Genomic DNA, 57671 nt, shown 5'->3' with positions numbered 1-57671 from the left:
ATAGAATAAAGGAATACAAATGTCTCTTATGAACCGTCTCAAGTGCCAAGGGCCGTCGCAACACCCACGAGCTGGTAAAGTTATGTGCTGGTGCTCGGCTTTGCTTCTTCACAAGCAGACATAGAGTCTCATTGAGGGAGGATATAAAAGCATAAAGGTAAAAATAAATGTACCTTTTTACTATCCTTTTTCATGCGATTTTACAGTTTTCAAAAGAATCTAGAGTAAATAATAGAGATTGTTTCATGCTTATGTCTTTGGTTCTTTAATAGTGCCACGATCTCATAAAGAACAAAAATCATCGTGTTATATATTCATGTGCTTGTTTTAAAGAAATATCTCTCAGTTTTTATCATATTCATGCTACAATGGTTCTTATGAATATGTAATATAGAGTTTTCCGTGAAGTGTATAAAGTCTATAGTATTGCATCATCTTTGCGCTTATGAAAAAAGCTAGACCACTATACACTTTCCAGCTCAAAATATTGCGATAGCTTTCATTTGAGAGTGTTCATAAAAGGTATTGCCTCTTTTTTATAGTTTTTATCCACATTCCCTATTTTTAAGGTGTAAGCGAATGGTTGTAATTAATTGACTATAAACAGATTTAAAATAAGGGAATCTTACAATATTTTAGTCTCGCTTTTGCTATGAAAAATGATAATTATGATTAAAATAAGTATGTTGTTATAAAAACTTTAGTTTGCGAGTTGGCTGATGATGTGATCAAGAACAATACGTCCTTTGGTTGTTGCTTTTAAGCGTTGGTTATCCACCATTTCTATCAATTCTTGGTGTTGTAAATCGATCAGTTTTTCCATTGGGATACGTTTAGGGCTTAAGGTTTCATAGCGTATAAGTTCTAAGCCTTCGCAAAGGCGTAATCCCATAAGGAGCATTTCATTTGCCTGTTGTTCAGTGGTTAAATGTTCCGTTTCAATACAGCCATGTCCTGTTGTTTCTACCAAATTAAGCCACTGTTCGGGATGTTTTTCATTTATTGTGACATAACGTTCACGGTTTTTAAGGTGTGATAATGATGTTTTTGAACAGAAAGAGGAATGATTCGGTGCGTGCTCAATGAAACGTCCATGTGCTCCTGGACCAAAGCCTGCATATTGGTGATAACGCCAATAAAGAAGATTGTGTGCTGATTCGGCACCGGGCATTGCATGGTTTGAGATTTCATAGGCAGGAAGTCCATGCAGTGCGGTTATTTCTTGAGTAAGATGGTACAGATCTGCTGCTAGCTCTGATGGGGGAAGGATAAGTCTTCCTGCATCATGAAGCCGTTTAAAGGCAGTTCCTTCTTCGATTGTCAATTGATAAAGAGAAAGATGGTCTGCTGCTAAATCAATTGCTTGTACAAGTTCAGATTTCCATTCTTCAAGAGTTTGTTCAGGGCGGGCATAAATGAGATCAAAGGATAAACGTGGAAAAATTTGTCGCGCTAAAGTAATGGCACAAAGAGCTTGTTCCACATTATGGAGTCGGCCAAGTTTGCGCAATGCTTTATCATTGAGCGCTTGTATTCCTAGAGATAAGCGATTAACACCTGCCGTACGGTATCCACGAAAGCGCTCTGCTTCCACACTGGATGGATTAGCTTCTAATGTAATTTCAACTTTATCATCGACTACCCATTTTTTTGCAAGTGCTTGCAATAGGGCGTCGACAGTTTGCGGCTCCATAAGAGAAGGGGTTCCTCCACCAATAAAAATACTTGTAATATGGCGTGGGCCTATTTTGTGGTATTGCGTTTCTATTTCGCGCTTAAAGGCGGTGACAAAACGTGGTTGATCAACACCATGGATGCGAACATGCGAATTAAAGTCACAATAAGGACATTTAGCTGCACAAAAGGGCCAATGAATGTAAATGCCAAAAGGTTCATTCATGAGAATGCTAAAAGGTTTTCTGCCAAAAGTTTGAAAGCACGTGCGCGATGTGAAAGAGGGGGAATATCATTACATTTCCAGTTGTGTTTTTGCTCTGTTGACATTTCTCCAAAGGTATTTTCATATCCATCGGGTAAAAAAATAGGATCAAAACCAAAGCCTTTGTCTCCCCGTGGAGGCCAAATGAACGTTCCTTCAACGCATCCGCGGAAGTAATCTGCATGAGCATCAGGCCATGCAATGCAAATGACGGATATAAAACGGCATTTCCGTTGGTTTTTTTCTCGTGCTCCGACTTTTTGGAGTTCATTTTCTATTTTTTTCATAGCTTTTGGAAAATTACGTGTACCATCGGCTTGAATTGCCCAATCAGCGGTATAAACGCCTGGCGCACCCTCCAATGCATCTACCTCTAAGCCTGAATCATCAGAGAGGGCAGGAAGTCCTGTCTTTTTTGCTGCTGAAAAAGCTTTAATATAAGCATTTTCTTCAAATGTTTTTCCTGTTTCTTTTGGTTCTGGCAAGCCCATTTCTTTTGCCGATTGTATTATTAAACCGAAAGGCGTAATTAAAGTAGTGATTTCATGCAATTTTCCGGTGTTATGTGTAGCAATGACAAGTTTTTTATCTGCTATGCTTCTCATATAGATTTCTCCAAAAATGAAAGGGGAATTATTTTTGTGCTAAAAACCGGCTTAAATGCTCATACACACACATTCTGCTTGATTTTACATGATATGATTATTTTACATGTTTTATGATATTTTGTTCCAATAAAATTTTTTATCTTGTACGAAGATAACCTTGCAAAGATAGGAAAGACATGTCTTTTTTATGATAGCATTTTTATGGTAAATTTCCAATTTTCTGCTTGCTCTAAAGGGTAAAATTTTCTACTTACAGCGGTTTTTAATCAATCTAGATTCTTTTGACAAGTCCCTACAGCAGACCACTTTACAGATCAACTCTTATCTTAAATATTTCTCATACACTCTAACAAAAAATATTTCCTGCGTAATTTATCAAGCATCACTCTGAAAGGTAGCATTTTACAGCTCAATAGGATAATATGTTTTTATACTACTTTAGACTATTTGACCAAACCTTGGCAAAACTTATATAAGAGATGAGGATTTTAAAAATTGTGAAACAATTGTGATGAAACACAAAACTATTGATAATGAACTAAAATATCTTGATGAGCGTTCGCGTGATATTTTTCGCCATATTGTTGAAGCTTATCTTAATGATGGGGAACCTGTAGGGTCACGTAATCTTTCGCGGCTTTTGCAACAGACATTATCACCTGCAACGATTCGTAACGTGATGAGTGATCTTGAACATCTCGGTTTGATTTATGCACCACATGTTTCTGCGGGTCGAATGCCAACACAATCAGGTTTACGCTTTTTTGTTGATGCATTTATGGAAGCGGGTGATTTGCCAAACGAAGAGCGAGAAAATATTGAAATGCAAGTCAAAGAGGCTGGTCATGCACAATCGGTTGAACATTTTCTTGTTCAAGCAAGCCGAGTTCTTTCAGATCTATCACGTGGGGCAGGGCTTGTTTTAGCAACGAAACAAGAAGGAACATTGAAACATATTGAATTTGTGCGCCTTGATAGGGAGAACGCTCTTGCCGTTTTGGTGACTCAACAAGGTGAAGTTGAAAATCGTATTGTTCATTTACCAGAAGGGGTTACTCATGCACAATTGACGGAAGCAACGAATTTTCTCAATGCCCATATCCAAGGGCGCACACTAAGTGAAGCTAAAGGGGAAATTGCCCGCTTATGTGCAGAAACACGGGCTGCACTTGATGATTTATCGCATCATCTTGTTGAAACGGGATTAGCTCTTTGGGGAGGAGAAGATGCTGATCATAAAATACACCTCATTGTTCGCGGGCGTAGCAATTTGCTTGAAGATGTAAAAGCAGAAGAAGATTTAGAACGGTTGCGCCATTTGTTTGATGATCTTGAAACGCGTGAGAGTATGGCACAGCTTCTCGATTTAACGGATGAAGGTTCTGGGGTTAGAATTTTTATTGGTTCAGAAAATAAGTTATTTTCACTTTCTGGTTCTTCTTTAGTTGTAGCACCTTATCGTGATTCACAACAAAGAGTCATTGGTGCTTTAGGTGTTATTGGTCCTACACGGCTTAATTATGCAAGGATCGTGCCCATGGTTGATTATACAGCTCAACTTGTGTCACAGTTATTGCGTTAAAACGGTGCAAGTAAGTATTTGTACTATAAAAGCTCATTGTATTATATACATCGATACCCCTTGATTTTTGTCTGTAGAATTTCGATATCGAGAATAACGAATCTTATGAAGGAATAAAATTTTTATGTCTGATGAAAAAAACAAATTTACTGACGCTTCATTTGAAAATTGTGATTTAAAAAATCCAGCTGATCGTAATACACTTAAACAGGCAGCCGATGAATTTTTAAAAACACATAAAACAGAGCAACACGAAGTCGTTGAAACAGAAAGCAATGAGGTTAGTGATCTTTTAGCGTCTTTGCAGGATGAAAATAAAGAATTGAAAGATCAACTTTTACGTCTTGTTGCAGATATGGAAAATCTTCGACGCCGTACTATGCGAGATGTGGCGGATGCAAAGGCTTATTCCATTGCTAATTTTGCAAGGGATATGTTATCGGTTTCTGACAATCTCAATCGTGCTTTGGAAGCGATTCCAGAAGGTGCACGGGAGAGTGATGCTGGTTTGAAATCATTAGCAGAAGGCGTTGAAATGACTGAACGTGCCATGATGGCAGCATTAGAACGTCATGGGGTGCAAAAAATTCATCCAGAGGGGCAAAAATTTGATCCTCACTTTCATCAAGCGATGTTTGAAATTCCCAATGCTGATGTTCCAGATAATACTGTTCAACAAGTGGTTCAGGCAGGTTATATTATCGGGGAAAGGGTGCTACGTCCAGCTATAGTGGGTGTAGCTAAAGGAGGAGCAAAAGAAGCTTCTGTTGAAGCTGATTCGGCTTAAAACACATCAATAATAAATCTCCAACATAAAATGCAGTATTCCCTGCAATTACATATATATGAAGTCTTTTTTTAAAGGGTTTTTAAAGGGTGTTTATAACACCCTTTTATCTTTGAAGCGCCCAACTTCCTTTTACAATATAGGGAGTCTTATTTAAGGGAGAGGCCGATAACAATAAAACAAAATGATCAACCTCAAAAGGAGGGAGCGAAAAATCATCTCGAGAAGATAGATAAGAAGAAAGATCTTTAAGATTAATATCAAATATTCGTGCAAGAGTGATATGCGGAATAAATAGTCTTTCATCAGGCTTTAACTCTAATTTATTCCGGATATATTGCATCTTTTCATGTAAAAGAGTAAGCTTTTCACAAGGTTCAATGCAAACCACAAGAGAATGGGGAGCATTTTCTGAACTAAAAACTTCAAAACCCTTTATCTGTAGCGTAAAAGAAGGAAGTTCTATAGTGTTAAAGGTATGCATAATTTCATCTTCTAGGGAGCTTTCAACTTCGCCAAAAAAAGATAAGGTTACATGAAAATTTTGCGGATTGATCCATTGCGCTTTTGGTAAGCCATTTTGCAATGATATGAGGGCTTTTGTTGTTTGTTGAGGAATCTGAAGAGCACTAAATAGACGATCCATGATATTATCTCCTTATAATGAAAGATGTTATCCCAAGCGCAATATAGATAATAAGGGCGGGGCACGTACCACAGAAAACAAGGCAATAGTATAGAAAAAGAATGTCTAAAGAATTCTTACTATAATTATGAGCTTACAAAGCTTATTCGTTTTAAGAAAATGGTTATGACATTGATAAGAATTGCATTTTCATGATCTGTATCACAATGATGTGCAATGGAAGATTACTTGTGTATTATAAAAGCTACAAAGTGAGCAGAAAATAAGAAAGTTGATAGATTTTTGATGTGCGAAATTATTTTGACATTTATCTTTAGCCTAAAATAAAGCATATTCTAATACAAAGGTGAAGAGTTCTCTTTTCTGTAAAGGTCTAATTATATGATTAAGTTGGGGAATAGCCATAATACGCAAAACTATTCAAATGGGCCAAATAATGTTAGGAAAAGGAAAAAATTATTGCATAACAAAATAACTATAAGCTTTTACATTTATGATAATTATACCAATCTATAATGGATATGAATATTGGTATAAAAGCGGGAAGAGAAATTAAAATTCAAAATAATGATGGAAAGTTCCTATTTTCTAAGAATTATCATCCTTGTTTATGATGAAAAAGCACTAGTTTTCCTCTCCAAAGTTGTTATTGATGAGCTTTTCAAGAGCATTAAGAGCATCTGTTGCTTCTGGTCCTGAAACACGAATGGTAAGGTTGCAACCGGATGAAGCCGCTAGCATCATAAGTCCCATAATTGATGATCCGCCAACAATTTTTCCGTCCTTTTCAACTTCAACAGTAACATTAAAATTGTCAACAGTTTGTACAAATTTTGCAGAGGCACGTGCATGCAACCCACGTTTATTACAGATATTGAAATGACGACTTATACATGGGAGGGTATCTTTGGAAAACATTGGTATTTTATTATCCGCTATAAAATTATACTTGGTACATTAATATATTTACGCCCTGCTTCTTGTGCTATTCTTAACGCGTCTGATAATGAAATATCAGGACATTTGCGAATAGAAATCAGTTTAATAAGCATGGGCAAATTAACACCCGCAATCATTTCAACGCGTCCTTTTTCAATAGCAGGAATAGCTATATTTGATGGTGTTCCACCGAACACATCTGTTAATATGATGACGCCATGATCCGTATCTGTATCGGTTACTGCGGCTATAATATCACCTCGGCGCTGATCTATATCGTCATCGGGATAAACGCATATTGTTGCGAACTTTTCTTGTACTCCAACAACATGTTCCACGGCATGTAAAAATTCGACAGCCAGCTCACCGTGCGTTACAAGCACGAGTCCAATCATTTACGCAAACTCCTGTTAACTAATAAGACCCGACCATAGTTGGTGGGAAAGACATTGTACAAGGCTTTATCTTGCTGCCAAGAAAAATTTGCAAAAAAAAGGCAAAAATTGTGATTTTTTTATCTTTAGAAAAAAATTAGACAGATTTTTGCCATATTCTTCTAAACAAAAATGCTTCAATAGCTTGACAAATGGCTGTACAATCGGCTTCACGAAGAGAGGGAAGTTTTAAAAGAGGAATGTGCAAATTTTCAAATTGAAAAGTTTTATTTGTGGAAAAACGTTCATACTTCGGACCGAGAAAAATAACACAATCGATAGTTGTGTGCTTTTCAAATTCTATCATATAAAGACCAACGCCACGAATCTCGATGCCGCCCTCTAAATTATCAGGAGTGTATCCGTGAAGCTTTCCATTTTCCGCACGCAACATTGTATAATCATCACTGATAAGCTTCGCTTCACGTTTTGACCATTCAGCGCGGTCAAGCAAAGAAAGGGTGATGGTTGATTTTCCTGATCCAGATGGACCTATAATTAACAGCCCCTTGCCGCCTAGTTGCAGGCAATTTGCGTGGAGTATTTCACATTTTGTTTTCATGTCTTTTACTTTGGATAAAAGATTTATTTAGCAAGCGGAAGCATAATAGTAAAACGTGCACCAGTTTTACACTTCCCAAGTGTAGGATCAATAATATTTTCGGCTGTAATTGTCCCATTATGAGCTTCGATGATTTGCCGACTAATAGAAAGGCCAAGTCCAGAGTTTTGTCCAAAAGCATCTTCATTTGGTCGATCTGTGTAAAAACGTTCAAAAATGCGTTCAATATTTTCTGAACGAATACCTGGGCCATTATCTTCAATGGTTAAAATAAGGGTTGAAGCATGACTTTTCATAGTAATGCAAATTTTGCCACGATTCCGAGGAATAAAAGAACGCGCATTTTCAAGAAGATTTGAAATCACTTGTCCTAAACGGAGTTCGTGTCCCAATACAAGATAGGCTTTTCCATGAGGACGTGGGACAATATTAAGGCTTATATCAATAGTTTGCGTATTACGATACACTTCCTGAACAGCATGAACAAGACTTTCCAAAAGCGGTGTCATATCAACGATCTCTGCAGTTTCTCGTGCAAGCTCTGCATCGAGCCGCGATGCATCAGAAATATCTGTAATCAACCGATCAAGGCGGCGCACATCATGTTGAATAATTTCAAGCAATTTCTCTTGTGCTTCTTCATTTTTAGCCAGAGGGAGCGTTTCAACAGCACTGCGTAGGGAGGTGAGAGGATTTTTTAATTCGTGGCTTACATCAGCAGCAAAACGTTCAATGGCTTCAATACGCATATAAAGGGCATTGGTCATATCACGAATAGAAGTTGAAAGGTGACCAATTTCATCTTCACGCATTGAAAAATCAGGAATTTCCACACGCTGATTATTGCCATTACGCACTCGATTAGCCGAGGCAGATAATTTACTTAATGGATGGGCAATCGTATGGGCCAAAAAGAGAGAAAGAACCAAAAGTACGCTACCTACAACGGCAAAAACTTTAAAGATAACCAGTCTTTCGCCTTTTACAATGTTATCAATATCGGAACCAGTGGTTGAAAGAAGAAGAGCACCAACCACTGCGCGATAGCGTTGAACAGGAACGGCAACAGAAACAATTAATTGCCCTTGTCTGTTGCGTCTTTTAGCCGTAGCAAGAGATCCGTTTAATGCGCGGTACACTTCTGGATAAGCAATACCACTGGTTTTTGTTTGTTCTCTGTCAAGAGCAATACCTTTGCCATAAAATACGCTTGAATACCATGAAGTAAGGCGATCCCACATGTTTTGTTCTGTTTTAAGTGGGGGTAAATCATAACTAAAAACTTCTCCACTAGAATAAAGAACGCGCGAATCAAGAAGGAGAGTAGCATCACGATCATAGATACGTGCTCTTGTCGTTTTAGGTGTAATAAGACGCCGTAAAAGAGGGGCAACTTGCTCAGGGTTAATAGGAAAATCCCAAGAATCGGTTGATTGAGGAGCGGGTGTAACGCTTTCACCAGTCTGTAACTCTAAGAGTTTTTGAGGGTCAATGAGGATAGAATTTGTATCTACTGTTGCAGAAGCAGCAATAGCCCCAGCAATAATTTTTCCTTGGGTACATAAACTTTTGATTTTTGCTTCAATTAAACCATCGCGAAATTGGTTAAGGTATAAAATGCCTGTAACTAAAACGGCAAGGGCAGCAATGTTTAATATAACAATGCGACGTGTGAGGCTGGAAAAAAGCAATTGTCTAAAGAGACGTTGTGTTCGAAGATGCAAACCAGCGAACATAAGAAATGGCGTTGAGGAGGTACCATTAACGGTTGTTTTTTGTAAAGTTTCCAGTTGAGAATTGTCTGTCATCGATTTGATTGCCATTCAAATTTTTGCGACAAAGTAGTTTTATACCTCGTGGAAACGATAACCTACACCATAAAGTGTTTCAATCATTGCAAAATCATCATCCACTTGTTTAAACTTTTTACGCAGACGTTTAATGTGACTATCAATGGTGCGATCATCTACGTAGACTTGATCACTATAAGCAGCATCCATTAAAGCATCACGACTTTTTACAACTCCTGGTCTTTGTGCTAAGGTTTGCAGAATCAAAAATTCCGTAACGGTTAAAATAACAGGTTTATCTTTCCATGTACAGGTGTGGCGTTCTTGATCCATCACAAGATCTCCACGTTTGAGAGAAGAGGTGGAAGAAGTTCCTGTAGAAAGCGGTTGGTTACGTGCATTAGAACGGCGTAAAATAGCTTTCACTCGTTCAATAAGAAGACGTTGGGAGAAAGGTTTAGTAATAAAATCATCAGCTCCCATTTTGAGACCAAATAATTCATCAATTTCATCATCTTTAGAGGTAAGAAAAATAACTGGAAGATCAGATTTTTGACGCAAACGGCGCAAAAGTTCCATCCCATCCATTCGGGGCATTTTAATATCAAAAATAGCTAAGTGTGGAGGGTGAAGTGTGAGACCCTTGAGTGCAGATGCTCCATCTGTATAGCTTTCAACCCGATATCCTTCTGTCTCAAGCGCAAAAGATAAAGATGTCAAAATATTGCGATCATCATCAACAAGTACAATCGTTTGCGTGATTGTTGGTGTATCTTTCATGGTTTCTTAGACCTTTCTATTGCTGTGGTAGCAAATTACCCACACTTATTTATATGGGAGTTCATATTTTTTTTGCAAAACAAATATGATACAAATTGTAGCAAAGTAAAAAACCTTTTGTCATTACTGTAAAATCTTGTTTTGCTTTCATAATTTATAATGTTTCTACGTCTATTAAGATCCCTTCATTTGAGAGAAAATTTTCATAAAGGTTTTTTTTATCAAGGTTTATTACAAAGTTTATTATTGTATTTGTCTCATAATTGAACAGATGTAGTTTTGATTGTTGAAGTTTAGAAAATCTGCCTATGTGTTTTAAGAGCAAAGAAAAGAATGTGGCAATATATGCACAAAAATTTGTTTCTGCTACACGAAAGGAGGTCGTAATGGGATTTTTTAATTTTATTAAAACTGTAGGGGAAAAGTTAGGTATTGGGGACCATGAACCAAAAGAAAAGGATTTTAAGAGAGCATTTGATCATTTTCAACTCGGTACAGAAAAAGTCAATATTCAAGTTGAAGACGGTAAAGCTATTTTAAGCGGTGAAGTTCCAGATAGGGAAACACTTGAAAAAGCACTGCTGGTTGTTGGCAATTCACAAGGTATCTCTTCTGTAGATGTTGACCAATTAAAGGTTATAGATACAACGCCTAGAAAAACTTCTCGCTTTTATGAGGTTAAATCTGGTGATAATCTTTGGAAAATTGCTGAAGAGGTTTATGGAAAAGGGCAAGGTAATAAAAACACATTTATTTTTGAAGCCAATAAGCCAATGCTAAAATCTCCCGATAAAATTTATCCTGGTCAAGTTTTACGTATTCCTGAAATTGACCATAGTTAATTCATCAAAGGGGATAATTTTTTACTGATGGCATTAAACAAAAAATAAAGAAGCGTAAAAAATTTCACACTTCTTCATTTTATAAAGTGTGTATTTATAATAAAAGGAGCTTAGTGAACAGGAGAGGATTTAGAAGGTGATGGTACTTTCATAGCGTTTACAGAGAAATCAACATCAATGGTTCCTGCTTTCTCAAATGTTAATTTTGCGCTAATTTTATCACCTAACTTAAATGGTTGTGAAAGCCCCATGAACATAATATGATCACCGCCAGGCTTAAGCGTGATTTCGCCATTTCCCGGAATTTCAATGCCATTGTGCATTTTTTCCATTTTCATAATATCGTTAACGACAGCCATAGAGTGTATCTCTGTTGTTTTTACTCCGTTTGTGGAAATAGAAACCAAACGGTCTGGGGTATTACTGTGATTAATAATGTAGAGATAACCGCTACCAACTCTTATACCTCTAGGTGTTTCGCGTGTCCAAGGATTGAGAATTTCTATGTCGCCAAGTTTATATTGCTGAGCACCTGCTGGCAGGATTATACCAGCAAAGAGAAGAGTACACACGATATTTATGATAACCTTTTTATATGGATATTGTGTATGTATTATATTCTTAAAGATGAGATTTGTTATTTTCTTAATAATAGATGTCATCATTGATTTACCCTCCTTCATAAGATTCACACTTTGAATATTTTTTATTTTAGCAGAGCTTTTATTTAAAATAAAAGAAAGAAATACTAAAATGAAATTGATTTGAATATAAAAATCATAGAATTCTTGAAATTTAAAAGAAGACAGTAAGATTTACAATGACAACACACCTCTTAACGCTTCCGTGTTCATCTCATAAATAGTATTTGCAAATGGTATAAAATCTATGATGCACTACTATTTTACTTAATGAAGATATAATACAGAACAATCATTAACCACTTTACCAATTTTTAATATTATGACAGCTTTTGGCATTTTAAAGCGTTTATACAGAGGTATTTTTATATATTTTCAAAGTTCAAAATTATACAGTTAAGAAAAAACGCTTTAGGTGAATTTAAAGCACAGATTTCAAATAGCCGCAAACAATGAGACCGTTAGAGGGAGAATTTTTGAAAGGAGATTGATAGATAATACCTTTACTGATATGAGCATTAGATATGATGACTATTTTAGTCCAAGAAAAATCTATAATATTTGTGATATAAATTATTCGCCTTTTAAAAAGCTTTTACGTGAGTACGATTTTATCAATGATGAGAAGATCAAGAGCGAGAGTGCAATCATTCTTTTATTTTTTAATTTTTATAGAAAGATATATTTTTTGAGAATTGCAAGAAAAATATATTATGCTCTCAAGTCTCTCATAAATATGGTATTTATGGGTCATTAGAGTGCCTATTTTAAAATAAATTTTTTATTTTGGAGATGTTTCTCTCATTATTCTCTTGTAGCAATAAAAGCCTGTTCTTATATACGAGGCAGCAAGGCTTGTTGCGACTTGCAGTTTATTATTATTTATGTTGCTTGAAGCAATATACGGGCTTTAGGTGTTATGAGGAGCTATCTTAAAAAGATGCTTTATGAAGGTTGAGGTAGCTTGCTGAATGGAGATTATAATATGGCAAAAGTAATTGGTATTGATTTGGGGACAACGAACTCTTGTGTGGCTGTTATGGATGGCAAAAATGCAAAAGTTATTGAAAACTCAGAAGGAGCGCGAACAACACCTTCCGTTGTTGCCTTTACTGATGGGGGGGAGCGGCTTGTTGGGCAACCTGCTAAACGGCAGGCGGTGACAAATCCTGAAGGGACAGTTTTTGCAGTTAAACGTTTGATAGGGCGCCGTTTTGATGACCCTATGGTTGAAAAAGATAAAGCGCTTGTTCCTTATAAAATTGTTAAAGGTGACAATGGTGATGCATGGGTTGAAGAGGCGGGAAAGAAATATTCTCCGTCACAAATTTCAGCTATGATTTTGCAAAAGATGAAGGAAACAGCAGAATCTTATCTTGGTGAAAAAGTTGAACAAGCCGTTATTACGGTTCCTGCTTATTTTAATGATGCGCAACGTCAAGCCACGAAAGATGCAGGTAAAATTGCTGGACTTGAAGTTTTACGGATTATTAATGAGCCAACTGCTGCTGCTTTAGCTTATGGTTTGGACAAAAAGGACGGAAAAACAATTGCTGTTTACGACCTTGGTGGTGGTACATTTGATATTTCAGTCCTTGAAATTGGAGATGGCGTTTTTGAGGTTAAGTCAACCAATGGGGATACATTTTTAGGGGGTGAAGACTTTGACATGCGCTTGGTCGGTTATTTTGCCGATGAATTCAAAAAAGAGCAAGGAATTGATCTGAAAAATGATAAACTGGCTTTACAGCGCTTAAAAGAAGCAGCAGAAAAAGCAAAGATTGAGCTTTCTTCGTCACAGCAAACAGAAGTTAATTTACCATTTATCACGGCAGATCAATCAGGTCCCAAGCACTTAACAATGAAATTGACTCGGGCAAAATTTGAATCTCTCGTTGACGATTTAGTCCAGCGTACCATCGAACCTTGTAAAGCTGCGTTGAAAGATGCTGGATTAAAGGCTGGTGAGATTGACGAAGTTGTTTTAGTGGGTGGTATGACACGTATGCCTAAGATTCAGCAAGTTGTGCAGAACTTCTTTGGTAAGGATCCACACAAAGGCGTTAACCCTGATGAAGTGGTTGCAATGGGCGCTGCCATCCAAGGAGGTGTATTGCAAGGCGATGTCAAAGATGTGTTGTTGCTAGATGTAACACCTTTATCTTTGGGTATTGAAACCTTGGGTGGGGTTTTCACACGCCTTATTGAGCGCAATACCACTATCCCGACGAAAAAATCGCAAGTTTTTTCGACAGCTGATGATAACCAGAGTGCTGTAACGATTCGTGTTTTCCAAGGTGAACGGGAAATGGCAAGTGATAATAAGTTATTGGCTCAATTTGATCTTGTTGGTATTCCTCCAGCACCACGTGGTATACCTCAAATTGAAGTTACTTTTGATATCGATGCGAATGGTATTGTTAATGTTTCGGCCAAGGATAAGGGAACAGGGAAAGAGCATCAAATTCGTATTCAGGCATCAGGTGGTTTAAGTGATGCTGATATTGAAAAAATGGTAAAGGATGCAGAAGAGCACGCGGCTGAGGATAAAAAACGCCGTGAAGGTGTTGAAGCTAGAAATCAAGCGGAGGCTCTTATTCATTCAACTGAAAAGTCGCTCAATGAATATGGCGATAAAGTATCAGCTGAAGAAAAGGGACAGATTGAAACAGCAATCTCTGATTTGAAATCTGCGCTTGAAGGCAGTGATACGGAAGAGATAGCAACAAAGATGCAAAAATTAGCAGAAGTCAGTATGAAACTTGGACAGGCTATGTATGAAGCTTCACAAGCAGCGAGCGCGGACACTGAAACAGAAACAAAGAATGATGATGTTGTCGATGCTGATTTTGAAGAAGTTAATGATAAGAAGAAATAGTGTCAGCGTATGTGTTGATTAATTTATAAACCCGGCCTTTGAAATATAAGGCTGGGCTTTATTATTTGAGATAAGTTGCAACTTTGTTGCTAAAAATATAAATTAAAAGCAATATTATCCATAAAGTTGGATGACAGAAAAATTATCAGGAATACATGATGAAGGTTGACTATTATGAAATTCTTGGCGTGACTCGCGAATGTGATGATAAAAAGTTGAAATCTGCTTTTCGTAAGTTGGCAATGCAATATCATCCTGATCGCAACGCGGGGGATAAAGAGGCAGAGCGAAAATTCAAAGAAATTGGCGAAGCCTATGAAGTTCTTAAAGATCCCCAGAAGCGTGCTGCTTATGATCGATTTGGCCATGCGGCCTTTGAAAATAGTGGTGGTCAAGGGGGAGCAAATCCCTTTAGTGGTTTTGCTGCTGGTGGTGGATTTGCGGATATTTTCGAAGACTTTTTTGGTGAGATTATGGGAGGGACCCACCGTAAGCGTGGTGATAGTCGCGAACGTGGTGCAGATTTGAGTTATAATATGGAAGTGACTTTAGAAGAGGCATTTTCAGGAAAAACTGCAGAAATTAATATTCCCAGTTCCGTTACGTGTGATGTTTGTGAAGGATCAGGAGCGAGAAAGGGCTCTAAGCCACAAGTTTGTGGAACATGCCATGGATCTGGACGTGTGCGTGCTGCGCAAGGTTTCTTTTCTATTGAGCGGACATGTCCTACATGTCATGGACGGGGTGAAACTATTACCGATCCGTGCCCCAAATGTCAGGGGACACGGCGTATAGAGAAAAAACGTTCATTGAGCGTAAATGTTCCAGCTGGTATTGAAGATGGAACGCGTATTCGCCTTTCTGGTGAGGGTGATGCTGGTATTCGTGGTGGCCCCAATGGTGATCTTTATATTTTTCTTTCCATTAAACCGCATGAGTTTTTTCAGCGAGAAGGAGCAGATCTTCACTGTCGCGTTCCTATTTCAATGGTAACAGCTGCTTTAGGAGGAGAGTTTGAAGTTTCCGACCTTGATGGTGTTAAAGCACGTGTTAAGATCCCAGAAGGAACACAAAATGGACGTCAATTCCGCCTTAGAGGCAAAGGTATGCCCATGTTGCGCCGTCAGCAAGCAAGGGGTGATCTTTACATCCATATCACAATTGAGACACCGCAGAAATTAACGCAAGAACAACGTGAATTGTTGCAAAAATTTGAAAAGCTCTCAAATCATGAAAATTCACCGCAATCACATGGTTTTTTTTCACGGATGAAAGAATTTTTTGAAAATATTTCTGGTTAAAATATGTGAATGTTCTCAGAATAATTAGAGAGAACTGTGGGAAAGTTATTTTCATTAAGTGTTCTATTGTCTCATTATCTTTGAACAGCATTTTTTTCTTTAAAAAGAAAAGAGAGAGACAGCTAATTTAGGATAAACTCCTGCTGCTGATAGTTTTTATATTTCATGAGTTTTATGGATAAGTCTTATTTTTGAATGTCTATGACATTTTAAAAAGGGCTTATCCATATAAGAACGCAATTGAGTGATTGATAATAAATATTGCCAGTGTCATGATGGCTGTCTTTATGCATTCAGTATTTTTTGTATTTATTTTTTCACTCAAAATTTCTTTTTAAAGGCTCTATAATAAAACTGTAAAATAGACAAGAGCTTACAAAGCAACGCTCAATAAGCTGTTAGGCAATTCATCTTTTTCAAATAAAGTATCAACTTCTCATAACCGATTTTATTTCTGGCATTTTCATAGCCTTAAACCACTGCTTTCCTTAAAATAAGGGTTATTCTTATTCAAAATAACTTTTACATGCCTTATCTCAGCTTTTAGCAGTAATCATGTCTTTTTAGATTGTGGATTTGGTTTTGTATTTTAATAAAGCGCTTACTTTTGCTGTTATCTGTAAATCAATTCAGATCTCATAGAGCACTATGTTTGAGATAAATGGATAAATATTAAGGCAGTTCAGTATGTTCTTTACTGTTGCAACTTTTTTTATGTCGGAGTGAAACAAGAGTATTGTATATATCTGTTTAAGTAATTTTTGCAACGAGGATATAGCTAAAGTTGAGGAGAATATAAAAGCATAAAAGTAGAAAATTCAAGCTTTGCCACCTCTTTTTCACTTAGCTTTGCGCCTTTCAGAAATATTCAAAGTAGTATTTAAATAATGGAATACATAGTCCCTCACGCTTTTGTTTTCGCGATCTTTAATAGAGGTAAATCTCTTACGCCCATACAGAAGATCATTGTGTTACAAATCTATACGCTTATTTTGAAGAAACATTTCCTAATGGATGTACCCCTATTGCATGCGATGGTGCTTGAAAGGGTATAAAACTTCATTGTACACCACTCTTTTTACGCTCATGTATGCGTAAGTTAACACTATCATTCCTCGTTTCAAACATTGCTGCATCTCTTGCTATTGAGAGCATTAATAAGAGGTATTTTAAGCCTTCTATAGTATTTATATACCAAGTTCATTTGTAACGTACAAGCCAACGGTTTTTATTGATTTGAAATGTGAGAGTTAAAATGACAAAATATTCTTATATTCAGACTTCTCATTTAGGGTTTTACGCTATAAATATATAAAATTATTATTATAAATCAACGTATTATAATTCTTCATAAAGGGATATTTAATTGACATTTTCTCATGTTTAACGATTGAAAAAAGTCAAATTTTTAAAACCAAAGTTATAGTCTCCGGTCGAACTTCGTTTGACAATTTCATTAAAGAAAAATTGAGATAGGTTACTAAAGCGGTTGAGTGGTTTCTTATCTTGGCGATAGGTTAATTTTATTATGATAAGAAAATTTTGCTTTTATCTTATAAAATCAATGGTTGTATATATTTCTATTCATTGTTAAGTATCCATAGGTATAAATTAATGAATTGAATATAGGGCGTCGCTTAAAAAATTTTCAAAATTTTGCTTTTCAATTTTATACATAAGATCATAAAGTAATGACGTTTTTTGACACCTATTTTGTTTAATTTTTTACGGTCAATTTTTAAAGGATATTTTTTGTGTTTCATCTTCGTAAATTAAAAGAAAATTGACGATTTTCAGGGGGATGGATAGAGTAAAGCTTGGTTTTATTGTTTTCACTTTTCCTAAGTTTCATTAAGAGATGGTAAAAAGTGATGAGGAGGCTCTATTGATGGATGATGCTAAAAACGATGATGTAGATGTTTTGGAAAAACAAGCAGCATTTTTATCGTCTGCTTTACCTTATATGCAAAAATATGAAAATGAAACGGTCGTGGTAAAATATGGCGGCCATGCTATGGGTGATCCCGCTTTGGGACGAGCATTTGCGCGTGATATTGCTCTATTAAAGCAATCAGGGATTAATCCTATTGTTGTTCATGGTGGTGGACCTCAAATTGCTAAAATTTTAATGAAAATGGGGATTGAATCACGATTTGAAAACGGTTTACGGGTAACCGATGAACGGATTGTTGAAGTTGTTGAAATGGTTTTAGCGGGATCCATAAACAAAGAAATTGTTGCTCTCATCAACGCTGAGGGTGAATGGGCAATAGGATTATGCGGCAAGGATGGCAATATGGTTTTTGCCGAAAAGGCTTATAAAACTGTCATTGATCCTGATTCTCATATTGAACGTGTTTTAGATTTGGGGTTTGTTGGTGAGCCTATTGAAGTTGATCGCACATTGCTAGATCTCTTAGCATGTTCTGAAATGATACCAGTTCTTGCTCCTGTGGCTCCAGGACGCGATGGTAAAACTTACAATATTAATGCTGATATTTTTGCTGGAGCTATTGCTGGTGCATTAGAGGCTAAACGCCTTTTATTTCTCACTGATGTTCCTGGTGTTTTGGATAAACAGGGTAAACTTTTAAAAGAATTGACAGTTTCTGAAGCTGAGAAACTTATCAAAAATGGAACAATTTCAGGAGGCATGATCCCAAAAGTAGAGACTTGTATAAAAGCCCTTCAAAATGGTGTGGAAGGTGTTGTCATTTTAAACGGTAAAACCCCTCATCCTGTTTTACTAGAACTGTTTACCGAACAGGGAATTGGAACGCTTATTGTTTCATAAATTGTGCGGAAAATTGAAGGAGAAGGCTTTTCATGAAAAGTATAAAACAGTTTAAATATCCTTTATTAAGTAAACCAGAATTGGCACTATTTGCTGCGACAATATTGTGGGGCATTACATTTTTAGTCATTCACATTGCGGTACGCTATAGCGGTCCTCTATTTTTTGTTGGATTTCGTTTTATTGTTGCATCTCTTATATGTGGGGCAATTTTTTGGCGCTCTATAAAAAGGATAACTGTTTATGAAGTTTTTGCTGGGATGGCGATTGGTTTAGCCATGTTTTTGGGGTATGCTTTTCAAGCAGCTGGACTTCAAACGATTATTAGTAGTCAGTCGGCTTTTATCACAGCGCTTTATGTACCGATGGTTCCAATCTTGCAATGGATTGTGTTTAAAAAACCTCCCCGTTTAGCCTGTTGGATTGGTATTGTTTTCGCTTTTATTGGGCTTGTATTCATTTCAGGACAAAAGCCTGGAAGTTTTGATTTTTCAAAAGGTGAAATTTTGACTTTGTTAGGTGCATTAGCGATTGCTGGAGAAGTCATACTCATCGGAATTTTTGCGAACAAGGTTGATAGTCGGCGTGTAACCATTATTCAGTTATTTTTTAGTGGTTTTTTTTCATTTGCTTGTATGCCTTTGATGGGTGAAAGCATTCCTGAATTTTCGTGGGTGTGGTTTAATATTGGTATAGGATTGGCATTAATGAGTGCCATCATTCAATTAGCTATGAATTGGGCACAAAAGTCTATTTCCCCTACGCGTGCGACACTCATTTACGCAGGTGAACCGGTATGGGCTGGTATTGTTGGGCGTTTGGCTGGAGAACGTTTATCTCCCTTAGCTTTATTGGGCGGTTTGCTTATTCTTATTGGGATCATTGTGGCTGAATTACAACCTTCACAATGGCGTAAAAAAAATAAAGCAATTAAAAAAATTGATTAGCTATACATTTTTTTATTATGATTTTATTGCACGAGATTTTTGCTTGTAGAGTTTTCATTTTTAAAGTTTTTTTTAATATTAAGATGATTAAGAATTCTATAAATTATTCCAGCTTTTGCATGCCAAATTGGAGCAAGAGTATGCTTCTATCTGTTTTCTAACCTCTGAAAAGGAAAAACAAACTTCATTGAGCTAAGCATTAAGTTGTAAAAGTGAAAATTAATACGCATCTTTACGATCATTTTTAAATTCGGCTTTAACAACTTTCAAAAACATCTACGGTAATATTTTTGAATAATGAAAACTATGCACTGTCGCACGTTATTCCTTTTATTCTTTAACTCCCATGCAAAATAGAAACGCTCAAAGCAACCCCCATAATGGTGTACATTAACGCACTTTTTTAAAAGACATATTTTCTCAATGGATATTGTACCCATTGATGGTCCATGTGAAATGTATAAAGGCCATGAAATATCACCATTTTTACTTAAAATAAAAAATTAAAGTTAATAGCATTATTTTCTTTATTAATTACCATTACGACAAGTTTTGGTACTTGAAAGAGTTTATTAAGAGGTATTTTAATCATTCCTTAAACGGCTTTATCCATACACCAGTCCTGTTTGTCCAGTTCTGTTTGTAATGTGTAAAAAATTTGACTAATTTACTATAAGCAAGCTTAAGATGAAAAAGGCTCGCGATGGTCAGGGGTTTCATTTAAATTGCAAAGCAATAAATAGTCATTATAAATCAAAGCACTAACAAATTAATAGAAGAGATTTGATGTTTTTTATCTTTAATAAAAGAAGAAAGGCGTTGTATAAAAGGGCATAAAAACTTTACTCAATAAAGCCAATTTCTAAAGTTTTAAACATTGAGAAAAAAATTATCTCTCTCAATATCTATTTTATTTTATAAGATTGCTGAAAAAAACAGATTATTGCGTACAAATAAAAAAGCATTTCTTGTGCATTTTATTGAAAGTCTTAGTGATATACGCATCCATCATTGCGTTGTATATTCACGGGCTTGTTTTAAAGAAACATCTCTTAACGCTCTCAATCCCATTTCACGACGGTGCCTATGAATAGTATAACGGTAAATCCATTGAGCACCTACATCTTTACGCTTATGAAAAAGTAAGTCGGCACAATCACACTATTTGCCAGTTCGTGGGTGTTGCCGACAGCTTTTGCATTAAAACGGGTTCATAAGAGCCATTTTTAGTTCTTTCTTATATAAATTTTATCCACACACTTATGCCGCTTGTAATGTGCAAGCAAGTGATTTTAATTAATTCAAGATATACAGATTTGAAATGAGAGAATCTTACGGTACTCAAGGTTCTAATTCAATATAAATAATGTTAAATTATATTTATAAATCAATATCTTATTATATAATGCCAGCATATGAGTTATCAAACAAGATGTGAAAAGGTCATTTTAGAACCTTTTGTATTTAATTTAGCAAACAAAAGCCTCATTTTTTAGGCTATGAAAAGTTGTGTTTTGAGAAGCTTGTTAGGTTTATATTCTTTGATAGAAGCCGGAGCATAATTGGTCTTTGCGTTTTGTATTATTCTTTGCTAAATCGGCTTATATGACAATAGATCGTAATTATATTCGTAATTTTTCCATCGTGGCGCATATTGATCACGGCAAATCCACTTTAGCTGATCGTTTGATTCAAATAACAGGTGGGCTTGAAACACGTGAGATGAAAGAACAAGTACTCGATTCCATGGATATTGAGCGTGAACGTGGAATTACTATTAAAGCACAAACGGTACGTTTACACTATAAGGCAAAGAATGGTGAAACCTATATTTTAAATCTTATGGATACACCTGGTCATGTGGATTTTGCTTATGAGGTTTCGCGTTCATTGGCAGCTTGTGAAGGTTCTTTGTTGGTGGTGGATGCAAGCCAAGGCGTAGAGGCACAGACGTTAGCAAATGTTTATCAAGCCATTGATAATTCCCATGAGTTAGTTGTTGTTCTCAATAAAGTTGATCTTCCAGCAGCAGAACCTGAGCGTGTTAAAGAACAAATTGAAGATGTGATAGGCATTGATACATCTCAAGCAGTAGAAATATCAGCAAAAACAGGTTTGGGTGTTCCTGATGTTTTGGAGGCAATTGTTGCACAATTACCACCTCCACGTATAGGCGATGTTGCAAATCCCTTGAAAGCAATGTTGGTTGATAGCTGGTATGATGCATATCTTGGTGTCATTGTTTTGGTACGGGTGATAGATGGTATTTTAAAAAAAGGCCAAACCATTCGTATGATGGGTACAGGAGCAAAATATCCAGTTGAGCGCGTTGGGGTTTTTACACCTAAAATGGTACAGGTTGATGAATTAGGACCAGGTGAGATTGGTTTTATCACTGCTTCTATCAAAGAGGTAGCAGATACACGGGTTGGGGATACGATTACTGAAGAGCGTCGTCCTTGTGAAAATGCTTTGCCTGGTTTTAAGCCGGCGCAACCGGTTGTCTTTTGTGGACTTTTTCCAATAGATGCTGCCGATTTTGATGATTTGCGTGCAGCCATGGGCAAATTACGCTTAAATGATGCGAGTTTTTCTTTTGAAATGGAAACATCCGCGGCTTTGGGTTTTGGTTTTCGCTGTGGCTTTTTGGGACTTCTGCATCTTGAAATTATTCAAGAGCGGTTAGAGCGTGAGTTTAATTTGGATTTAATTGCGACAGCACCTTCGGTTGTTTATCGCATGAATATGAATGATGGTTCTGTTAAAGAGTTGCACAATCCAGCAGATATGCCGGATGTGGTTAAAATTTCTTCCATAGAAGAACCATGGATTCGGGCGACAATCATGACTCCTGATAATTATCTTGGGTCAATTTTAGAGCTATGCCAAGAGCGGCGCGGGGTACAGGTTGGTTTGTCCTATGTTGGAACCCGTGCTATGGTAACGTATGATTTACCACTGAATGAAGTTGTTTTTGATTTTTATGATCGGCTAAAATCAGTCTCAAAGGGTTATGCTTCTTTTGATTATCAAATGACAGATTATGCAGAAGGGGATTTAGTTAAAATGTCTATTTTGGTAAATGGAGAGTCTATAGATGCATTGTCTATGCTTGTGCACCGCACGATTGCAGAAAAGCGCGGGCGTTCCATGTGTGAAAAACTGAAAGATCTTATTCCCCAGCATATGTTTCAGATTCCAGTTCAAGCGGCTATTGGTGGTAAAATTATAGCGCGCGAAACAATTCGTGCTTTGCGTAAAGATGTAACAGCGAAATGTTACGGGGGTGATGTTACGCGTAAGCGCAAACTTTTGGAAAAGCAAAAAGAAGGCAAAAAGCGGATGCGCCAATTTGGAAAAGTAGAAATTCCACAATCGGCATTTATCCAAGCGCTCAAAATGAATAAATAATGGAAAAAGGAATATTTTCTCTCATTGGTTGCGCTTTTGCTTTTGTCGATTGGTTCAGGTGCTTAAAGAACACTTTTAAATAGAATCGCACTGTGCTTCATGTTTTTGTGTATTGCGAATGGTGTCACTTTCTCATGTAAAACAGAATGCTTTAAACAAAATACATTTGTTGTGTTGCACGTTTGTGCACTTGTTTCAAAGAAACATCTCTCAATACATCAAACTTCATTTCACAACGGGGGCTGCAACAAAATATAATGTGAAATTCATTGTAAATTACATGAAACCCATTTGGCGCCACATCTTTATGCGTCAGAAAGGTGCAAAGCGCACCCATCATACTCTTTTTCAGCTCAAAATATTATGATAGCTCTTGGCGATAGAGAGAATTCATTAAAGGTATTTCACTCTTTTCTTGAAGTGTTTCTTACCCACACACCAACAGCATTTGTGACGAGCAAGGAAATGATAGTGATTGATTCACTATGAAAGGATTTGAAATGAGAGAATCCTTGTATTCGAGGTTATTATTCAAGTTAAAAAACGAGAAAATATTATTATGCATTAATCTTGTGTCTAAGAACGTAAAAGATCATTAATGGATGTTTTTTCTCGTGTTTTTTGATCAACGCGTTTTACAATAACAGCACAATAAAGGTTTGGGCCTGCTTCACCATTTGGTAAAGGTTTTCCGGGGAGAGAACCCGGTACAACCACTGAATAGGCTGGTACTTCACCAATAAAAATTTCACCTGTTGTACGATCAATAATCTTTGTTGATTTTCCAATAAAGACTCCCATTCCTAAAACAGCGCCTTCACGAATAATACAGCCTTCAACAATTTCAGAGCGTGCACCGATAAAGCAGTGATCTTCAATGATTGTTGGATTTGCTTGCAGGGGTTCCAAAACACCTCCAATACCAACACCGCCAGAAAGATGAACATGTTTACCAATTTGTGCACAAGAACCAACGGTGGTCCATGTATCAACCATTGTTCCTTCATCGATAAAGGCGCCGAGATTGACAAAGGATGGCATCAATACAACATGAGGTGCAATATAGGCAGAATGGCGTACAATGGCTCCAGGAACAGAACGGAAATTAGCGCTTTTAAAATCTGCCTCTTGCCAACCAGAGAATTTTGAAGGAACTTTATCCCACCAATGTGTTCCATTTACACCACCGGCAATAATTTGCATAGGGTTAAGCCGAAAAGAGAGCAAAACAGCTTTTTTCAACCATTGATGAACATGCCATTGTCCGTTTTTTTGCCGTTCTGCGACGCGAATTGCACCTTTATCGAGAAGATTCAATGCGTGTTCGACACTCTCACGAATTTCACCTTTTGTGGTAGTATCAATAGAATCACGATCATCAAATGCTTTTTCGATAATGATTTCAAGTTGTGTGAGATTGATCATGAACATAGTTCCGTTAAACAAGTTGAAAGCTTCAAGATTTATTCTCTATGACTTACGCGAAGAAATGTTTTCAGTCAATAAAACGATGAGGAAGTAGGACAGGTGCATGAAAAAAGGCTGTAAAGAAAAAAGAAAAGCAGAGCAAGAAAACTGGACACCACTTCTCCATACGAAGGATGCTCTACAACAAATACATAAAGTCTCTAATTCAGCACAGGTGCGTTCGTCTACTTATCGTTTAGCCTATATCGATCAAGAGTTTATGATGCGTCCAGAGCTGCGCTCACAACGTATTGGTCTTGAATTTTTAAAGCCGGAAATAACTCTTAAAGAATATAATATTCAATCGACAGTTGTTTTGTTTGGTGGTGCGCGCATTCCTGAACCTAGGCAAGCTGCGTGGGCAGCAAAAAATGAAACACAAAAGAAAAATTTGCGTGCTATGTCACATTATTACGATGAAGCAAGAGAGTTTGCGCGTTTGTGCTCACTTTATTCTGCTACGACAGAATATCGTGAATTTGTGGTTGTTACGGGGGGCGGACCAGGGATCATGGAGGCGGGAAATCGTGGTGCTTGTGATGTTGGGGCTCCAACAATTGGCTTGAATATTATTTTACCGCATGAGCAAGAGCCTAATTCATATGTTTCGCCGCATTTGTGTTTTAATTTTCACTATTTAGGGATGCGAAAAATGCATTTTTTATTACGAGCGAAAGCATTAGCCATTTTTCCTGGAGGATTTGGGACTCTGGATGAACTGTTTGAGACGTTAACTTTAGTACAGACGGGGCGTATGAAACAGGTACCAATTTTATTGTTTGGCAAAGAATTTTGGAGCAATGCTATCAACTTTGAGTATCTATCTGCACAAGGTACGATCTCTCCCAGTGATGTTAATTTTGTGAAATTTGTCAATACAGCAGCAGAAGCGTTTGAAGAAATTCGTTCTTTTTATATGCTGCCTTAACAGTTTTTGAGGCGTTAACGCTTGAAGGATCATTAATATTCTACTTTGGTTAAATAAAGTCCTGAGGGGGGGGCAACAACACCACAGCGTTTGCGATCTTTAGCGTGAAGAGCTGCTTCAAGATCTTGTGTTGTCCAACGTCCAATACCCACTTCCATGAGGCTTCCTGCGAATGAACGGATTTGATGATGAAGAAAAGAACGAGCTTGTGCATAAAGGAAGATTTCCTCTCCTTCTCTTTGAACATCAAGGCGTTCAAGGGTACGAATAGGGCTTTTGGCTTGGCAATGTGCTGAACGGAAAGTTGTAAAATCATGTTGTCCAACAAGCTTTTGCGCAGCTTCATGCATAGCTTCAGCATTAAGAGGTTTTGGTATCCACCATACGCGTTTGGCATTTAGAGCTGGTGGAGAGCGGCGATTGAGAATTTTAAAAAGATAATGGCGCTTTACAGCGGAAAATCGTGCATCAAAATCATCAGGGACATTTTGTACGTTTAGGATTGAAATCGCTTCTCCCTGTTTACGTAAAAGAGCATTGAGTGCGTCACGCACAGTATGGGGGGGCCAGTTTTTTTCAAAATCAACATGGGCAACTTGTCCCGTGGCATGCACCCCTGCATCCGTTCGTCCTGCTGTTGTTATGGTCAATTGTTGTCCACTGAAGGAAAAGAGTACCTGTTCAAGAGTTCCTTGTATCGTGTGAAGCTCCACTTGACGCTGCCAACCAGCATAATTTGAACCATCGTATTCAAGAGTGAGTTTAAAACGTGGCATATTAAAAAACAGCAGAAATATGAGCGCCTCGCAAGAATGTTGCGCTATCAAGAATTTTACCGCCAGATCTTTGGAGAGAGGTTATTTCTATCCGTCCTTGTCCACAATGAATAATCAAAGAATTTGGTTCTATCCTCCCAATTTCAAAAGAAGCTCCTGTTGTTAAGCGACTTTCAATAATTTTTACGCGTTCTTCTCGTCCACCGATATTCATATTGCACCAGCAACTAGGAGAGGGAGAGAGCGCGCGAATATGCCTATGAATAAACTCTGCAGGTTTTGTCCAATCAATGCGGGTTTCTTCTTTCCTAATTTTGGCTGCATAGGTGATGCCTTCCTCTGATTGTGGGGTCAGTTTAAGTTGTCCTTTTTCAAGAGTTGATAGAGCTTCTATCATAAGTTCTGCGGCTATATTTGAAAGTTTATTTGAAAGCTCAGCGCTGGTGGCGCTATCAGTAATAGGGAGAGAACGAGAAAGAGCAATAGGTCCTGTATCAAGTCCTTCATCCATTTTCATGATCATGATACCTGTTTCCTTATCACCGGCCATAATTGCTCGTTGAATAGGTGCAGCACCACGCCAACGTGGTAAGAGTGAAGCGTGGGCATTAAAACAACCAAAACGCGGTGCTTCGAGAATAGCTTTGGGTAACAGGAGTCCATAAGCCACGACAATAGCAGCATCAACAGAAAGTGCTGCAAATTTTTCTTGTTGTTCGGCTGTTTTAAGTGTTTGAGGCGTAAAGATAGGAATAGATTTTTCTTTTGCTACCGTGTGAACAGCTGAGGGGATTAATTTAAGCCCCCGACGTCCTGCTGGACGAGGGGGTTGACTATAAACAGCGACAACATCATGACCAGCATTCAATAAAGCATGTAAAATGGGAACAGAAAAATCTGGTGTTCCCATAAAACTTAACCGTAATGCCATTACAAAACTGCTTCCTGTGTGTTTTTTTCTTTTGCGCGTTTTTTAAATTTTCGTATCACCATATCGCGTTTGATCTTTGAAATGTAATCAATAAAAAGACGCCCATTTAAATGATCAATTTCATGCTGTAAGCAAGTCGCCAAGAGATCATCTGCTTCAATTTCTGTCTGTTTTCCTTCACGGTCCTGATAGCGAACACGCAGACGTTTAGGGCGTTCAACTTCCGCAAAATAGTCAGGAATAGAAAGACAACCTTCTTTATAAATATTGCGCTCATCTGAAAGCCATAAAATCTCAGGGTTGATAATAACAAGCGGTTTTTTCTGCTCATCTTCAGAATTTCCAGAGACATCCATAACCAACATACGTAGTGGTATACCAATTTGAATAGCAGCAAGACCAACACCTTTAGAATGATACATGGTCTCCAACATATCATCTGCGAGCTTTTGGAGAGCTGAATCGACCTGCTCAACGGGTTTGGACTCTTCCCGTAAAATCGGATCAGGTAAAATAACTAAAGATCTTATTGGCATAAGAAGAGATTAATCAAAGGTTTGTTATTGGTCAATATTGAATAACGGATTCTTGCATTTTTTTACCATAAGAGCGTTATATTACCTTTTATGTTTGATTCGTTTTTTTCTATACTCACTGGTGAGTTTTTTTCTAAATTAATCGTTTTACTTTTATTTACACTTGTCTGTTTGGCATTTTTTATGCTGATACATTCTCATCGAAAAAGAACATTTTTGGAACAAGAAACTGCTGAACGTGCGCGTGAGGCACAAATGCAGATGGCTACCTTGCTAAAAACACAAGCTGAAATGCAAGGGCGAATGCAAACGATGGCGGAAATTTTTGGTCAACGGCAAGCTGAATTGAATAAATCGCTCAGTGAGCAACTCAATGGAATGACAACAAGCTTAGGTCAAACACTTCAGGTACAAACTAAATCCACTTATGAAAATTTGAATCGTTTGCAAGAACGTTTAGCAGTGATTGATGCGGCACAAAATAATATTCAATCGCTTACGGGACAAGTTGTTCAGTTACAATCCATTTTAAGCAATAAGCAGACACGTGGTACCTTTGGTCAGGGGCGGATGGAAGCAATTATTGCTGATGCCTTACCAGCAAATGCCTATGCTTTTCAGGCTGCTCTTTCCAACGGAAAGCGCCCAGATTGTCTTATTCATATGCCCAATAAAGCACCTTCTCTTGTTGTTGATGCTAAATTCCCTCTAGAGGCTTGGAATGCTATGCGTAAAGCCGCATCAACGCAAGAGCGTCAAGAGGCAGAACGCCAATTTCGTACCGATATGGAAGTCCATATCCGTGATATTGCGCAGAAATATTTAATTCCTGGAGAAACCCATGACACTGCTTTCCTTTTTGTGCCATCGGAATCAATTTTTGCAACAATTTATGAGGACTTTGAGGCATTGGTACAAAAAGCCAATAGAGCCCATGTGATTATTGTTTCACCATCTTTGTTGATGCTCTCTGTCCAGGTTGTACAAACCATTATGAAAGATGCGCGGATGCGTGAACAAGCGCATTTAATTCAATCGGAAGTGGCAAAACTGATGGAAGATTTTGGACGAATGGATATGCGTGTTCGCGCCCTACAGAAGCACTTTTACAAAGCAGGTGAAGATATAGAGGGAATTTTAATATCATCTTCCAAAATTATGAAACGGGCAAATCGCATTGAAACTTTCGAATTAAAAGAAAATTACTCTGAGCCAACAAAAATGACAACATCCGCTCAGTCACAAACATTGCGTTTAGTTGATGAGGAATAACGCAAAACAATTTTCTTAAATATCACAAGTTAGATCACGCTCTTTATTGATTGGTAATCATTTTTTAGTATCTCTATCTTGTTTTATTTCTTAAACGAGAGGAATAGAGAATATGCGACACCTTTTGTTTTTAGGGGCATTGGTGTTTCTGCTAGGGGGCTGTGCAACAACCACTCCCACTCACACAAACAATGCTTGCGCTATTTTAGCACAAAAAAATGGTTTTTTTGATAATTGGGGAAAGGCGTCTCAAAAAGCAGAAATGCGCTATGGGATTCCTATGCCTATTATTCTTGCAACCATTAATATGGAATCAAGTTTTCGACATAATGCACGTCCTCCACGCAAAAAACTACTTGGTTTTATCCCATGGAAACGTCGGTCGACAGCTTATGGTTATGCTCAAGCGCTTGACAGTACATGGGCAATGTATCTTCGCTCTACAGGAAAGTCTTTTGCATGGCGTACGAATTTCGCAGATGCTGCTGATTTTGTTGCTTGGTATCATCGCCAAAGTGTTCAACGCAATGGCGTGAGGTTTGATGATGCATATAGCCTTTATTTAAATTATCATATGGGACATGGTGCTTATGCGCGTAGTGGCGGGCATGTCACTGTTGCACTTTCACAGGCAGCACAGCGCATGGCGAGAATATCGAAGCTCTATGAACAGCAATTAAAGAGATGTGGGTGGCGTTAGGGAGGATTTTGAAAATCTCAATCAGAGAATTGATGTGGTGAAATTATTCGAAAGAAAAAACCCTTATGATATGATAAAATAGTGTCGTTTTTCCGATCGTTCAATGAAATAAATTGTTTCTTTAGAATAAACTCAAGCGACAGAAAGCTTTTGCAATACACAATGTGTTTGAAGATACTCTCGACATTTTTACCTCCTTTGTTTAAAAAATTTACAATGGAAATTATCTTCTATTTAGCGCTGGCATTTCGCATTGGGCTAAGTACCAGAGATTATGAAAATTTTAAAATATAATATCATTTTTATTTTCATTATGCGTATTACTGGCTGATTATTACATGAATATTTTCTTTACTAAGCGTATAAAATAGCAATTAAAACAAATGCAATTCGGGCATTATAAAAAGGGTAAAATATTCGATATAAAAAAACGAGAAATGCATTAAACGAAAAAACGTTATTTTGTATAAAGAGGGCAATACAGTCTTCAAAAGAACTAAGTGTATTTAGTATTGTATGAAATAAAACATACTCGTCCATCCAGTCCATCTTAATTGAAAGAAGTTATCTTATTGTATTGTAAAAACACTCCCGTTTATAGGATGATAAGGTATATGCAACTTTACACACAATGAATACTCAGGGTAGGGAGTATTCAGAGAAAGATTTGTAGCGCCTATGAAGTAACAAGTCAGCCTCCAATGCTGTGATAGCTTTTGCATTTGAGAATATTTATGAGAAGCATTTTAATTCTTTTTCTTAAATGGTTTAAGCATATTGATTTATAAAGATAATATATCGTTATTTATATTAAAGTAAGAATCTCGAATGGCGTAGGGTTTTATCGTTTCAGATCTCTTGAGGTTGAATCAATAAAACCATTGGCTTGCACATAACAAGCACAATGGGCATGTGGATAAGAACTGTGAAAGAAAAGACTAAAAATGTTTTTTATGAACATACATTCTCAAATATAAGAATTTTTGCAACATTAGGGATTGAAAAGTATAATGATGGTACTGCTTTACTCCTACATCTCAAACATCGTTTGTGATGTGTAAGGAAGGAATCCAATTGATTCAATGCGTTATGGCTTATGGTGAGAGAAGTTTATTTTGTTTAGAGTTATCACTTAATAATATAAATAACTTATAATGATAACAATACGTTATTTAAGATTTAACATGCTTCAGTATTGAGTTGGTGAATGCTACTCAAGGGGATAATTTTTTAAATTGCTAGGACATCTGATAAGACTAAAAATATTCAACAAAAGTCCTGCTTCGCAATAATTGGAAAATATATCTTAGTCTTCTATTCCCAAATCTTTGTTTAGGAACTTCTTACCTTTTAAAAGGATATCGATAATTAACAGATTATGATTTTGTGGTGAAGAAGGATTCAAATTTTGTCCTTTGAAAATATAAGGTGTCAGTTAAATAGCCCCTTTTTTATTTCTATATAAAGCATAAAAAATGATCTCTTTCCATTGTTATGTAAAGTAAAACTTTACAATCCAACAAATGATTAGAAACGCATAATGATAGCATTAAAGCAAGGAACGCGCTACTGGATCAATGGTTACAGAGCACATAAACCTTTTAAATTGATGCACACATCTTTTATTATAATTAATTCCCTTGATAGAACAGTTAGCCCTTTTGGTGGAGCTAAGCGGGATCGAACCGCTGACCTCTTGCATGCCATGCAAGCGCTCTCCCAGCTGAGCTATAGCCCCTATAAAAACAAATTGTCCCAAAAGGACAGTATACAATTCCAGCTTTTCTAGAACGATCAAACTTGAAGATCAAGAAGAATTTACATTTAATGGAAAAGATGTCCTCTTTTACTTCTTTTAAGCATCATCATCATTAGAAACACCGCCTCCGAGAATATCAGTAACGTCATCATCTTCATCGTCACCATCATGAGACAAAAATGTATCATCATCATCATCACCAAGATCTACATCACTATCTTCTAAATCAGGAAGATCGTCATCTTTAGAATCCACATCATCATCTTCAAGAAGCATAAAAGCAGATTTTTCAAGTGCTGTATCAAGCTCTTCAGTATCAACTTCTTCTTCATTATTTGCTTCAGCTGCTGCAACTTCAAAGTAAGAACGCGGATAAGAAATTCCTGTATAGGGCGACACAATAGGATCGCGATTTAGATCGTAAAATTTTTTTCCTGTTTCTGGATCAACACGTTTAGTTCCGAGTTCTTGTTTTGCCATAAGCCGTGCCTCTTTGATTAACTATTATTCCATTAAAAGATAAATTTTATGGTGCTTAATCGAAAAATAATACCTTTGTCAAAGATAAATACACTGTTCCACAGTGATTTTTTCATGACGTCTTTTAAAGCATGTGCTAAAGGATGCACAATTTCATAAAAGTTAGATAGAATTAAATAGAATTTCCATGCAAAAAGCAATCCCTATAACCACCTATAAATCGAGTAGTCTCTCTGGAAAAATTCAAATACCAGGAGATAAATCAATCTCTCATCGCTCTCTTATATTGGGAGGATTAGCAAGTGGTGAGACATATATTCATGGATTACTTGAAAGCGCTGATGTACTCAATACAGCTGCTGCTATGCAAGCTATGGGTGCCTGTATTATTAAAAAAGAAGACTTCTGGATCATACGAGGAACAGGGAATGGTTGCCTTTTAGCTGCACAAAAACCTTTAGACTTTGGAAACGCTGGAACAGGTGCTCGTTTGGTTATGGGAATGGTTGGTCCGTATCATATGAAAACAACCTTTATTGGTGATTCTTCTCTCTCTAAACGTCCAATGGGACGTATCCTTGATCCACTGCGTCTCATGGGGGTTGAAATTGAGGCAACGCGCGACGATCACCTTCCTTTAACGCTTTATGGTCCGAAAATGGCTAATCCGATACGTTACCGTGTTCCAATAGCTTCCTCCCAAATTAAATCAGCAATCCTGCTTGCTGGACTCAACACCGCCGGCACTACAACTGTTATTGAACCAGTTCTGACACGAGATCATACGGAAAAAATGTTAAAAGCATTCGGTGCGCAACTTGAAATAGAAAAAGATAACGAAGGTGCGCGTTTGATTCATCTTAATGGTCAACCCCATCTTACTGGACAAACGATTCATATTCCGGGTGATCCTTCTTCTGCTGCTTTTCCAATTATCGCAGCCCTTCTTGTAGAAGACTCTGATATCACCATTGAAAATGTTTTGATAAATAACTCTCGAATAGGACTTATCGAAACATTGTGGGAAATGGGTGCTCAAATTGAATTTTTGAACCGACGTCAAACAGGTGGAGAGGATGTTGCTGATCTACGGATAAAATCATCGGTCCTTAGAGGCGTTACGGTGCCCAAAGAACGTGCTCCATCGATGATAGATGAATATCCTGCTTTGGCAGTAGCAGCAGCCTTTGCAGAAGGCAAAACAGTTATGCTAGGCATTGAAGAATTGCGTGTAAAAGAATCAGATCGATTGTCTGCTGTTGCTCAAGGATTAAAAATTAATGGCGTAGACTGTGAAGAAGGTCAAGATTTTCTTGTTGTTTATGGAAAAGGTTCTGCCAAAGGTTTGGGGGGTGGGTATGTTGCCACACATCTTGATCATCGAATTGCTATGTGTTTTCTCATTTTTGGGCTTGTGTCAGAAAAACCTGTTACCATTGATGATAAACGAATGATCGCTACGAGCTTTCCAGAATTTATTCCTTTTATAAAAAAACTTGGGGGGAGAATCGCTTGAAGCCTTTTGTTATTGCTATTGATGGACCTGCAGCCTCAGGCAAAGGAACCTTAGCACGTAAAATTGCTGCACATTATCATCTTCATCATCTCGATACTGGTCTCACTTATCGTGGTGTTGCTTATGCGCTTTTACAACAAAATTTATCTCTTCATGATGAAAGTAATGCTATTATTTATGCTAAAGAACTTGATTTTAATACCTTAAATCCTTCTCTTCTTTCTTCTCATGAACTTGGTGAAGCGGCTTCAAAAATAGCAATTAACCCTGCTGTACGCAAAATTCTTGTCGAAAAACAACGCAACTTTGCTAAAGTTTTGCCCGGCTGTGTGCTTGATGGGCGTGATATCGGAACGATTGTTTGTCCTGATGCCGATATCAAGTTTTATATTCTAGCCAATGTTCAAACACGCGCCAAACGCCGCTACCAAGAGATTTTAAAAAAAGGTGTTCAAGCAAATTATCATGAAATCCTAGCTCAACTTGAACAGCGCGACAGTCGCGATATAACGCGCAAACAAAGCCCACTAAAACCAGCAAAAAACGCCCACTTGCTTGATACGTCAGAATTGAGTATAGAAGCAACATTTGAAATTGCATGTAGTTTTATTGATCCAATCATAAAAATGCATATAATTGGATAAATTCGTCAAGGTGACTTCCGGCCTAGCGCTAACTTTTTTTCCTGTATTTAAGGAAAAAGGCAAGAAGTTGCTTATGTTAACACTAACCTAGCGCTCATACCTTATAATACAAGGTATATATTAGGAGTTCTTATGTCACAATACAATCCCACAACAGCGGATTTTGAAGCCCTTTTAACAGAATCTTTTCAAACTAATGATCTTAATGAAGGATCTGTTGTTAAAGGTCGTGTTATTGCAATCGAAAAAGACATGGCCATTATTGATGCTGGTCTTAAAGTCGAAGGACGTATTCCTCTCAAAGAATTTGGAGCTAAAGCAAAAGATGGTTCTTTGCAAGTTGGCGATGAAGTTGAGGTTTACATTGAACGCATTGAAAATGCGATGGGTGAAGCTGTTTTATCGCGTGAAAAAGCACGGCGCGAAGAAAGTTGGGTCCGTTTGGAGGAAAAATTCAATGCTGGTGCGCGCGTTGATGGAGTGATCTTTAGCCAAGTAAAAGGTGGTTTTACAGTCGATCTTGATGGTGCCGTTGCTTTCTTACCTCGCAGCCAAGTTGATATTCGTCCCATTCGTGATGTTTCACCTCTCATGCATAATTCACAGTCCTTTGAAATTTTGAAGATGGATCGTCGTCGTGGCAATATTGTGGTCTCACGCCGCACTGTTTTAGAAGAAAGTCGCGCTGAGCAACGTTCAGAAATCGTACAAAATCTTGAAGAAAACCAAATCGTTGAAGGTGTGGTGAAAAATATTACAGATTATGGTGCCTTTGTTGATCTTGGTGGGATTGATGGTCTCTTGCACGTTACAGATATGGCATGGCGGCGTGTTAATCACCCATCTGAAGTGCTCACAATTGGCCAAACGATTAAAGTGCAGATTATTCGCATTAATCAAGATACGCACCGTATTTCTCTTGGAATGAAACAGCTTGAAAGTGATCCTTGGGAAAGCATCAGTGTCCGGTATCCGATTGGTAAAAAAATTACGGGTGCTGTTACCAACATTACTGATTACGGTGGTTTTGTTGAAATTGAACCAGGAATCGAAGGGCTGATCCATGTTTCTGAAATGAGCTGGACAAAGAAAAATGTTCATCCTGGAAAAATTCTGTCTACATCACAAGAAGTAGAAGTGGTTGTTCTTGAGATTGATCCTTCTAAACGGCGTATTTCTCTTGGCTTAAAACAAACATTTGAAAATCCATGGGAAGCTTTTGCCAATAAATTTCCTGTCAATTCGCAAATTGAAGGAGAGGTTAAAAATAAAACAGAATTTGGTCTCTTTATTGGGCTTGAAGGCGATGTTGACGGTATGGTTCATCTGTCTGATCTTGATTGGAACCGTCCTGGTGAACAAGTCATTGATACTTACAATAAAGGCGATATCGTTAAAGCTGTGGTTCTTGATGTTGACATTGAAAAAGAGCGCATTTCTCTTGGAATTAAGCAGCTTTCCAGCGATAAAGTTGGAGAAGCAGCTGCTTCTGGCGAATTGCGAAAAGGTGCAGTTGTAACATGCGAAGTGATTGCTGTTAACGACAATGACATTGGTGTGAAATTGATTGACCACAACCTTGAGACAACTATTCGGCGTGCTGATCTTGCGCGTGATCGTGATGAGCAACGTCCTGAGCGTTTCGCAATTGGGCAAAAGGTTGATGCTCGCATCACAGCATTTGATAAAAAAACACGTAAAATTTCAGTATCAATCAAAGCTTTAGAAATTGCAGAGGAAAAAGAAGCTGTTGCACAATATGGTTCTACAGATTCAGGTGCTTCTCTTGGTGATATTCTGGGTGCAGCTTTGAAAAAACAAGAACAAGATTAATCATCAATCATTAAAGTTGATGTTGTTATTAAGGTCACTCATTTTAAGAGTGACCTTTTTATTTTCTAAAGAAATTGTCTACTTATTTTTTAATTATTGCGTCAAAAATTGCAAATGCTTGCAAATAAAAACAAAAAGTTTGTTTTTTTGTCTATCAACGGTTCACTATTCAGATAAAATGCTTACAATTTAAATAAAAAACGATGTAATTAAATAACAATGGGACATGGCGTGCATAATATCCTTCATAAAATACTTTTTTCTCAAACAGAGAGAAAAGATCATTTTACTAATACGGATTTTCCTCTTCGTGCAATTTATAAAGTACAGGAAGATCTTTATAATTTAGGGCATGATATAGCTTCTGGTAAAGAAGTTTTACTCCCTGAATATGAGGGAGTAGAAGATTTTCGCAAGAGATTGAATGAAAGTGCTAAACTTATTCTTCATGCCTTTCATACCAGTGATTTTGCTGCCCAAAATGATGAGACCATCGCACCGTCTGCTCAATGGCTCATTGATAATTATTACGCCATTGATAAAACCATACAACAGCTACGCCGTAACCTCCCCAAGTCCTTTATAAAGCAACTTCCTCTTTCTAGACAAAAAGCAGGAATGCCACGAATTTTTATTTTAACTTGGCTTTATATCGCGCATACTGATAGTAGTTTTTCACAAGAAACACTGACTGCTATGATTAATGGATTTCAAGAAGTTTGTGCGCTCACAATTGGTGAATTGTGGGCTCTTCCTTCTGTGATGCAGATGCTGCTCATTGAAAATGTCCGTCGTCTTTCAGTCCGTATTGAAAAAGCGCGGCGTATGCGTCATCTTGCTAGTCAAGTGGCTGATAAAATTTCTCTTGTAGAAAATAAACCAAAACTCCATTCTATTTTTACGCAGTATCAACCACTTACTATTGATCCAACCTTTTCAGCGCATTTATTTTATCGTTTGCGCAGTGCATCTATTGATTCAACCGTAGCATTAACTTGGCTTGAAAAACAATTGGAAAGCCAAGGCAGTAGCTTAGAGATTGCAACAGCCGATGAACACACCCGACAAGCAGCAGATGGTGTGACCATGGGTAATATTATCAGTGCTCTTAAAGCTATAGATGATGTTGATTGGACAGCATGGTTTGAAACAGTGAGTTGTGTTGATTCTATTTTGCGTAAAAATAGTGATTTTTCTGAAATTGATGCTCACTCACGCAATATTTATCGACAAGTCATTGAAAAAGTTTCACGCTTTTCACCTCTTAGTGAACTGGAAGTTGCACATAAAGTTGTAGAAATGGCAAATTCCACTTCTAAAGATATGCCTCATCATTCTTGTGTGGGGTGGTACCTTGTTGATGATGGTTGTGGTATATTTGAAAAGGCTTGTGGATATATTCCGCCCTTTCTCATAAAATGGACACGCGCTTCCTGTTGCTCAAAATTGAGAGTCATGGCCGTTCCTGTCTCTTTTCTAACGCTTGCTCTTTTGCTTGTAATTTACGCTTTTTTACAAGTGTCTGGCATGACACAATGGATGTCTTTTTGCTTTACTGTATTGGCGCTTTTTCCTGCTATCGATGCTGCTTTTGCTTTATTTAACACTGTTGTTTCTTGGTTTGTCCCATCAAAACAACTCATTGGTTATGAATATAAAGAAGGTATTCCGGGATATGCGCGGACAATGGTTGTTGTACCTACTTTGATGACATCACGCGATGATATTGATGAACAAGTGCGCAATCTTGAAGTGCACTATCTTTCCAATCCTAAAGGTGCCATTCATTTTGCACTCATTACAGATTGGGTGGATGCTCCATTAAGAGAAACGCAAGATGATCTTGATTTATTACACTATGCGCAAAAGAGTATTGATAAACTCAATAGTCGTTATCATCGTGATGAACTTCCGCTTTTTTTCCTTTTACATCGCCGACGCCTTTATAATACAAGCGAAAAATGTTGGATGGGATGGGAACGAAAGCGAGGAAAACTTCATGAACTCAATCGACTCTTAAGAGGCGATAAAAACACGAGCTTTTATCCTCCCAATCCACGTCTTCCTATGGATTGCCGTTTTGTTATGACTCTGGATTGTGATACACGTCTTACTCCAGAGAGCGTCACACAACTTGTTGGAAAGCTTAACCATCCACTCAATCATCCCATTTTTGATCCACAAAGTGGAAAGGTTGTAAAGGGCTATAGCATTTTACAACCACGCATTATTCCTTCTCTTACAACAGAAAAAAAAACATCAATTCTCCAACGCGTTTTTTCTACCAACCGTGGTATTGATCCTTATGTTTTTGCTGTTTTTGATACGTATCAAGATCTTTTAGGAGAAGGCACCTTTATCGGTAAAGGGCTTTATAATATTGATGCATTTGAACGAGCACTTTACGGCAAAATTAAAGAAAATACTGTTCTCAGTCATGATCTCTTAGAAGGAGGATATGCTCGTACTGCTTTTGTAAGTAGCGTAGAAATTGTTGAAGATTATCCGACAGCTTATAATATTGATGTTATGCGGTATCATCGCTGGATCCGCGGTGATTGGCAACTTTTACCTTATCTTTTTTTTCCTCGTCAAATAAGCTTTGTAACGCGTTGGAAAATGCAGGATAATTTACGTCGTTCTCTCATGCCACTTATGTGGTTAATCGCAGCATTTTCAGGCTGGACTCTTTTGCCATTAAAGAGTGCAATCGTCTGGCAACTATTCTTGTTGTTTAGCTCCTTCATTTCACCCATTCTATGTGTATTAAAAACGTTTGTCTCATCCAATATAGATCATTCTTTGCGTGGACATTTTCAATTAATTTGGAACAAAATTGCTCTTACAAGCGCTGATATATTTCTTAAAACGACGTTTCTTGCGCATTCGGCGTATTTTATGACCGATGCGATTATTCGTACACTCTATCGTATGACGATTTCAAAACGGCATCTTCTTGAATGGAAAACTTCTGCCGCAACAAAATCAATACCCAATAGTTTGCGTTTCTATGTTTTTACAATGGCACCAGCATCGCTTATTGGTATTCTTACTATAGCACTCCCCCTTTTTTCTGATAGTTTTGCAAGCTTGGTTGCTTTGCCTTTTGGGATAGCATGGTTTTTTTCACCCTTCATTGCTTGGATTGTGAGTCAACCTTCAACCTTTCAAGATAGCCTTTATCTTTCTTCAAAAGATGAAAAAAAACTCCGTTCTATTGCACGGCGGACATGGCTTTATTATGCAACTTTTGTCAATGCACAAAACAACCATTTGCCTCCTGATAATTTTCAAGAAGATCCTGAACCTCTTGTTGCTCAACGTACATCGCCTACGAATATTGGCGTTTATCTCCTTTCTATTATTGCAGCACGTGATTTTGGCTGGATTGGTTTTGAAGAGACCATCACACGTATTGAATGTACATTACACTCTCTTGCAAAAATGGAAAAGTTTCGTGGTCATCTCTATAATTGGTATGAAACGGATACACTCAGACCTCTTTTACCTACTTATGTATCAACCGTTGATTCAGGGAATCTTGCCGGTCATTTGGTAACACTCTCTTCTGCTTTAAGTGAATGGGCTGAAAAACCTCATATTTTTTTTCAAAGTGACCGAGAAGGCTTATCGGATGTTCTTGCTATTCTTGAAGAAACTGTCAGAGAAATTCCAGATCATAAACCCAGTTTACGATCTTTACGCCAAAAAATCGAAGAAAACATTACTCGTTTTCATGATTCTGTCTTCACTTTTATAGAACAAGAAAATACGATCTCTTCTCACGTCATGGAGCTTTCACAGGCAGCTCACGATATTGTGCACTTAGTCGGTGAATTTGATCAAAAAATTCAAACGATAGAATCTGCTCGTGCGCTCTCTTGGGCTAAATGCCTTCTCGACACCTGCAACGCTCATCATCATGATGCTACTGATAATTGTGATACTGAAAAATTATGTAAAAAACTAAACCAGTTGGCTATAGCAGCACGGCAAATAGCCTTTGAGATGGAATTTGACTTTTTAGAACAGCCTAAACGGCACCTTTTATCCATTGGATATCGTGTGCAAGAAAACAAACTCGATGAAAATTGTTATGATCTGCTTGCTTCAGAAGCACGTCTTGCAAGCTTTTTTGCTATCGCAAAGGGAGATATAAAACTTAAACATTGGTTTCATCTTGGTCGACTCCTTGTACCGATAGGTTGGAAAGGTGCGCTCCTATCATGGTCTGGTTCCATGTTTGAATACCTTATGCCCTCTCTTGTGATGCATGAACCGTTAGGATCTCTACTAGATCAAACAAATCGATTAATTATTCGATGTCAAATACAATATGCCCATAAACGAGAATTGCCATGGGGTATTTCAGAGGCCGCATTTAATGCTCGCGATCATTTAATGAACTATCAATATGCTCATTTTGGTGTTCCAAGTCTCGGCCTCCAACGTGGACTCTCACGCAATGCTGTCATTGCTCCCTATGCCAGTCTTCTAGCGGCACAATATGCACCTTCTTGCGCTGTCGCTAATTTAAAACGACTCCGTGATCTTGGAGCTTTAGGGACATATGGTTATTATGACTCTATTGATTTTACTCCTTCACGCGTGAAGATAGGGGAAAAATACGCCATTGTACGCAATTATTATGCGCACCATCATGGCATGTCTATCCTTGCTCTTAACAATGTTATTTTTCAAGGGCGAATGCGTGATCGTTTTCACAGAGATCCCGTTATTGAAGCAACACAATTGCTCTTACAGGAAAGAGCGCCTCATCTCATTCCTATTATTCATACCAAAGCTGTTAATCGTATGCGCAATAAGTCTCAAGCATTTGACGCTGCCCTTTTGCGTATTATTAAAAATCCGTTGCTCAAACCACGAGCAACTTTGCTTTTGTCTAATGGCTCTTATTCTACCATGTTAACAGCTAATGGTTCTGGTTACAGCCGTTGGCACGATTATGCGATTACGCGCTTTATTCCTGATGCAACAGAAGATCAACAAGGTACTTTATTCTTTCTACGTGATACGCATAGTGGACGCTGGTGGTCTGTTACTGGTGAACCAACACGCGTTATTGAAGAAGAAGCTGTCAGCATTTTTACAGATGAAAAGGCTGAATATACAAAAATAGTTGATGGTATTAAATCAACACTTGAATGTCTTATTACATCTGAAGGATGTGGCGAAGGGAGACGTCTTCAACTGATGAATACGACACATAAAGATTGTCTTATTGAAGTTACTTCTTATGGTGAACTGGCACTCGCAACAATGGACGTAGATAGTGCTCATCCTGTTTTTTCTCGTATGTTTATAGAGACAGAAATTGCTGAGGAAGGCAAAACAATTTTTGCCAAAAGGCGTAAACGCTCACCTAGCGACCCTGATATTCATATTGCTCATTTTGTTTCTAGTACAACAGATACTCTCCAAGAGACAGAAGCTGAAACAGATCGCTCTCTATTTATTGGTCGGGGGCGATCTATTCATCGTCCCGCTGCATTTGACCAAAATACTCGTTTTAGTAACAGTCAAGGTTGTGTTCTAGATCCTATTATGTCATTGCGCTGCTGTGTACAAATTCCAGCCCATGGCAAAGCAGAACTTATTTTTTGGACTTTCGCTGCTCATACAAAAGAAGCGCTAAATAATCATATTAAACATTATCGACAACCTGATATGTTTCAAAAAGAACTTTCAATGGCATGGACGCGCTCACAAGTTGCACTGTATCAGAGTGGAACTCAGCTTAAAGAAGCTATTGTTTATCAAAAATATGCAACACCGCTTATTTATCCAGAAAGAACGTGGCGTCTTCCTTCTGAAATATTAGCAAAAACGCTAGGAAAACAGTCTGATCTTTGGCCCATGTCCATTTCAGGAGACAATCCACTCTGTCTTCTTAGATTAAATAACGAGGGAAATATAGCTGTACTGCGTGAGCTTCTTAAAGCACACGAATATTGGCGTATGCGCGGTCTTATTGTTGATTTGGTCATTCTCAATGAACAAGCATTTTCCTATATACAAAATACACAACGCGCTCTTGAGTGGGTCTGTGAATCTTATCGTCGCCACACGCAAGAAGCAGATGGATGCCAACATATTTTCATGCTTCGACGCGATCAAATGAGTGAACAGAGTTTTAAAACGCTTCTTGCATCAGCGCGTATCGTTCTTGATGCCCAAAATGGCTCTTTATCTGAACAACTTAAACGGCTTGATGAGAATGATTTTAATCTCACAATTCATAAAAATTATCAAGAATCTTATGATCAATTAGACTTGCCAAGATATAACGAAGGACAGCAATTTACAACACAAACTGAACAAAATCTTTTTTCTTCCATTGGTCTTATTAGCCAACAAAAACCATCTTCTTTCCCTACGAATGGAGAAGATCTAAGATATTGGAATGGTTACGGTGGTTTTAATCAGCATAATCATTATGTAATACGTCTTCATGGACGTACCAATACACCGCATCCGTGGATTAATGTCATTGCTAATCACAGGTTTGGTTTTCATGTCTCTGCTGAAGGTGCAATTTTTACTTGGGCTAACAATAGCCGCGATTATCAACTAACTCCTTGGGCGAATGATCCAACGTTTAACCGACCAGGAGAAGCACTTTATTTGGTTGATCGCCAGTCTTTAAAACGTTTCTCACCCGTTTCTACTGTTGAATGTGACGAAAATATTGTCTATGAGGCGTGTCATGGGTTTGGATTCTCAACTTTTAAATCAACACATTCAGAAATCGCATTAGAACTGACCCATACACTTGATCCTGAAAAACCTATTCGCTTTTCACGTCTTATCCTTACGAATGAAGGGAAAAAACCACGCAGTTTACGCCTTTATAATTATGTTGAATGGGTTTTGGGAAATGTCCGTACAAAATATGCTCCCTTTATTGTTTCCTCTTATGAGGCCAGATGGGGGGCGCATTTTATTCAAAATCCCTATCACATCGAGAAATCTCAACAAGTTACATTTTTATCAGCCTCCGAAATGCCAACCAGTACGACCACCAATCGCGCTGAATTTATCGGTGCAACGGGAACCGTAACACATCCAAATGCGATCCATAAAGCTGGTGCTCTTTCGAATACCATTGCAGCAGGATGTGATCCTTGTTCAGCATTTGCCTATGATATTGATCTTTTGCCAGGGCAAACAAAAGAAATCATCTTCTATCTTGGCAGTGCTGAAAATAGGCAAGAAGCTGAAAAACTACTTGATCAAGCACGTGCAAGCGATTTTGAAATTCTGCTCACAAAACAAAAACAACAATGGAGTGATTTTGTTTCTCCTTTCCAAGTCAAAACACCTGACTCTTCTTTTAATCTTATGGTCAACCACTGGCTTCCCTATCAAATTTATGCATGCCGCATCATGGCACGCGCAGGCTTTTACCAAGCGAGTGGTGCATTTGGCTTTCGTGATCAGCTACAAGATAGCTTGTCTTTGTTATTGCTGGAACCACAATTGGCTCATGACCAATTGTTAAATGCTGCAGCGCACCAATTTCTTGAAGGGGATGTGCAACATTGGTGGTTGCCTGATACAAATGCTGGTGTTCGTACGCGGATTTCTGATGATATCGTTTGGCTTGCATATGCAACAGCTTTTTATGTCAATACCACTGGCGATGATGCCTTTCTTGATACGCTCATTCCTTTTATTGAAGGTGATGTTCTCAAAAGTGGGCAACAGGATGCTTATTTTCAACCCACCCAATCCTCAAAGGTTGCAACAGTTTATGAACATTGTGCTTTAGCTTTAGACCTTGCCATTAAACGCTGCGGACCACATGGTCTCCCTCTTATGTTAGGTGGGGATTGGAATGATGGCATGAATTTGGTGGGTGTGGAAGGAAAAGGCGAAAGCATTTGGTTAGGATGGTTTCTTGGGTACACATTACAAGCATTTATCTCTTTAGCAAAGAAACGTGGTGACAACAGCCATATGCAAATATGGAGTACGTATCTTGAACGTTTAACAAAATCCCTAGAGAAAAACGGTTGGGATGGTGCTTGGTATCGACGTGGTTATTTTGATGATGGAACACCTCTTGGCTCTAAAATCAATGATGAATGTCAAATTGATACCATTGCTCAATCTTGGGCTGTCATTTCTCAAATGGCATCGCCTGAACGTCAAAAACAAGCGATGAAATCAATGTTGGAGCATCTCTATGATAAAAAAGGCGGATTCATTCGCCTTTTTTGGCCGCCTTTTGATAAAAGTACACTCGAGCCTGGTTATATAAAAGGTTATCCTCCAGGAATTCGAGAAAATGGTGGTCAATACACGCATGGTGCCATTTGGAGTATTTTAGCATTGGCTGAAATGGGACAAAACGATGAAGCTTATGCTTTATTTTCCGCGATTAACCCTATTAATCATGGACAAGATCCTGAAACTTATCGTGTTGAACCTTATGTGATGGCGGCAGATATTTATGCTGTTGAACCACGATGTGGTCAAGGCGGTTGGACTTGGTATACAGGTTCAGCTGGTTGGTTTTATCGTGCCGCAACACAAGCAATTCTTGGAATACAGCGTCAGGGAGACCTATTGTTTTTGCAGCCACATTTACCCTCTATTTGGCCAAAATATGAAGCAACAATGAAGTTTTATGATGCCGTTTATAGCATTAAAGTAAAATGGGGACCTAAAAATATGCTCTATGTTAATAGCAAAGAATATACCGAATTTCATACAGGGATAAAGTTACAAAAAACAGGTCAGCATGAAATTATACGTATTGTCAAATCTTAAAGATGAAAGATGAAAAAAGAGAGCAGACTTTTTATTCTTGTTCAAAACTGTAGAGTTGTTATATTGCACCGCCTATATTAGCCGTGTTGGTGCATAATGTTTTAGATTTTATGAAAATGAAAGAAAAAGGTTATGAATCATCCGGATATTGCTAGACGTGTTTACAATCACACTTGGAAACTTGATCCCATTATTCGGTCACTTCTTGATACGGATTTTTATAAGCTTCTAATGGTGCAGATGATTTGGGGGTTATATCCTAATGTTAATGTTACTTTTTCCCTCATAAATCGCTCTAAAACAATACGTCTTGCCGATGATATTGATGAGAGTGAATTGCGTGCCCAACTTGATCATGCTCTTAGTTTGCGCTTTACAAAAAAAGAAATGATTTGGCTTTCTGGTAATACATTTTATGGACGCAAACAAATTTTTGAACCGGATTTTCTTCAGTGGCTTGAGAATTTTCAACTTCCAGAATATGAACTCACCCGCAAAGATGGCCAATATATCCTTCATTTTCATGGACCCTGGGCCCATAGTTCCATGTGGGAAATTCCTGCCCTTGCTATTATTAGTGAATTACGTTCACGTGCTGCTCTCAAAAAACTAGATCGTTTTGCTCTTGATGTACTTTATGCGCGTGCTAAAGCAAAAATGTGGAGTAAAGTTGAACGTCTCAAAAAATTGCCTGATATTAAAATATCTGACTTTGGGACAAGGCGCCGCCATTCTTTTTTATGGCAGCGCTGGTGTGTGGAAGCATTAAAAGAAGGCATTGGTAATTCTTTTACTGGAACGTCTAATGTCCTTCTCGCCATGGATACAGATTTAGAAGCTCTTGGAACCAATGCTCACGAATTGCCCATGGTTATTGCTGCTCTTAGCAACAACGATGATGAATTACGCAGAGCTCCGTATCAAGTTTTGCAAGATTGGAACCGTTATTATGGTGGAAATCTTCTCATTGTTTTACCAGATACCTTTGGTACAGAAGCATTTTTACGCGATGCTCCAGATTGGGTAGCAGATTGGACGGGGTTTAGACCTGATAGTGCACCCCCTATTGAAGGTGGCGAACGTATTATTCAATGGTGGAAAGAAAAAGGAAAAGATCCACGCGAAAAACTTTTAATTTTTTCTGATGCTCTTGATGTCAATACAATCGAAAAAACCTATCATCACTTTCATGGAAGAGTGCGCATGAGTTTTGGATGGGGAACTGATCTTACCAACGACTTTGCGGGCTGTGCACCTCAAGAAATTGCAACACTTGATGCTCTTTCCCTTGTTTGTAAGGTGACCTATGCCAATGGTCGACCAGCCGTAAAACTTTCAGATAATCCTAAAAAAACGATCGGTGATTCAAAAGAAGTACAACGTTATCTCAATTTTTTTGGTAATAAAAAGCGAATTGCTGGACCTATAAAGACATAGTTTCCGGTTCTTTAAAACAAGTATATTGACTCATCATATTGTTTATAAGATTGATTTTTGTCCTCCCCTAAGGATGAGGATTCTTAACCTTTGCTGGTCTGTAAACAGTTCGGCTGTTTTTGAGCAGATTCTACTTGGCCTACCACGCATACGCTTCACTTACATAAGGCGCGATAGATAAGACTTAAAAGTATTTACGACGCATTAAAAAAATACTTAACGTGCCAAGGAAGTTTAGCCAAGGAGATTTTCTCATTTTAACCCTGTTAAATCAAGCACACTCATCTCCTTGCATGTATGAAGGTTTTCAAGTTCTAAGGGTTATTGTTGTAGTTTGACAGTAGGTTTTATACTAAGTGGGAAGAGGTTGGATTAAGTAGGAATACGTGGTAATTTGTTGTTTTTATGTACAATTTTAGCCATTAAATGCGCGTTTTATCAAAATAGATTTTGACACCTAAAATTGCAAAAATGACCGAAAATCAGAAAAAAGTGCGTTTCCATAAGTAAAAATAAGAAAAGACTTTCAAAACCCTTTGAGAACACCTTTAAACTCTTTGAAAAAAATAAATTGGTACAAAATCTAGTGCCAAAATATACAAAATCAGATGACAAGCTATAATTGTAGCATTAGGAATTACTAAGGCAACATTGGAGGATGACAAATAGCATGGCGACTATTGGTGTGCATTTTGAAAGGCAAGGATGATGGTGCTCAAATAGATTTTATACACTTTACAGGAGATTTTACTTTATCCATGTATGGTCTGCTATTATGAAATGAGTAAAGCGTTGAGAGATGTTTCATTAAAATAAATGTGTAAATAACATGATTTGGGAGACCTTTTGTTTTACGTGAGGGGCATGACTTCATTAAAAAACAGAGAATGCAATAATATTTTTATTTCGAATAAGCTTTATACAAAGACAGAGAAATTATTTATTCGCATATTATAATAAGAATGCGTGTATGTATAAAACAATTTGAAAAGCTCTGTTGTTTCTTATGAATTATTCTTCAGTTAATAACAGATGTAACATTAAAGATTGATATAATGGACCGGCTTCTTAACTGTATAAGTATAAAATGATGGTGTTTAGTAAGCTTTGTATTATATCCTCATTAAGAGATATGAAAAAAAACGAAATGTCTTTTAGAAAGAAATGACTATCATATCAATGACTTTTCAATGATGTATATGTAGAGATTCATACAAACATGCTTTACAAAAATAATGACTCTCTTCCATGAATGTGATTTATCATTGTTTACCAAGTAAGAACATTTTGAGTATTCATAAACAACTTTCTTTGTTCATAAAAATTATTTCACAGACATATTATTAATTAATTGCGTTCAAAAAGCTTGCTATTTCATATGCATTTTGGGAATGGAGAGCTTATATTCAAAACTTAAAAGTTCTCATAGTTTTTACAAATAAGTCGAAGCTAAAAAGAGTATCCCATAAAGTCTTTTTTATCATTAATAAGATGGACGTGTTACAATATAAATGGCAATCAGCAATAATATAACCGCAACAAGTAAAGAAATCCATAAAGGAGGGTGTAGCATTACAAAAAAGGATAAAAATCCTCCTGTCATACTCATCATTGCAAAAACTTTAACGAATGGAGAGATTGCTTTTTTTTCTTCCCATCGCTTAATAGGGGGACCAAAAATACGATGATTATTCAACCATTGATGAAAACGTGGAGAAGAACGCGTAAAACACCATGAGGAAACCAATAAAAAAGGCACAGTTGGCATAATAGGTAATACGATACCGATAATACCTAATATAACCATCGCCCACCCTGCTATATAATAGCAGATACGTAAAGGGTGCGATATCTTCAAATCTTTTTTCATTTTCTCGTACTATTTTCCTCTACGCAAAACCCTATACAAAAACATTGTATCTGTTTTTTTCTGTTTACATGTCTGAGTGTACAATTACGCTCTATCCCTTCATGCGTAAGTGTCTTTGCTGTTATAAGTTCCTTGAAAATACCGAATAGCTTACACAATATTATAATCATTTTAAATGATTTCAAGAAATGAGAAAAAGTTTCAGAAAAAAATAAAAAGGCTGCAGAATAAATCAATGCAGCCTCTTAATTAAAATGCAGTCTTGGGGGGGGGAGAATATACACTGCATTCAGTTGCTAGGCATTAGGAGGAAAAATAACCTAACAACCCAATCTCTAACTAAAATAGGCACGAGAAACAATACATAAAAATGCATGGCTGATATGCATGAATTTTAACACTTTCAAGTCTCTTGAACTGTGCTTCGACGAAAGAAAATCATCATGAAAGTAGCCATAAAAATCAACGTCAAGATCAACACAATTGTGGAAGCAGAGTCAGAGCCGATAAATAAGCTGAGATAAATCCCTAAAAAACCAGAAAAAGCTGCAACAAGTATTGCGATCATTAACATAAAAGAAAACCGCTTTGTGACAAGATAGGCAATTGCTCCTGGTGCTATCAGTAAAGAAATAACGAGCACGATACCTACAGCTTTCAAGGCTGCAACAATTGTAAGAGAAATCATTGTTAGAAGGGTATAGTGGAGTAGAGATATTGGTAAACCCATTGCACGTCCTTGAACTGTATCAAAAATATACAGCATAAAGTCGCGCCATTTTGCTGCTAAAATAAAAGTGACAATAGCAGAAATGATTGCTGTCTGCGTAATATCAAGCCAGTTAACACCCAAGAGATTACCAAATAGAATATGATTTAAATCTAAGCTACTATAAATAGATGTGGCTAAAACAAGCCCCAAACCAAACATTGAAGAAAAGACCACACCCATCACCGTGTCCTGTTTGATACGGCTATTGCTTCCTAAAAAACCCGTTAATAGTGCACACACCATTCCTGCAACAAAAGCACCGCAAGTAATCAAAGTCATTGTAATATTCTCGGGACGCATATGCTGAATCCAAGCAAATGGCAAAGAAGTTAAAAATGCAATTACCCATGGTGTTGTCATATAACCAACAACAACACCGGGAAAAACTGCATGGGAAATGGCATCGCCTAACAGTGCCCATCCTTTTAAGATAAGAAAGCAGGAAAGCATTGCCATTGGAACAGAAAGAATCATGACAATAAACATACCCTTAAGCATAAAAGAAAATTGAAACGGAAGCAGTAATTGATCAATCATGATAATATCACACCCTTTTTTGCCGCATTTATACGTAAGCGTGCAGCAATAAACCCGTGTTTAGGAGCAAAAACAAAAGCCAAAATAAATAAAAATGCTTGAAAAAGTACTACGACCCCGCCTGTTTGCGCATTCAAAAAATAACTTACATAAACACCCAAGACACTTGTGAATGTTCCAATTATAACTGCAATAATCAAGACATTTACGAAACGATCACTTAAAAGATAGGCTGTTGCCCCAGGTGTCACAACAAGACAAATGACTAAGAACGCTCCAACGGTTTGCATGGCAGCAACGGTACAAGCGGCCAGTAATGTGAAAAAGAGAATCTTTAAAAACTTTACGTTTAATCCAATGGCATGCGCATGCGTTTCATCAAATAATGAAACAAGAAGATCTTTCCATTTCAAAAGCAATATAAGCAAAGAAAAAAAGCCGATAAAAGCCAATTGTAGAATATCTGTTGAACTAACTGCTAAAATATTTCCCAAAACAATCGTATCAATATTAACAGCCATTGGTTTTAATGATTTGAGAAATAACCCAAAGGCAAAAAAGGAAGAAAAAATGAGCCCAATAATGGTATCTTCTTTAAGTTTTGTTCGATGGTTAAAAAAGAGCATTGCTGCTGCTGCAAGACCACCAGAAAAAAAAGCGCCGAGTGAAAAAGGTAACCCTAAAAGGTAAGCTCCTGCTACACCAGGAACAATCGAATGGGAAAGTGCATCACCAATCAATGACCAACCTTTTAACATCAAAAAAGCCGAAAGAAAGGCACAAACACACCCAACTAACCCAGAAACCCACATTGCATTCACCATATATTGATAGCTCAGTGGCTCAAGCAACCAAGAAATCATGCAACGTGCTCCACTCTTTCAATATCTTCACAAACTGCAGACTGCTTTCTTCCCATGAAAACATCATTTTTTTTTGTGCTTTGAAGATCAAAAATATGGTGGTGCAAAGACCCTCCAAAAGTTTTTTCCAGATTTTGCTTTGTAAAGATTTTTTCAGTTAATCCGGAAGCTAACACTGTTCCTTTTATTAAAACCGTATGATCACAAAATTCACGAACAGAGCCCAAATTGTGCGTTGAAACCAAGATCACAGCTCCTTCTTTACGAAGATCTTGTAACAAAGCAATGATTTTATCTTCTGTTGTAACATCAACCCCTGTAAACGGCTCATCTAATAAAATAGCTTTTGCTTTTTGTGCAAGAGCGCGTGCTAGAAAAACACGCTTTTTCTGTCCACCAGAAAGTTCTCCAATTTGGCGCTTAGCAAAAGCCAGCATATCAACACGTTCTAAGGCAATACGAACGGCTTCATAATCTTGTGTACGGGCATAGCGAAAGAAATTCATATGACCGTACCGCCCCATCAATACAACATCTTCAACCAAGACAGGAAAATTCCAATCGACATCTTCACTTTGAGGAACATAAGCAATAAGATTTTTTTTCAAAGCTACATCAACGGGCAAATCAAACATGCGAATTTTTCCCTTTGAGGGGCGTACAAACCCCATAATCGCTTTAAATAACGTTGACTTACCGGATCCATTAACACCAACCAATGCCGTAATAGAACCCTTTGGACTTTCAAAATTCACTTCGCGTAAAGCTGTATGTCCATTACGATAAGTTACCGTTACCCCTTGGGCAAATATTCCACATTCCGTCATTGGCTTTTTACTCCCTCTGCTAGAGCCTTGCTAATACGCCCACTCGTGACACGTAATAAATCAATATAAGTGGGGACCTCACCATTTTTCTCACTCAGAGAATCAACATAGAGAACACCACCGTATTTAGCCCCTGTTTCTCTGGCAACCTGCTTAGCAGGTGCAGGGGAAATAGTGCTTTCAGAAAAAACTGCATGAATATTGTATTTGCGAACCATATCAATAACATGCTTGACCTGCTGTGGTGTTCCTTGTTGGTCAGCATTGATGGGCCATAAATAAAGTTCTTTTAGATCAAAATCACGCGCCAAATAGCTAAAAGCCCCCTCACTGGTCACAAGCCAACGCTTATCTTGCGGTACGGCTTCTAATTCAGCTCTAATTGGATCAATCGTTGCACGAATTTTCTGTTTATAAATTTCAGCATTCTCTTTATAAATTTCAGCATGTTCAGGGTCATATTTTACAAAAGCATCGCGAATATTATCAACGTAAATCAAAGCAGAGGTCGGTGACATCCACGCATGAGGATTGGGTTTACCGCTAAAAGGGCCCTCACCAATTTTAATGGGTAGAATACCTTTTGAAACAACAACACTTGGAACATCCTTGATATTTTGAAAAAACTTTTCAAACCAAAGCTCTAACTCTAAACCATTCCACAATACAAGGTTAGCTCCCTGAGCACGCATAAGATCGCGTGGGGTGGGTTGATATTCATGAATTTCCGCACCTGGTTTTGTAATGGATTCAACATCAGCGGCATCACCTGCTACATTGCGTGCCATATCAGCAATGATAGTAAATGTCGTAACAGCTTTAAATTTACCAGCACACAAAGCAAAATTGGGTGTAAAAAAAATAACACTTCCAAAAACTATGGTGAAAAATGTTCTTACGTTCATTGATGCTCTCTTTCCTTTATATGCCTTCTTTTTATTGCAAATAATTTGCATTATCATTTAGCAATAGCAGTTATCTTTTACATTTGCAATGAAGGATTAAGAGAAAAAATAACTTTTCAAGATGTTTAAAAACAGTTTTTTCATATTGAAAAAACTGATGATTTAAGCAGCTTGTTTTAGTAAAGAGATCCCCTTTCAAGAAGTTCTATAGCTCTTGAATGCCAAACAAAAAGGGAGCACTCAAAAATGCTCCCACTTCATGTAAAATATCTCATAAAAAATGAGAATACTCAGTAGCGTAAATATGCACCTGTCATTTTGGTAACATTATCCACGATCTTTGAGGCAAGCTTTTCTAAATCTTCATCTGTTAGAGTCCGTTCTATGGGCTGAATAGTTACTTCAATTGCAACAGATTTTTTATCTTCACCAAAGCTTAAATCTTCAAAAATATCAAAAACCTGCACTGAATGAATAAGTTTTTTATCAGCTCCACTTGCCGCCCGAATAATAAGAGAAGAGGCAACAGTTTTATCCGCTATAAAGGCAAAATCACGCCGCACCATTTGAAAAGGTGAGAGTTTCAAAGGAGGACGGCTTTTGGTCGTTTTTTTATTTGATTCTGGAATTCGGTCTAGAAAAATTTCAAAGCCGCATAAAGGACCACTGACATCTAACGTTTCTAATGTAGCAGGATGAAAAACACCAAAAAAACCAAGAATAATCTTTGATCCAAGTTTTATGACACCTGAACGACCTGGATGATACCAATCAGGTGCTCCAACTTCAATCTGTACTTTCCCAACATCCATATCACATGCTTCTAAAACAGCTAAAGCATCTGCTTTGGCATCAAAAACATCAACGACGGTTGCATTTCCATTCCAAAAACGCCCTGCCCCTTTAAATTGCTCTGTTCCGCGACGAACTCCACTAACAACACGGTGTTGTTTATCAGGGGTGTCACCCTCATAAATACTTGAAACTTCAAACAAAGAAAGATCGGAAAAACCACGATCAGCATTTCTCTGTGCCGCCATAATCAAACCAGGTAAAAGGGAAGGACGCATTACTGACATATCAGCAGCAATAGGATTAACTAATTTAAGCTCTTCTTGACCTCCTCCAAAAGCAAGAGCTTGATTTTCAGAAATAAAAGACCATGTTACCGCTTCTTTCATACCACGTTGCACTAGAGCCAAACGTGTAGCACGTGAACGAATTTGTGCGCATGTTAAAATTTGATCTTTTCCTTCTGCAAAGTTTTCCAAAGGAATAGGTTTAATTTTATCTAACCCATAAATTCTCATAACCTCTTCCACCAAATCGGCTTTACCCATAATATCAGGGCGCCATGATGGTACTTTTACCGTAACGACATCTCCTTTTCCTTCAACAAAAAATCCGAGTTTTGTTAAAATAGAGATGACTTTTTCAGGCTCTATTTCCAAATTTGTTAAACGTTTAATTTCAGAAAAAGGAAAAGCGATCTGTTTGATTTCTTGTTGCTGATAGCCAACGATTCTTTTTTTAGATACTTCACCACCACAAAGACGTAAGACCAATTCTGTTGCAATTTCAAGCCCTGTTTCTATAAAAGCCGGATCAACACCTCGTTCAAATCGATAACGTGCATCACTGATAAGACCTAATGCTCTTCCTGTTTGTGCAATGCTTTGCGCATCCCAAAGCGCCGATTCAATAATAACGCGATGTGTTGTTTCATCACAACTCGTTCTTTCACCGCCCATGATGCCGGCAATCGAAACAACCCCCTCGTCATCTGCAATGACACAATTCTTAGCGCTCAAATGATAGATTTTTCCATTCAGTGCTTGAAGCTGTTCTCCTTCATGCGCGCAACGTACACACAAATTACCTTTAATTTTATCTGCATCAAAAACATGGAGTGGACGACCAAGGTCAAAACTGATGTAATTGGTCATATCAACAAGCGCATTAATCGGTCTCAAACCAATTGCATTCAAACGTTGTTGCATCCACTGTGGTGATTCGCCATTTTGAACATTGCGTACTTCACGCCAAGCGAAACCTAAACATAATGATGAACCTTGCAAAAAATCTAAAGAAACATGAAGTGGTGTTTCAAAAGCAGTATCAAATTTTGACAAGGATAATTCTTTTAACTTTCCCATTCCAGCGGCAGCAAGATCACGGGCAATACCGCGAACACCTGTACAATCGGAACGATTGGGGGTCAAACCAATATCAATGATCGGATCATCTAAACCAGCATAAGCTGCAAATGAATCTCCAATAGGTGCATCTTCTGGAAGTTCGATAATCCCGTCATGCTCATTTGTTAATTCAAGCTCCGCTTGCGAACACATCATCCCAAAACTTTCAACACCGCGGATTTTTCCTACAGATAATGTTACATCAAGTCCTGGAATATAAGTGCCTGGTAGTGCCAGAACACCAACAAGACCTGCTCGTGCATTTGAGGCTCCACAGACAACTTGAACAGGTGTAGCAGTTCCTGTATCCACTGATAAAATTTGAAGTTTATCGGCATCAGGATGTTTTATTGCTGTTAAAACTTTTGCAATCACAAAACCTTTTAAAGAAGACCGATCATCAACGTGATCAACCTCAAGACCGATAGCGGTTAATTTTTCACAAATTTCATCTAAAGATGCATTTGTCTCTAAGTGATCTTTTAACCAAGACAATGTAAACTTCATTTTAAAACCTCACATGAAAGCGATGACTAAGATCACACATTTCTATTAGGAAAAAAAGCAGGCATATCAAAGCAACGAAAGCCATAATGGTCTAACCAACGCAGATCAGCATCAAAAAAAGCTCGCAAATCAGGCATACCGTATTTCAACATGGCAATACGATCAATGCCCATTCCCCATGCAAAGCCTTGATATTCATCGGGATCTAAACCAACATTTTTCAACACATGAGGATGCACCATTCCGCATCCTAAAATTTCCAACCAATCCTGTCCTTCACCAAATTTTATTTCTGAACCAGAACGATCACATTGAATATCCACTTCCATAGATGGTTCAGTAAAAGGGAAAAAAGAGGGACGAAAACGCATTTTTACAGAGGGAACTTCAAAAAATTCTTTACAAAAGGTTTCATGTAGCCACATCATATGGGCAATGGTGGAGGTTTTATCAATGACAAGACCTTCTACCTGATGGAACATGGGAGAATGCGTTGCATCCGAATCCATGCGGTAAGTTTTTCCAGGAATAATGATCCGTATCGGTGCTTTTTGTTTTTCTAGTGTGCGAATTTGTACAGGTGATGTATGGGTCCGCAATAATTTTCTCTCTCCCATTTTATCAACATCAAAAAAGAATGTATCATGCATTTCACGCGCTGGATGCCCTTCAGGAAAATTTAATGCTGTAAAATTATAATAGTCTGTTTCAATATCTGGACCTTCTGCAAGAGAAAAACCCAACGTTGTATAAATGGCAATAATTTCCTCAATTACCTGTGAAATAGGATGAATACGCCCCCGTTCCATAGGAGAAGAACGAACAGGTAAGGTAACATCCACCGTTTCACGAGAAAGACGAGCATCCATTGCTTGTCTTTTTAGAAGATCACGCTTTTGCGCCCATAACTCTAAAATACGATTTTTTAATCCATTAAGAACAGGTCCAACTTTATGACGCTCGCTAGCCTCCATTTTTCCTAATTCTTTTAATTTTTCAGAGATGCTCCCCTTTTTCCCCAATGCTGCAATACGCACTGTTTCAAGTGCCTGTTCATCACTTGCAGCTTCTAAGGCTAAACAAATTTCTTGTTCCAAACGCTCAATATCGTTCATATTTTTGCCTATTTTTTTAATAAAGAAAAACCCGTACTCGCCATAGCCAGCACGGGACCTCGAATAAATAAATGCTTTAAGAGAACACGACTGGCTTACTTGACAGCGCCTTCAAAAGCATTAGGTGTTGTGTCTTTTAAATATTCTAAAGCTTTTTTTGCTGAAGCGACTAGAGCAGAAAATGCTTCTGCCTCATAGATTGCTATGTCTGAAAGAACTTTACGATCAACTTCAATACCGGCTTTTGATAAGCCATCAATAAAACGTCCATAAGTTAAACCTTCTGCACGAACAGCCGCATTAATTCTCTGAATCCACAAAGCACGGAAAGTACGCTTTCTATTTTTGCGGTCACGATAAGCATACTGCTTTGAACGATCAACTGCTGCTTTAGCAGCACGAATGGTATTTTTACGTCGACCATAAAAGCCTTCAGCTTGTTTAAGAACTTTTTTGTGCTTAGCGTGTGCTGTCACACCTCTTTTCACACGAGCCATATTATAATCTCCTCAAAATCAAAAGCGTAAGGTTTAAATACCATTCGGCAAATAATGCTGAATGACTTTTTTAGCATCTTGTTCACACAAAACCATTGTTCCACGTGCATCGCGAATAAATTTATTCGAACGCTTAATCATGCCGTGGCGCTTACCAGCAGCTGCTACTTTAATTTTGCCTGACGCAGTGATTTTAAACCGCTTTTTAGCGGATGATTTGGTCTTCATCTTGGGCATTTTGCTACTCCATACATTAATTGATTCAATCAAACATTTTATTTGATCAAGCGGACCAACGCTTGAACAAGCATTTAAACAGCCACGGCATGCCCTGCCGGGCGGTTCCAAAAATGTTCTCATAAGCTAGTATACACAAAATAGCAAGACCGTATTATAAAAAAATGGGCGCTCCATTGCCTTGAATTTCAACCAGAGGTGCCGGAATAGCATTTGTTTTGCTTGCGGCTTTACATAAATCGGCAATAATGCATTGCGCACATTTTGCTTGACGTGCTTGACAAATATAGCGTCCATGTAAAATTAGCCAATGATGCGCATGACGAAGATAATAGATCGGTATAATCTTTAATAATTTTTTTTCGACAATCTCTGGTGTTTTGCCAGGCGCTAAACCAAGACGATTGCTTAAGCGAAAAATATGTGTATCTACTGCCAATGTAGGTTGACCAAAAGCAACATTCAAAACAACATTAGCCGTTTTTCGTCCCACTCCAGGGAGGGACATAAGTGCTTCACGCGTATCAGGGACTTGACCGCCATATTGATTAATTAAACAGTTGCAAAGTGCATAAATATTGCGTGCTTTTGCTCGCCAAAGACCGATTGAACGGATATGAAGTGCTATTTCTTCTTCCCCTAATGCAACCATTTTTTCCGGTTGATCAGCAAGGCGAAATAATTCTTTTGTCGCTTTATTAACGCTTACATCTGTCGCTTGAGCTGAAAGTACAACTGCCACCAAAAGCGTAAAAATATTTGTATAGATAAGATCACTCTTAGGCGCTGGGCGTTGCACAGAAAAACGGCGAAATATTTCTGCAACTTCATCTTTATTATATAATATACTAGATAAATTTCGCGCTTTTGATAATTTTATGGTACGTTGAGTCATTGAACTCTCTTAATTTTCTCTCTTGAAGTTATCATTTACGCTCGCCATATGAGAGGAATGCAGCGAACACTTTGTATAGAGTTTGGTCAAGTAACGCCGCTTTTCAAAGAGGATACTCATGAATGACACATGTGACGCCTTTCTCCAATCCTTTTCTTTTAGGATTTGAAACCGTAGAAAAAACATTGCAACGTATCGGTAAAGCTGATGAAGCTTACCCAGCCTATAACATTGAACGTTTACATAAAAACGATGATGCAAATCATATCCGGATAACTTTGGCTGTTGCTGGATTTAAGATTAATCATCTTAATATTTTGCTCGATGATAATCAATTGGTTATTCATGGTAAACAAACAGACAACCAAAATCATCAATATTTATATCGCGGTATAGCTGCGCGACAATTCCAGCGAATCTTTATTCTTGCGGAAGGGATGCATGTCACAAATGCGGAGTTGAAAAATGGTCTTTTATCAATTAATCTGTATC

General features: G+C 37.7%; 41 protein-coding genes, 1 tRNA gene and 1 pseudogene (1 of these 43 only partly in view). 17 read left to right on the top strand and 26 right to left on the bottom strand.

Translation table 11 applies throughout. The features are described from left to right. Nucleotides 1–700 precede the first annotated feature (700 nt). Both hemW and rdgB read right to left on the bottom strand, forming a co-directional pair. On the bottom strand, nt 701–1900 hold the full coding sequence (gene hemW / locus ACFINA_RS00450) for a radical SAM family heme chaperone HemW (protein ID WP_375607934.1): 1200 nt from the start codon (nt 1898–1900) through the stop codon (nt 701–703). Continuing rightward, a complete protein-coding gene (gene rdgB, locus ACFINA_RS00445) occupies nt 1897–2544 on the bottom strand; it encodes an RdgB/HAM1 family non-canonical purine NTP pyrophosphatase (protein ID WP_375607935.1) in 648 nt (215 codons plus the stop codon). The genes hemW and rdgB overlap by 4 nt, the downstream gene beginning before the upstream one ends. 514 nt (nt 2545–3058) lie before the next feature. Here rdgB and hrcA point away from each other — a divergent pair. Beyond that, entirely contained in the window at nt 3059–4129 is a 1071-nt protein-coding gene (gene hrcA, locus ACFINA_RS00440) for a heat-inducible transcriptional repressor HrcA (RefSeq protein WP_375610010.1), read from the top strand. A 124-nt stretch (nt 4130–4253) separates the two neighbouring features. Beyond that, entirely contained in the window at nt 4254–4916 is a 663-nt protein-coding gene (grpE, locus tag ACFINA_RS00435) for a nucleotide exchange factor GrpE (RefSeq protein ID WP_375614911.1), read from the top strand. Nucleotides 4917–5022: 106 nt separating this feature from the next. Here the strand turns inward: grpE and thpR are convergent, their stop codons facing one another. From thpR to ACFINA_RS00405, 6 genes are all read right to left on the bottom strand, one after another. Then, complete coding sequence (gene thpR / locus ACFINA_RS00430) at nt 5023–5562, bottom strand: RNA 2',3'-cyclic phosphodiesterase (protein ID WP_375607938.1); 540 nt, start codon at nt 5560–5562, stop codon at nt 5023–5025. A gap of 624 nt (nt 5563–6186) precedes the next feature. Continuing rightward, entirely contained in the window at nt 6187–6480 is a 294-nt protein-coding gene (locus tag ACFINA_RS00425; protein WP_012754483.1) for an HPr family phosphocarrier protein, read from the bottom strand. A 17-nt stretch (nt 6481–6497) separates the two neighbouring features. Further along, complete coding sequence (locus ACFINA_RS00420) at nt 6498–6896, bottom strand: PTS sugar transporter subunit IIA (protein WP_375606142.1); 399 nt, start codon at nt 6894–6896, stop codon at nt 6498–6500. A 136-nt stretch (nt 6897–7032) separates the two neighbouring features. Continuing rightward, entirely contained in the window at nt 7033–7497 is a 465-nt protein-coding gene (locus tag ACFINA_RS00415; protein WP_375606143.1) for an HPr kinase/phosphatase C-terminal domain-containing protein, read from the bottom strand. A 23-nt stretch (nt 7498–7520) separates the two neighbouring features. Next, on the bottom strand, nt 7521–9305 hold the full coding sequence (locus ACFINA_RS00410; RefSeq protein WP_375606144.1) for a stimulus-sensing domain-containing protein: 1785 nt from the start codon (nt 9303–9305) through the stop codon (nt 7521–7523). Between the two features lie 39 nt (nt 9306–9344). Then, nucleotides 9345–10067 carry a response regulator transcription factor gene (locus tag ACFINA_RS00405; RefSeq protein WP_005774392.1) on the bottom strand — a complete coding sequence of 241 codons (723 nt, stop codon included), beginning with the start codon at nt 10065–10067 and terminating at the stop codon, nt 9345–9347. A 386-nt stretch (nt 10068–10453) separates the two neighbouring features. Here ACFINA_RS00405 and lysM point away from each other — a divergent pair, with 386 nt between their 5' ends. Beyond that, a complete protein-coding gene (gene lysM, locus ACFINA_RS00400; RefSeq protein ID WP_375606145.1) occupies nt 10454–10909 on the top strand; it encodes a peptidoglycan-binding protein LysM in 456 nt (151 codons plus the stop codon). 110 nt (nt 10910–11019) lie between these two features. Here the strand turns inward: lysM and ACFINA_RS00395 are convergent, their stop codons facing one another. Continuing rightward, on the bottom strand, nt 11020–11574 hold the full coding sequence (locus tag ACFINA_RS00395) for a copper chaperone PCu(A)C (RefSeq protein WP_375606146.1): 555 nt from the start codon (nt 11572–11574) through the stop codon (nt 11020–11022). A 961-nt stretch (nt 11575–12535) separates the two neighbouring features. On the opposite strand from ACFINA_RS00395, the gene dnaK reads away from it, so the two are divergent. The 4 genes from dnaK to ACFINA_RS00375 all read left to right on the top strand — a co-directional run bounded on the left by dnaK (nt 12536) and on the right by ACFINA_RS00375 (nt 19470). Beyond that, on the top strand, nt 12536–14428 hold the full coding sequence (dnaK, locus tag ACFINA_RS00390) for a molecular chaperone DnaK (RefSeq protein WP_375610012.1): 1893 nt from the start codon (nt 12536–12538) through the stop codon (nt 14426–14428). Nucleotides 14429–14586: 158 nt separating this feature from the next. Beyond that, the gene (dnaJ, locus tag ACFINA_RS00385) at nt 14587–15729 is read left to right on the top strand and encodes a molecular chaperone DnaJ (protein ID WP_375606148.1); all 1143 of its coding nucleotides are present in this window, start codon (nt 14587–14589) and stop codon (nt 15727–15729) included. A gap of 1888 nt (nt 15730–17617) precedes the next feature. Beyond that, nucleotides 17618–18523 carry an acetylglutamate kinase gene (argB, locus tag ACFINA_RS00380; protein ID WP_375606149.1) on the top strand — a complete coding sequence of 302 codons (906 nt, stop codon included), beginning with the start codon at nt 17618–17620 and terminating at the stop codon, nt 18521–18523. 32 nt (nt 18524–18555) lie between these two features. Beyond that, on the top strand, nt 18556–19470 hold the full coding sequence (locus tag ACFINA_RS00375) for a DMT family transporter (protein WP_375606150.1): 915 nt from the start codon (nt 18556–18558) through the stop codon (nt 19468–19470). A gap of 1014 nt (nt 19471–20484) precedes the next feature. Here ACFINA_RS00375 and ACFINA_RS00370 read toward each other — a convergent pair. Beyond that, nucleotides 20485–20628, bottom strand: a pseudogene (locus ACFINA_RS00370) (integrase); the annotation flags it as partial. A 447-nt stretch (nt 20629–21075) separates the two neighbouring features. Between ACFINA_RS00370 and lepA the strand changes: the two are divergent. Continuing rightward, nucleotides 21076–22881 carry a translation elongation factor 4 gene (lepA, locus tag ACFINA_RS00365; protein WP_375609053.1) on the top strand — a complete coding sequence of 602 codons (1806 nt, stop codon included), beginning with the start codon at nt 21076–21078 and terminating at the stop codon, nt 22879–22881. Nucleotides 22882–23457: 576 nt separating this feature from the next. Here the strand turns inward: lepA and dapD are convergent. After that, a complete protein-coding gene (dapD, locus tag ACFINA_RS00360) occupies nt 23458–24306 on the bottom strand; it encodes a 2,3,4,5-tetrahydropyridine-2,6-dicarboxylate N-succinyltransferase (RefSeq protein WP_375606151.1) in 849 nt (282 codons plus the stop codon). A 106-nt stretch (nt 24307–24412) separates the two neighbouring features. Here dapD and ACFINA_RS00355 point away from each other — a divergent pair, with 106 nt between their 5' ends. Next, nucleotides 24413–25276, top strand: coding sequence for an LOG family protein (locus tag ACFINA_RS00355; RefSeq protein WP_375606152.1), 864 nt, complete (start codon nt 24413–24415; stop codon nt 25274–25276). Between the two features lie 32 nt (nt 25277–25308). On the opposite strand, the gene truA is transcribed toward ACFINA_RS00355, so the two are convergent. From truA to def, 3 genes are read right to left on the bottom strand one after another with little or no spacing between them, the layout of a single operon-like run. Then, nucleotides 25309–26052 (bottom strand): tRNA pseudouridine(38-40) synthase TruA, encoded by a 744-nt coding sequence (gene truA, locus ACFINA_RS00350; RefSeq protein WP_375606153.1) that lies wholly within the window; start codon nt 26050–26052, stop codon nt 25309–25311. A gap of 1 nt (nt 26053) precedes the next feature. Beyond that, nucleotides 26054–26983: a methionyl-tRNA formyltransferase gene (gene fmt / locus ACFINA_RS00345; protein ID WP_375606154.1), complete on the bottom strand. Its 930-nt coding sequence runs from the start codon at nt 26981–26983 to the stop codon at nt 26054–26056. Next, a complete protein-coding gene (gene def, locus ACFINA_RS00340) occupies nt 26983–27519 on the bottom strand; it encodes a peptide deformylase (RefSeq protein WP_375606155.1) in 537 nt (178 codons plus the stop codon). The genes fmt and def overlap by 1 nt, the downstream gene beginning before the upstream one ends. A 90-nt stretch (nt 27520–27609) precedes the next feature. On the opposite strand from def, the gene ACFINA_RS00335 reads away from it, so the two are divergent. Beyond that, the gene (locus ACFINA_RS00335) at nt 27610–28791 is read left to right on the top strand and encodes a DNA recombination protein RmuC (protein ID WP_375606156.1); all 1182 of its coding nucleotides are present in this window, start codon (nt 27610–27612) and stop codon (nt 28789–28791) included. Nucleotides 28792–28903: 112 nt separating this feature from the next. Further along, entirely contained in the window at nt 28904–29491 is a 588-nt protein-coding gene (locus ACFINA_RS00330) for a hypothetical protein (RefSeq protein WP_375606157.1), read from the top strand. A gap of 1662 nt (nt 29492–31153) precedes the next feature. On the opposite strand, the gene ACFINA_RS00325 is transcribed toward ACFINA_RS00330, so the two are convergent. Further along, nucleotides 31154–31229 (bottom strand) — tRNA-Ala (locus tag ACFINA_RS00325). A gap of 117 nt (nt 31230–31346) precedes the next feature. Further along, the gene (locus ACFINA_RS00320) at nt 31347–31730 is read right to left on the bottom strand and encodes a TIGR02300 family protein (protein WP_375606158.1); all 384 of its coding nucleotides are present in this window, start codon (nt 31728–31730) and stop codon (nt 31347–31349) included. 187 nt (nt 31731–31917) lie between these two features. Here ACFINA_RS00320 and aroA point away from each other — a divergent pair, with 187 nt between their 5' ends. From aroA to pncB, 5 genes are all read left to right on the top strand, one after another. Then, nucleotides 31918–33246 carry a 3-phosphoshikimate 1-carboxyvinyltransferase gene (gene aroA / locus ACFINA_RS00315; RefSeq protein WP_375606159.1) on the top strand — a complete coding sequence of 443 codons (1329 nt, stop codon included), beginning with the start codon at nt 31918–31920 and terminating at the stop codon, nt 33244–33246. Next, nucleotides 33243–33890, top strand: coding sequence for a (d)CMP kinase (gene cmk / locus ACFINA_RS00310; RefSeq protein ID WP_375606160.1), 648 nt, complete (start codon nt 33243–33245; stop codon nt 33888–33890). Before aroA ends, cmk begins: the two co-directional genes overlap by 4 nt. Nucleotides 33891–34022: 132 nt before the next feature. Further along, nucleotides 34023–35723 (top strand): 30S ribosomal protein S1, encoded by a 1701-nt coding sequence (gene rpsA / locus ACFINA_RS00305; RefSeq protein WP_026500132.1) that lies wholly within the window; start codon nt 34023–34025, stop codon nt 35721–35723. A 231-nt stretch (nt 35724–35954) separates the two neighbouring features. Next, entirely contained in the window at nt 35955–44519 is an 8565-nt protein-coding gene (locus ACFINA_RS00300) for a GH36-type glycosyl hydrolase domain-containing protein (RefSeq protein ID WP_375614317.1), read from the top strand. 132 nt (nt 44520–44651) lie between these two features. Continuing rightward, entirely contained in the window at nt 44652–45956 is a 1305-nt protein-coding gene (gene pncB / locus ACFINA_RS00295) for a nicotinate phosphoribosyltransferase (RefSeq protein ID WP_375614910.1), read from the top strand. 1483 nt (nt 45957–47439) lie between these two features. Here the strand turns inward: pncB and ACFINA_RS00290 are convergent. The 10 genes from ACFINA_RS00290 to nth all read right to left on the bottom strand — a co-directional run bounded on the left by ACFINA_RS00290 (nt 47440) and on the right by nth (nt 57179). Beyond that, on the bottom strand, nt 47440–47826 hold the full coding sequence (locus ACFINA_RS00290; protein ID WP_375614909.1) for a YbaN family protein: 387 nt from the start codon (nt 47824–47826) through the stop codon (nt 47440–47442). A gap of 403 nt (nt 47827–48229) precedes the next feature. After that, nucleotides 48230–49135, bottom strand: coding sequence for a metal ABC transporter permease (locus ACFINA_RS00285; protein WP_375610018.1), 906 nt, complete (start codon nt 49133–49135; stop codon nt 48230–48232). Next, on the bottom strand, nt 49132–49998 hold the full coding sequence (locus tag ACFINA_RS00280) for a metal ABC transporter permease (protein WP_375614908.1): 867 nt from the start codon (nt 49996–49998) through the stop codon (nt 49132–49134). The genes ACFINA_RS00285 and ACFINA_RS00280 overlap by 4 nt, the downstream gene beginning before the upstream one ends. Continuing rightward, entirely contained in the window at nt 49995–50825 is an 831-nt protein-coding gene (locus ACFINA_RS00275) for a manganese/iron ABC transporter ATP-binding protein (RefSeq protein ID WP_375607867.1), read from the bottom strand. Before ACFINA_RS00275 ends, ACFINA_RS00280 begins: the two co-directional genes overlap by 4 nt. Further along, on the bottom strand, nt 50822–51730 hold the full coding sequence (locus tag ACFINA_RS00270; RefSeq protein ID WP_375606167.1) for a metal ABC transporter substrate-binding protein: 909 nt from the start codon (nt 51728–51730) through the stop codon (nt 50822–50824). The genes ACFINA_RS00275 and ACFINA_RS00270 overlap by 4 nt, the downstream gene beginning before the upstream one ends. A gap of 290 nt (nt 51731–52020) precedes the next feature. Beyond that, on the bottom strand, nt 52021–54435 hold the full coding sequence (gene pheT / locus ACFINA_RS00265; RefSeq protein ID WP_375614907.1) for a phenylalanine--tRNA ligase subunit beta: 2415 nt from the start codon (nt 54433–54435) through the stop codon (nt 52021–52023). A gap of 32 nt (nt 54436–54467) precedes the next feature. Then, nucleotides 54468–55550 (bottom strand): phenylalanine--tRNA ligase subunit alpha, encoded by a 1083-nt coding sequence (pheS, locus tag ACFINA_RS00260; RefSeq protein WP_375614906.1) that lies wholly within the window; start codon nt 55548–55550, stop codon nt 54468–54470. 95 nt (nt 55551–55645) lie between these two features. Continuing rightward, nucleotides 55646–56047, bottom strand: coding sequence for a 50S ribosomal protein L20 (rplT, locus tag ACFINA_RS00255; protein WP_012230420.1), 402 nt, complete (start codon nt 56045–56047; stop codon nt 55646–55648). A gap of 33 nt (nt 56048–56080) precedes the next feature. Further along, nucleotides 56081–56284 (bottom strand): 50S ribosomal protein L35, encoded by a 204-nt coding sequence (gene rpmI / locus ACFINA_RS00250; protein WP_183193590.1) that lies wholly within the window; start codon nt 56282–56284, stop codon nt 56081–56083. Nucleotides 56285–56438: 154 nt separating this feature from the next. Then, nucleotides 56439–57179, bottom strand: a complete 741-nt coding sequence (nth, locus tag ACFINA_RS00245; RefSeq protein ID WP_375606170.1) for an endonuclease III — start codon at nt 57177–57179, stop codon at nt 56439–56441. A gap of 122 nt (nt 57180–57301) precedes the next feature. Here nth and ACFINA_RS00240 point away from each other — a divergent pair, with 122 nt between their 5' ends. Further along, nucleotides 57302–57671: the 5' portion of an Hsp20 family protein gene (locus tag ACFINA_RS00240; RefSeq protein WP_375606171.1), read on the top strand. The gene runs 62 nt beyond the window's last position; 370 of the gene's 432 nt are visible here — the first part of the coding sequence; the start codon lies at nt 57302–57304; its stop codon lies beyond the right edge, outside the window.

The sequence above is a fragment of the Bartonella sp. AC10YNML genome, from assembly GCF_042196825.1.
In the GTDB taxonomy this organism is placed as follows: Bacteria; Pseudomonadota; Alphaproteobacteria; order Rhizobiales; family Rhizobiaceae; genus Bartonella.
Note: the sequence above shows the minus strand (reverse complement) of the source record. Positions and strands in the feature narration are given on the sequence as shown.

Excerpts from the sequence above, each read along its gene's own strand:
- hemW (WP_375607934.1), bottom strand. The coding sequence starts at position 1,900 with ATGAATGAACCTTTTGGCATTTACATTCATTGGCCCTTTTGTGCAGCT.
- rdgB (WP_375607935.1), bottom strand. The coding sequence starts at position 2,544 with ATGAGAAGCATAGCAGATAAAAAACTTGTCATTGCTACACATAACACC.
- hrcA (WP_375610010.1), top strand. The coding sequence starts at position 3,059 with ATGAAACACAAAACTATTGATAATGAACTAAAATATCTTGATGAGCGT.
- grpE (WP_375614911.1), top strand. The coding sequence starts at position 4,254 with ATGTCTGATGAAAAAAACAAATTTACTGACGCTTCATTTGAAAATTGT.
- thpR (WP_375607938.1), bottom strand. The coding sequence starts at position 5,562 with ATGGATCGTCTATTTAGTGCTCTTCAGATTCCTCAACAAACAACAAAA.
- ACFINA_RS00425 (WP_012754483.1), bottom strand. The coding sequence starts at position 6,480 with ATGTTTTCCAAAGATACCCTCCCATGTATAAGTCGTCATTTCAATATC.
- ACFINA_RS00420 (WP_375606142.1), bottom strand. The coding sequence starts at position 6,896 with ATGATTGGACTCGTGCTTGTAACGCACGGTGAGCTGGCTGTCGAATTT.
- ACFINA_RS00415 (WP_375606143.1), bottom strand. The coding sequence starts at position 7,497 with ATGAAAACAAAATGTGAAATACTCCACGCAAATTGCCTGCAACTAGGC.
- ACFINA_RS00410 (WP_375606144.1), bottom strand. The coding sequence starts at position 9,305 with ATGACAGACAATTCTCAACTGGAAACTTTACAAAAAACAACCGTTAAT.
- ACFINA_RS00405 (WP_005774392.1), bottom strand. The coding sequence starts at position 10,067 with ATGAAAGATACACCAACAATCACGCAAACGATTGTACTTGTTGATGAT.
- lysM (WP_375606145.1), top strand. The coding sequence starts at position 10,454 with ATGGGATTTTTTAATTTTATTAAAACTGTAGGGGAAAAGTTAGGTATT.
- ACFINA_RS00395 (WP_375606146.1), bottom strand. The coding sequence starts at position 11,574 with ATGATGACATCTATTATTAAGAAAATAACAAATCTCATCTTTAAGAAT.
- dnaK (WP_375610012.1), top strand. The coding sequence starts at position 12,536 with ATGGCAAAAGTAATTGGTATTGATTTGGGGACAACGAACTCTTGTGTG.
- dnaJ (WP_375606148.1), top strand. The coding sequence starts at position 14,587 with ATGAAGGTTGACTATTATGAAATTCTTGGCGTGACTCGCGAATGTGAT.
- argB (WP_375606149.1), top strand. The coding sequence starts at position 17,618 with ATGGATGATGCTAAAAACGATGATGTAGATGTTTTGGAAAAACAAGCA.
- ACFINA_RS00375 (WP_375606150.1), top strand. The coding sequence starts at position 18,556 with ATGAAAAGTATAAAACAGTTTAAATATCCTTTATTAAGTAAACCAGAA.
- lepA (WP_375609053.1), top strand. The coding sequence starts at position 21,076 with ATGACAATAGATCGTAATTATATTCGTAATTTTTCCATCGTGGCGCAT.
- dapD (WP_375606151.1), bottom strand. The coding sequence starts at position 24,306 with ATGATCAATCTCACACAACTTGAAATCATTATCGAAAAAGCATTTGAT.
- ACFINA_RS00355 (WP_375606152.1), top strand. The coding sequence starts at position 24,413 with ATGAAAAAAGGCTGTAAAGAAAAAAGAAAAGCAGAGCAAGAAAACTGG.
- truA (WP_375606153.1), bottom strand. The coding sequence starts at position 26,052 with ATGCCACGTTTTAAACTCACTCTTGAATACGATGGTTCAAATTATGCT.
- fmt (WP_375606154.1), bottom strand. The coding sequence starts at position 26,983 with ATGGCATTACGGTTAAGTTTTATGGGAACACCAGATTTTTCTGTTCCC.
- def (WP_375606155.1), bottom strand. The coding sequence starts at position 27,519 with ATGCCAATAAGATCTTTAGTTATTTTACCTGATCCGATTTTACGGGAA.
- ACFINA_RS00335 (WP_375606156.1), top strand. The coding sequence starts at position 27,610 with ATGTTTGATTCGTTTTTTTCTATACTCACTGGTGAGTTTTTTTCTAAA.
- ACFINA_RS00330 (WP_375606157.1), top strand. The coding sequence starts at position 28,904 with ATGCGACACCTTTTGTTTTTAGGGGCATTGGTGTTTCTGCTAGGGGGC.
- ACFINA_RS00320 (WP_375606158.1), bottom strand. The coding sequence starts at position 31,730 with ATGGCAAAACAAGAACTCGGAACTAAACGTGTTGATCCAGAAACAGGA.
- aroA (WP_375606159.1), top strand. The coding sequence starts at position 31,918 with ATGCAAAAAGCAATCCCTATAACCACCTATAAATCGAGTAGTCTCTCT.
- rpsA (WP_026500132.1), top strand. The coding sequence starts at position 34,023 with ATGTCACAATACAATCCCACAACAGCGGATTTTGAAGCCCTTTTAACA.
- pncB (WP_375614910.1), top strand. The coding sequence starts at position 44,652 with ATGAATCATCCGGATATTGCTAGACGTGTTTACAATCACACTTGGAAA.
- ACFINA_RS00290 (WP_375614909.1), bottom strand. The coding sequence starts at position 47,826 with ATGAAAAAAGATTTGAAGATATCGCACCCTTTACGTATCTGCTATTAT.
- ACFINA_RS00285 (WP_375610018.1), bottom strand. The coding sequence starts at position 49,135 with ATGATTGATCAATTACTGCTTCCGTTTCAATTTTCTTTTATGCTTAAG.
- ACFINA_RS00280 (WP_375614908.1), bottom strand. The coding sequence starts at position 49,998 with ATGATTTCTTGGTTGCTTGAGCCACTGAGCTATCAATATATGGTGAAT.
- ACFINA_RS00275 (WP_375607867.1), bottom strand. The coding sequence starts at position 50,825 with ATGACGGAATGTGGAATATTTGCCCAAGGGGTAACGGTAACTTATCGT.
- ACFINA_RS00270 (WP_375606167.1), bottom strand. The coding sequence starts at position 51,730 with ATGAACGTAAGAACATTTTTCACCATAGTTTTTGGAAGTGTTATTTTT.
- pheT (WP_375614907.1), bottom strand. The coding sequence starts at position 54,435 with ATGAAGTTTACATTGTCTTGGTTAAAAGATCACTTAGAGACAAATGCA.
- pheS (WP_375614906.1), bottom strand. The coding sequence starts at position 55,550 with ATGAACGATATTGAGCGTTTGGAACAAGAAATTTGTTTAGCCTTAGAA.
- rplT (WP_012230420.1), bottom strand. The coding sequence starts at position 56,047 with ATGGCTCGTGTGAAAAGAGGTGTGACAGCACACGCTAAGCACAAAAAA.
- rpmI (WP_183193590.1), bottom strand. The coding sequence starts at position 56,284 with ATGCCCAAGATGAAGACCAAATCATCCGCTAAAAAGCGGTTTAAAATC.
- nth (WP_375606170.1), bottom strand. The coding sequence starts at position 57,179 with ATGACTCAACGTACCATAAAATTATCAAAAGCGCGAAATTTATCTAGT.